This window comes from Alteromonas sp. ABV2_168 (assembly GCF_056161165.1).
In genome coordinates, this window is the sequence record NZ_JBSWYQ010000005.1 from 173015 (window position 1) to 230685 (window position 57671).

Sequence of the window (57671 nt, forward strand, 5' to 3'; positions counted from 1 at the left end):
ATAAATAAGGTACTGAATTTTGTTCGTAGATTCCCATTGCCATCTGGACCGGTTAAAAATGGACAAGGCCGGACTGGAAGAAACCCTGAAGTTTGCCCGTCAGCGGGGAGTTGAGCATTTCCTGTGCGTCTCTGTTTCTGTTAAAGACTACGATGACATGTATGAAGCGGTAAAAGACTTTCCTGATGTGTCTGTTTCATGCGGGGTTCATCCCTTACATCAGGAAGATGCCTGTGATTACGACACATTACTGGCGAAAGCGTCTAATCCTGAAGTTGTTGCAATTGGTGAAACGGGTCTGGATTATTTTTACAGTGCTGACACGAAAGAAGTGCAGCTCGCTTCATTTGTGGATCATATCAAGGTTGCGAATGTCCTAAAAAAACCGCTGATCATTCATACCAGAGATGCCCGCGAAGACACGCTGTCTTTGCTTAAGGAACATAAAAATCCTGAAACAAAAGGGGTATTACATTGTTTTACCGAAAGTCTTGATATGGCCCTGGCTGCTATCGATATGGGTTTTTATGTTTCCATTTCTGGCATTGTGACGTTTAACTCAGCGGATGAACTCCGTGAAGTGGTAAAAGCGTTACCCATTGAGCGCTTGTTGATAGAAACGGATTCTCCATGGCTGGCACCGGTTCCTCACAGGGGAAAACAAAATCAGCCTGGCTTTGTGGTCGAAGTGGCTGAATTTATTGCATCAGTAAAAGGGGTAACCGTGGAAGAACTGGCAAGACAGACCACTGAAAACTTTTACACCTTATTCAGTCATGTCAGACAATAAACCCCTTATCTGGACTGAGCGGCTTTTGAAAAGCTTACAGGCCGGTAAAGATTCACCTGAAAGCCGCTTCATGCAGGTTGCCACCTGCAATAAGGACGGCTTGCCGGAAAACCGCACGCTGGTTTTCCGGCAGCTCGATAGTGATGAAGGGATTATTTACGCGGTGTCTGATCTGAGAACTGCAAAAGCTGACGCGCTTAAAGCGAATGCCAATGCTGCTATTTGCTGGTACTTTACCGGCAGCAGAGAGCAATACCGTTTAAATTGCACTACTACAATTATCACTACGGATAACGCACCGGAAGATATTCACCGCGCATGGTGTGAAATGTCGGTACAGGGCAAAAAGCAATTTCTGTGGGGTGTACCGGGTTCTGTCAGACAACCGGCAAAGCCTCTCAAGGCGGAAGGTGATATGAATATAGCCCCGCCTCATTTCTGCAAGCTGGCTTTCAGGGCAGACTCAGTTGATTACCTGAACCTGAAAGGTAACCCTCAATATCGGGAATTCCAGACACGATGTGATAACGACTGGCAAATCCGGGCTGTTATTCCCTGAAAACCGGTAATCACCATTTCATTAAATCGTCTTCACCGTTTCATTTAAGCATACAGACAGTACGCGGGATCAGTAGGAAAATAAGCGTCAACACGATAGTAGTTTCTGTTTCCCGGAGTCTTTATGCAAAATCTTGCTCAGAATATTATTTATCTTTCTCACGGTGGCGGACCATTTCCGCTTCTTGGTGAGCCTTCTCACCAGGGCATGGTAGATCAACTAAGCGGGATCGCTGCCTCTCTGCCGGTACCGGAGCGCATTCTCCTGATCAGTGCGCACTGGGAGGAAAGTAACTTTAGCGTAACAGGGCATCCGTCACCCGGTTTAATTTATGATTATTATGGCTTTCCGGAAGAAGCTTACAGTATTACCTATCCGGCCCCCGGGGATCCCCAATTTGCCGGAGCATTACAAGAGTCTGTCAGAGCGGCCGGCATAAAATTATCAGTGTCACCGGAAAGAGGGTTTGATCACGGTATGTTCGTGCCGCTGAAAATCATGTTTCCTCAGGCTGATATTCCTGTCGTACAGTTATCGTTAAGCAAGTATCTCGATGCTGCTATGCATGTACGCATGGGTGAGGCACTGGCAAAATGTGATTTATCAAAAACGCTGGTGATAGGCTCAGGATTTTCCTTCCACAATATGAAAGCGTTCTTCAAACCGGTTGCCGGTGCAGATGAAATGAATGATGCTTTTCAGCTCTGGCTGAAAACACTGATGACTGATGTCGGTATCAGGGAAGGAGAGCGCTCACATCAACTCATCAATTGGGAAACAACGGCGCCGAATGCCAGATTTTGCCATCCCCGTGAAGAACATTTATTGCCCCTACACGTATGTTACGGACTTGCAGGGAAACCGGCAAAGCACGCCTTTCAAACGCACATTGCAGGAAAACTGGCGACAACATTTTTATGGTGACAACTGTGGGGTCGTTCAGGATGGTTTGATAATTGTCCTGAGCTGCACTTCCGTCAGGAACCTGTCTTTCGCTGGCAGCAAAGTTTGAATTTTTTACCGCTCTGACAGAAACAGGGATCGTTTCTGCTAATTTTTACGGTGCCGGTATCATCATGCAATTTTCCGCTGTCATAGCGCCAGCAATTGTTTTCTTTCAGGAACAGTGATGTTTCATGGAGAACACCGGTTTTCCGCCTCTCAGCATACCACGCTCTGAATTCCACATGGTTTGTATTTGTTTGCAATACATCAAGATGGAGCCAGGTCGTGCCGGATGCACTTTCTTCAAGAGCACTGACTGTCAAATCTGCCCGCTTTGATGCTGTATAGGTTTTGAGTACGTATTCATAATTTTTGCTGACATACGCGGAGTATCTCGAACGCATCAGTTGTTCCGGTGAAGTCGCCTCTTGCTGGCCAGCCAGCAATGGCACGCAACACTGATTTCTGTCTTTACCGCTATTGCAATAACACTGCATTATTATGCCCGTTTAACTTTTTCGGGGCAGTGTACCTTTGTACAGGGCTATCACCAAGGCCCGGTAACCACATTCTTCATTTCTCTGTTTTGTTCATCGTTGGTAACCCGCAGATTCACAACTGAAACGGCATAACGGCGACATAATTGTTGAATTACCACCCGTTGCTGATCGTCCAGAGCCAGATTCTCTACATATATCGTTTTGCACTGACCAGACATGATGAGCCTTGAAATCCATCCTGGTACATCTTCTTCCGAAGGTTTCTGCATACGGATACTGTGTGGCACATCCTTTTTAAAGGCTACCGATTCTGCAATTAAGTACGACCAGCCACGGGGACGTGAAACTTCACGGGGCGCGCCATCAAAGGCAAAGCTGAGTTGAACGACGTTGTTTGAATGAGTCATGGTAATCCCTGTTCGTTTATACAGTGTATAGGTATACAGTATTTCAGGATGAAGACTTGTGCAAGTATTTTTTTGCATAAAAAAGCAGCGCAACACAACAGATTTGGACAGCAAGCCAGCAGTAGCGTGGGCTGAAGTCGTTAACACTTTTAACATTGGTGCATCGAATGCATCTTAATAGGGCAACAGGCGTCCTGAGTTTGAGCAATAAACGAACTAAGATTCACATATAAATAACATATTGTGGCCGGTTCAGCGGATTATCGTATTTTTTGACTGTTTAACCCTGCTCAGCTCAATGTGGTACTTACAGTGCAATATATGCGTATCTGTCGATATTTCATTAAGTACAAGGAGGGCAGTCGTTGAGCAGTCATAGTATGAGCCGCCGTGCATTATTAGGGTGGATTGGTAAAACAGCGGGCGCCGGCGCGATGTATCAGGCCATGAGCTCACTGGGTTTTGCGGCCGAATCTACAAAGCCCGGTACATTGAAATTAAGCGGTACGAAGAAAGGGGCATCTGTACTGGTGTTGGGTGCCGGTGTTGCGGGTATGACAGCGGCTTATGAGCTACGCAAAGCCGGCTACAAGGTGAAAATCCTTGAGTTTAATGGCAGAGCCGGTGGTCGTTGCTGGACGCTCCGTGGTGGCGATACTTATACAGAACTGGGTGGTGCGACCCAGCAATGTCAGTTCGCTGAGGGGAATTACATCAATCCGGGTCCCTGGCGTGTGCCCTACCATCACCATCATGTGATGTCTTACATCAATGAGTTTAACGTAGCTATTGAGCCTTTTATTCAGGTTAACTACAACGCTTACGTGCATTCAACTAAAGCGTTTAACGGTAAACCCCAGCGTTACCGCGAAGTGCAGGCTGATTACCAGGGATATGCTGCTGAGTTATTGAGTAAAGTCATTAACCAGAATGCACTTGATGCTGAATTGAGCGGTGAAGACAGAGAGAAGCTTTTTGAGTCTCTTCGTCACTGGGGAGCACTTGATAAATCTTCTGCCTATAAAAAGTCCTATGAGACAAGTTTACGCCGTGGCTTTAAAGTACCACCGGGCGGCGGACTGTCACCCAAACCTGAACCCTCCGAATTGTTTGACCAAAGTGCTTTACTGCAGTCTGAACTGTGGAAATACATAGTGAATGGCCAGGACATCGAATTCCAGAGCAGTATTTTTCAGCCTGTTGGTGGTATGGACAGTATTGCGAAAGCCTTTGAGAAACGGGTTGGTGATCTTATCGAATACAACGCCAGAGTCACATCTGTTGATCAGAGCGACTCCGTTGTAACAGTGAAATACGACCAGCAGGGCACTGCCAAAGAGGCACAGGCTGACTGGTGTGTGTGCACAATTCCTCTCTCGATTCTTTCTCAGATCCCTGTCACAGCAAGCAATGCAATGAAAACCGCTATCCGCTCGGTGCCTTACGCAGCGTCAGTGAAAGTGGGCCTGGAATTTAAGCGCCGCTTCTGGGAGCAGGACGATGCAATTTATGGCGGTGTTTCATACACCAATCTGCCCATTACTAATATCAGTTATCCCAGTACAAAGTTTTGTGACAAAGGCAAAGGGGTGTTGCTGGGCGGCTATGTATGGGGGCCGAACGCTTTCGAATTTACCTCGTTGCCACCGGAGGAGAGAGTCAAAAAAGCCGTTCAATACGGCAAACAGATCCATCCGCAATACGAACAGGAGTTCGACAACGGCATTGCCGTTGGCTGGCACAGAGTGCCCTGGACACAAGGATGCTATGGCGTGTGGACTGAAGAAAAGCGGGAAGAACACTATGAAAACCTGTGTCAGGTAGATGGTCGTCTGGTACTGGCCGGTGAGCATGCTTCAAATCTGCCTGCATGGCAGGAAGGGGCTATAGCTTCGGCGCGGGACGCTATCGAACGGTTACATGCCAAAGCACTGACAACGGCTGCATGAAAGAGAGGACAGAACAATGAAATCATTAATTAACGTTGCCGGTACCGGTTTACTGCTTCTGAGCAGCTGTGCACTTGCTACTGATGATGCCGGTTTTTCTCAGGGTAAGAATTTTGAAGAAGTGTCCGGAGATGAGCTTTATCACGCTATTTGTCAGGGATGTCATATGCCTGATGCACAGGGCGCCAAAGGTGCAGGCGCATATCCTGCACTGGCAAACAATCCCAAACTGAGTGCTGCTCCCTATGTCACATTTATGGTCAGCAACGGTATGGGTGGTATGCCCGCATTAAAACAATATTTATCCGATGAACAAATCGCCGAAGTGGTGAATTATACACGTACCCACTTTGGTAACCATTTTACTGACACCGTGAGTGCAGAAGACGTTAAAACCATTGCCCGAAGATAAAAAGGAAAAACGTAAATGAAAAAGATATTAATTGCCCCGTTACTACTGAGTGCTGTACTTGCAAATACAGGTTGCAGTGAAGCAGAAGCAACCTCCACCCCGAAAGAAACTGTTATACGTCATGGTTTAATTGGTTCAGATTTCCCCATACTGCGCGCCTCTGAAGTGCCGGCAACCAGTACCATTGTATTTTTAAGCGGGTCTGTACCCGGCGTAAGCAACCCTGACGCACCGGAAGGCAGCAGGGAGGCCTACGGTGATACAGAAATGCAAACCGTGAGCGTCATGAAACGTATCGACGAAAACTTGAAAAGTCTGGGGCTCACTATGGGCGATGTCATCAAAATGCAGGCATTTCTGGTCGGGGATCCTGAAATGGACGGGAAAATGGATTTTGCCGGCTTTATGCGAGGCTATACTCAGTTTTTCGGAACAGATGAACAGCCTAACTTGCCTTCACGGTCAGCTTTACAGGTTGCCGGTCTGGCGAACCCTAACTATCTGGTAGAGATTGAAGTGACTGCGGTTCGTCCTGAGTAATTCTCAAAGAACCTTGTGCCGGTGATACTATGCATTCACCGGCATCCACCGGCATTCAATAAAACACAGGGTATGTTGTTCTGAGCCTTTCTGTTATCCCGCCAGCATCTGTCTACCTGACGTAGCGCAAACTAAACAATATACCGGCAACCAGCCAGTAGAATACTGGTTCCTGCCAGCCTGTTTTGAGTGACCAGGTGTAATGCAAAATGGCCAGAAACAATGCCACCCATACGGTGTTGTGAAGGGGTTGCCAGCGCTGTCTCATTTTTTTCCTGATGAACAACGGAGACGTGACCGTCAGTGCAAGCAGGACCAATAAGGCGGCGAAACCCACCAGTATATATGGCCTTTCGACGATCTCTGCGCCGGCCATCTGCCAGGCAAACTGCAGTTCAAACGCCAGCCAGGTAAGAAAATGCGCCAGTGCGTATACAAACACATAAACCCCTGCCATTCTTCTGAGTTTAATGATATCAGCGCAGGGCAGACGCCTTGCAATCTGTGACAACGCGAGGGTAAAAAGTAACAGGTTCACCGCCATAATCCCGCTGGAATGGAGTAGCGCTTTTACCGGATCGGCACCCAGCTGATCATTGATGCCGGCATAAAATAACAACGCCAGGTAACCCGATGCCAGGCCATGGATCACAAACTTAATACTGTTGACCTGAAATGATGTCAGCCTGACAGGGCGTGAAAACAACGTTTTCTTCATTGAAACCTAATAAAACTTAGATAAATCCATACCTGCATACAGTGATGCAACTTCTTCGTATCCGTTAAACGGGCGGGTAGGGATGCGGTTCTGATTAAACAAACCACCACTGGTGATCCGTCTTTCAGAAGCCTGACTCCACCTGGGATGATCAACCGCCGGGTTTACATTCGCATAGAAGCCGTATTCCCGGTGGGCCAGACGTTTCCAGGTTGTTGGCGGCTCTTTGTCTGTTAACGTGATACTGACGATGGATTTGATACTTTTGAAGCCGTACTTCCAGGGCACGACCAGTCTGACCGGCGCGCCGTTTTGTGGAGGCAGGCTTTTACCATAGACACCGGTTGCCAGCATAGTTAGCGGGTGCGTCGCCTCGTCAATACGCAAGCCTTCTACATACGGGTAGTCAATGCCGCCTCCGGTGAAGCGGCTTCGCTGGCCGGGCATCTGCTCAGGATCATAAAGTGTTTTGAACGCCACATATTTAGCCGACGATAATGGTTTCGCCTCTGCAAGCAAGTGACTTAGCTGAAATCCCATCCAGGGAATTACCATCGACCAGGCTTCGACACAGCGTAAACGGTAAATTCTCTCTTCAAGCGCAAGCCGGGTAAATAAATCATCGTAATTGAGAGTAAGAGGCTTTTCGACCAGACCGTCTACTTTCAACGTCCAGGGTTCGGTGATGAACTGCTGCGCGTTATTTACAGGATCGCTTTTGTCTGTGCCGAATTCGTAAAAATTATTGTAGGACGTTACTTTTGCTTCCGGTGTGAGCGCCTCATCCGGTTTAAAGTTATCGTTCACGGAAAAATCGAGAGGCCGTGTCCGGAAGGTGTCATTTTTCTCTTCATCATCGGTGAACCAGCCAAAAGCTGATGCAGGTTGCGACATGAGCGCACCCAGCCCGGCAAAGCCTAGTGATTTGATCACATTGCGGCGGTCGCGGTAAACAGATTCATCAGTAACGTCACAATCTTTGAATGTCTGAGATGGTTTGAAGCGGTGAGCCATAACTACCCTTTTTATAAAAACACATCTGTAAGACCGGTATCACAGTGATTTTATTTCAATTAAATATTGTTCATTTACAGGTTATACGCTGCTGCAATTACGGGATTTCAACTGAAACCGTCGAATTGTGCAGTTTGTTTGGGTAAAAACAAACTGGCATACAGCCTTGCGGCAAATTCATCTGTCATGCCTGATATGTAATCAGAAATGACTCTGTGACCGTTATCCTGTTCCTGCGCTTTCAGCCAGCGGCTGCGTGTATTATCCGGTAACAGCCGTTCCGGTTCTGAACTGAATGCTTCAAACAGTTCCATCACTGTTTGCTGACCTTTGTACTCCAGTAACTGAACTTCGGTTTTCCTGATGACCTTCTGAAATACAAAATCCTTAAATAAAGCCAGGGCGTTGAAATGCCGCTCAGGCATAACGGCCTGGTAACGGAGCAGGGGATGGCTGAATACAGGATTTTCTTCAATGACAATCGCGGTAATAAAGCTATTTACCAGTGCTCCGATGGCATTTTTCCGTTCGTGATGGCGCTCACTGAACAGGCGTTTTGTGAGAGATGTGATCTCTGCTGACAGCCACGGGACATCCATTTCTGCAAGAGGTTTGGTTACGGCTTCAGTAAAGGCGCTGACCGAGACCATTTTCATCACGATGGCATCTTCAAGATCATGGATCCCGTATGCGATATCATCCGCCAGTTCCATAATGGAACAATCAAAAGATTTGTAACGGGTTTTCCCGTGTCTGTCTTCATTGTGCTCATACGCCATGAACCGGTCTTTTTCGTCATCGCCCAGAGGGTCGAGCAGCCAGTCAAACAATGCTTCATCACAACGGTAAAGCCCTTTGGGAGGGTGCCAGTGCGAGGCCTGAAGCTGCCTCAATGAACCCGGCCGGGTACCGAGACAGGCAGGGTTTGTAAGGGTGTCGATAAAATTGGGGTATTTTACCAGTCCCAGAATACTGCGGCGGCAAAGGTTCATGCCGTGCTCTTCAGTATAGGGTTCCAGCTGGCATATAATGCGGAAGGTCTGTCCGTTTCCTTCAAAGCCGCCGTGATCATGCATCATATAATTCAGTGCAATTTCACCACCATGCCCGAAGGGAGGGTGACCGATGTCATGAGCCAGACAGAGGGTTTCAATCAGGCTGCTGTCGAGATGCAACTCGCGGGTTTCGCCGGGAAACTTGCCCTGTAACTGAGCGGTAATGCCGGTGCCGATTTGAGCTGCTTCCAGTGAGTGCGTAAGACGGGTGCGGTAAAAGTCGCTGAGTCCGGCCCCCAGCACCTGTGTTTTCGACTGCAACCGCCTGAAAGCGGCGGAATGCAGCACTCTGGCTTTGTCCCGTTGCCACGGGTTTCTGTGATCACCGTCCCGGGATTGACTGCGTGGCAAACGTCTCTCACACCACTTTGACGAAAAATCCGGCATACTGCAGTTACTCTCTCACATTTATGCGTGTTGATTCAGTGTTCAACATAGCATCAAACCCTTGAATTACAAAGGGCTGAGGGAGTCAGATATCCTGTTGTGACAGTTCATCAACGCTTACCAGACAATTGTCTGTGAAGGTGTCGAACAGATAACGGACTTCCGGCAGCTTTTCTTTAAAATGGGCAAGCATGCCGTCGAGGCGGTCACGGACGGGAATAAACTCGCGGTTACCGAAAGCAATTTCATCACAGGCTTTTAACCAGGCGGAGATAAGATCGGCGGCTTTCACCAGCGTTTTATATTCAGGATCCACACTGGCCTGTACCACCAAATCTGAGAAATGCTTTTGTAATGCCAGAGGCAAAGAAGCGACACATTCTTTTTCAGAAGCATCTTCCAGCTTTTTGAATTCCCGCGTGATGCGGGGATTATGATATTTGGTGACATGATTAATATCTGATAGTTTCGTTTCAGATACCTCATGGTAGAGCGCAATAGTCGCGGCACGTTCAGGGCTTAGCGTACCGCCAAAATGTTCTTTACGGATGACTGCAAGCAGGTGAGCAATGACCGCAACCTGATGGGAATGCTCAGCAATATTTTCCCTTTTGACGGTATGCATCAGAGACCAGCGTTTGATCAGGGGCATACGCAGGATCCAGGCTAAAAACGTGCTTTGCTTTGACATTAGATTACTTCCGGTCCGTGCTGACGGTAATGTTTGAAGAACGAACCGATGCGGGTAAGTGCAGGTTTAAGGATGTCAGCATGGGGTAAAAATACCAGTCTGAAATAACAGCCTTCCTGAAGGTTAAATGCCCGGCCGTGGACAAGAAGAATTTTCTCTTCATTCAGCAAATCAAAAATCATCTGCTCGTCATTGGTGATATTGAATTTTTTCGCGTCGACCCGGGCGAAGCAATACATTGCGCCTTTAGGTTTTACACAGTGGATGCCGGGAATACTGTTCAGCATATCTGCAGCCACATCCCGCTGGATTTTGAGGCGACCACCATCGTGGACCAGATCGTTAATGCTCTGATATCCACCCAGCGCTGTCTGAATCGCGCTCTGGCAAGGCACATTGGCACACATCCGCATGGATGCAAGCATGTTGATCCCTTCTATATAGTCTTTAGCAATACGCTTGTTACCGCTGACTACCAGCCAGCCGGCACGGAAACCTGCCACACGGTAATTTTTAGACAAACCGCCCAGCGTCACACAGAACACTTCATCAGTCAGGGAAGCAATGCAGGTATGCTTGTGACCGTCGTAGAGAATTTTGTCATAGATCTCATCAGAGAAAATAACGAGGCCGTGTTCTTTGGCTACATCAACCACCTGTTGCAATAAGGTTTTGTCGTAAACCGCACCGGTAGGATTGTTCGGATTAATTAAGACGATTGCCCGTGTTCGGCTGGTGATTTTACTTTTAATATCGTCAATATCCGGAAACCAGTCTGCCTCTTCGTCACAACGATAATGCACAGGTGTTCCTGAAGACAGGCTTACTGCGGCTGTCCACAATGGATAATCAGGACTTGGAATCAACACTTCGTCGCCGGTATTCAGTAATGCCTGCATTGCCATCATGATCATTTCACTGACGCCATTGCCAATAAAGATGTCATTAATGCGGATGTCCGGAATGTTCATTTGCTGGTAGTACTGCATCACGGCAACACGGGCCGCATAGATACCTGCAGATTCTGAATACCCCTGGGAAGTGGGCAGATTATAAATAACATCTTTCAGAATATCGTCAGGCGCTTCAAAGCCGAAAGGCGCCGGATTCCCGATATTCAGTTTCAGAATTCGATGTCCCTCATCTTCCATCTTGCGTGCTTGCGCCGCAATAGGACCCCGGATGTCGTAACATACATTATCCAGTTTGTGAGAGCGTTCTACAGGTTTCATCAGGTCTTCTAATCTATCAGCGTAAAAGGGCTGACAGAGTATCGCATCGGCTGGGTGTCTGTTAAGAGGATTTTGTTATCTTTATCATCATTTTATGGTGATAAGGGAAGAAGTTATTCCGGTATTCACTATTAAATGAATGGTTTCTTCGTGATCCGTTGCATTCTTTTGGCTCATCTTATGATGAGTATTTTTTAAAAGCACATGTTGCTACTGTATTTTTAGTGCCGGCTTTATACATTTTTATGCGCAAATAATGAGCACTTCTCCTGCCGTATGTAGTCAAAAGTAGGGGTTGAAATGTAATTTAATTACAGAATTTAGGCTTTTTTGGTCCGGCAAATCGTCTTTTACATGTGAAATTTTGTTAAACTTTCAGAAAAAGTGCTTTAAATCTCGCTGTTTCAAGCTCAATTTTTAGATTTATATCTCATTATATTGTTATTTGTTATTCTATTTCGAAATATGCTTTCAGGAATAATCAAATAAATACAATGATTTGCAAATGTAACAAAGCTGATTCATTGCCTTTTACCAAACTGTTACCCACCTGAAACAATAATACAACAGCATTTACGCGGATTTTGTAGGATAAATATATACGTCGACAGGGCACAGGGTCCTGAAGACAAAATAATAAGTTCGCCAAACTTTGAGGAAATGAATTATGAAAGCTATCACTAAAACTCTTGCTGCTGTACTGAGCGTTGCTGCTGTTTCTGCACCTGCTTTTGCTGCTGATAAAGAATACCGTTTTATCGGTGACACTCAATTCGCCGGTTTCTGTAAAGCTGTTGCTACTGACGATGTACGTGCACTGCGTGTTAACCTGAGCCGTAACGTTGGTCGTATCGCTGCTACTGAGCGTGAAGTTCTGCGTATGCTGACTGCTGAAGACGGTTTGACTTGCAACGGTTCTACTCTGGTTGACTTCTCTGTACAACGTGAAGCATCAGACGTACATGAATTCCTGACTTCACGCAGCTAAGCGTGGGTTGGCTAAAGAGCAGGGTGGACGCCATAGCAATTATGGATGCTCCCACCCTGATCAATGGCTACCGTTATTCTCTTCCCGCCTGAAAACGACGATTCACTGATTCCCTGCTTTTCGTCATCATTTTTACCACGTTAAACCGCAATCTCAGTAAAGCCACGTAAGCCATAGGTACCAGTACCAGGCTGGTTAGTGTTGAGAATAGCAGTCCTCCGATTATCGCAATGGCCATAGGTGAATATGCCGGCCCGTCTCCGCCTATTTTTGTGCTGCCTGCAGCCAGAGGCACCAATCCCAGTACGGTTGTTGCCACGGTCATAAGCACCGGCCTGATGCGTGACATACACCCTTCTGTTACTGCACGGTACAAAGGGACATTTTCATTTACCAGCTGATTGATCCTGTCGACCAGTACAATGCCATTGTTGACCACTATACCCATCAGGATCAGCATGCCTATCATCCCCATTACCGACATCGACGTACCGGTCACAAAAAACGCCCAGAATACGCCGGTGAACGAGAATAAGAGTGATGTGATCACTGCGGCAGGTAACAACAGTGATTCAAACAGGGCAGCCATGACGATATAAATCATGCAGACAGCCAGCAACATATTCATCTGCATGACCGCGAAAGCCTCATCCTGCCGGCGGAAACTGCCATCCAGAGTCCACTGGTAGCCTTCTGGTAAAGCAACATACGCCATGGCATGTTCTATCCGTTCTCTTGCCTGCTCCACGGTCACATCTTCAGCAAGGTTAGCTCCCACAGACAGTGCGGTCTGGCGGTAGAACCGGCGAATTTCGGACAGCTGAGGTTTTACCGTAATACCGGCAATCATATCTAAGGTAACAGGGCGGTTATCAACATGACTCACAACCAGACTTTTGAGGGTTTGCAGTGATGCCTGTTCCGTTTCGCCATACAGCAGTCTCACACCGGTTTCGCCGGAATCACCGTAGCGGAACGTGCGCAGATTTATGCCCCGCAGCGCAGTGCCTACCAGGCCGGCAATGTCGTCAGGCTTGACTCCGGCCCGCCAGGCCTTTTCACGATCAATAGTGATCTGAAATTCCTGTTTTTCACTGCCCACATCGGCTTTTACGTCCTCCAGTCCGTCGATGCTGGCCAGAACCGGCACCAGTGCATCAGCGAGTTCCCGAAGGCGGGTAGACGACTCTCCCAGTAATGTCAGACGGACACCGCCACCGTTGCCGCTGTCCCACTGGAACGACGGACGGGCTCTGGCAAATTGTGGCATTTTTTCGCGGATAGCCTCTTTAATGTCTGACACCGGAACAGGTAGTTCATCATTCAATGTGATCCCTGATACCGCATGACCGGCTTCGAAATAGGTATAAACCTGTTTAATATGAAAAGCCTGCTGATTTTCATACAGAAATGCTTCCATTTTATTAACGGTAGATTCCACCTCTTCAAGGCTGTAATTTTGCGTGATGTGGTATTCAAGCCAGATACGCTCATTATCATTATTCCCTTCATCATCTCCGCTGATCTGACTCAGTGGTATGGCTGCGCTAAGTAATATCAGTAACGCCAGAAAACCGGTTGTTTTCTGATGTGCCAGTGACCAGTTAAGTAATCGTCCATAGCGGGTAATATAGCCGGGTTGGATTAACTTCTTTTCCACCGGTACTTTCACTTTTGAGACCAGCAAAGGGATCAACGTCTGCGACAGCAACAAAGAGGCAAACAGTGAAATACAGATGGCAATGGCCACGTGCTCCAGAAATACCGTGATATCAATTTTGACGCCCACAATGTTAGGCAGAAACACGATAGCTGTCGTGGCCGTGCCGGCAATAACCGCAAGGCTTACTTTATTGATGCCAGTCTGTGTGGCACGCACCGCATTACTGTCACTCTGACGGGCCTGAAAAATACTTTCTGTGACAACCACCGCGTTATCCACCAGCATGCCTACCGCCAGCATCAGGCCCATCAGGGACAGGATATTCAGGGAATAGCCCATCAGGTACATGACGCCAAGGGTAATACAGATAGAGAAGGGCACCGAGAGGACAACAATGAAAGTGGTGGATAATTGTCGTAAAAATACATAAAGCACAGCCACAGACAACAGCGCCCCCAGTAAACCTGCCATGATCAGATCGCCCAGCGACGAACTGACACTTTTCGCGGTGTCATCCATCACAAACAGGTTGATTCCGTTAAATTCAGGGTCTGACTCTGCTTTTTTAATTACCGCCATGACTTTGTCTGCTACTTCAACCAGATTACTGCCTGATTCACGAAATACATTGAAGCCAACCGCGTAAGTACGGTCCAGATGACGGCCTTCATTGCGTTCCGGACTTTCCCAACTCACGGTAGAAATGTCTTTCAGCCGGATCCCGGGTCTTACAATCAGATTTTCAAAGTCGGTAATATCAGTGAATTCTCCTGCCGGATTGATGATTATTTTATTTTCAGTACCAAGTGCTCCCGCCGACGCTGAAAAATTAGCTTGTCTCAGTCGCTGACTCAGTTTGGCTGTATCGATTTTAAGTGCACTGAGTTGTTGCGGATCTAAGCGGATGACAATCTGCTTTTTCAACACGCCGTAAAGTTCCACTTTCGAGACGCCCGGTACCCGTTCCAGCGGGCGCTTAAGGTTTCTTTCCAGTAAGTCATAAGCGTTACTTAAATCCCGTGCACTGGATACCCTTAACTGAAATACTGGCATGTCGTTGGTATTGAATTTGTAAACCAGTACCCGTTCAACATCATCCGGTAATTCGTGGCGGATAGCGTCGATTTTCTCTCTGGCTTCAATGCTCTTGGCTTTGATATTTTCATCCCAGTCAAACTCGATGAAAATTTGCGCCCGGTCTTCCATGGATGTGGCCTGCAGGCGTTTGATTCCTGACATGGTAGCGAGTACTTCTTCTACCGGACGGGTTATCATGCGCTCAACTTCAGATGGCGTGGCGTCACGGTATGGCACTTCAACCACTATCTCAGGAATATCGATTCCGGGAAATTTCTCCAGGGGTAATAACCGGGATGCCATAACGCCGAACAGCAACATGGACAAAAAGCACATGCAAACGGTAACCGGGTGGGTCAAAGCAAACCGTGCCAGACGGGCAGCACCGGCAGAAGCGTGATTATCCATAAGTGCGTTCTCCGTTTTCTTCCTCTGAAAGTGCCGGACGGGCCGCAAATTCTTTCGTATCAAATAAGCTGTACAGTACCGGGATAAGTACCAGTGTCAGCAGAGTGGCAAAGGTTAATCCTGATATCACAGTGACCGCCATGGGCGTACGCACTTCTGCACCATCGCCGAAACCAATTGCCATGGGTAACAGGCCGAGAATAGTGGTAAGGGTTGTCATCACAATCGGGCGTAGACGGCTTTTCCCTGCATCGATAATCGCTGCATTTTTTTCCATGCCGGCAGCCCTGAGCTGATTAATGCGGTCGATAAGCACAATGGCATTATTCACAACAATCCCGCACAACATGATAAGACCGATAAATACCACTACAGAGATATGTGTGTCAGTGAGCCAGAGCCCGAACACAGAGCCTGCACCGGCAAGTGGCACGGCAAACAAAATAAGCAGGGGATGTAACAGTGATTCAAACTGAGACGCCATCACCAGATAGACCATAAAAACAGCAAGGGCTAAAGCAAACTGCAATGACGCAAAGCTTTCCTGCATATCCTCGCTCTGCCCGGCCACTACCGCTTTTAATGACAGGGGGAAACGGATTGATGCCAGTGCTGCCTGCGCTTCTTCCACGGCTTCAGCCAGATCGCCGTAAGCAAGGTTAGCGTTAATAAGCACCACACGTTGCTGGTCTTCGCGGGTAATCTCAGACGGTCCCGTACTCATAAACACATCAGCAACAGCGGATAGTGGTACAGGGAAATCACTGTCCGGATTGACGATAATTTGTTTGACGTCGTTAACATTATCCCGTTGTTGCAACTGATTACGTACCAGAATGTCGACCTTTCTGTCATCCATAGAGTATTGAGTTGCCACCTTACCGCCAACTTGTGCTGCAACAACATCCGAAACCTGCTTTGCGTCAAGGTCCAGTCTGGCAAGTGCGGCATTATTAAAGGCTATTTTAAGCTCGGGATTACCGGCCTGCAGTGTTGTGGTGATGTCAGTAAAGCGCCGGTTTTGCTCAAGCTTTAACATAATCGAACGGCTGTATTGTTGTAACTGGTTTAAATCGTAGCCCTGCAACTGGACCTGCAACGGGGCTGCAAAACTGAATAACTCAGGTTCGCCAAACTGACTTTGTACGCCGGCCTGCGATGACAGAAATTGCCGCATGGCTGTTTTTACTTCTTCCATGTCATCAGTGCCTGCACCGGGCTTCATAACAACATTTAACTGACCCCAGTGATCACCACCCTGTCCCGGGGCTGCGCTGAGTAAACTGCCGGTTCCGGCCAGTGAATAGCTTCGTTCCACGCCGGCCCGGGCATTGGTGACCTCAGCCAGCCTGGCCAGTAAGGCGTCGGTATGCTGAACCCGGGTACCCGCCGGCAGGGTGACTTCGACGTAAAACTCTCCCTGAGTGAGTTTCGGAATAAGTTCCATTCCTAGGCGTGGCAATAACAGTACAGAACTGGCAGTAATGGTAAGGGCAATAACAAGGACCATGGCCCGTTGTGAGAGGGCACCGCGTATTGCTTTATCATAGCCTTTTTCCAGCAAACTGAAGCCTGCTGCTACCAGTGCGGTGAGCGGACGGAACAGCACGCCAAAGCATACTGATAAAGCCTTCCACAGAGCAAAAATAACAGTGAATAATGCCTGAGGTAAGTAAATAAACAGCAACCGGAACGGAAATGTGAGAATTGCTTTAAGGCCGCGCAGGGCAGGATGTGCAGATGAGGGCACGACGGGCTGGCTGAAAGTCTTCGTGTGAGCAGGTTCTGTGCGGCGGCTGCGTGCTGCAAGAGCAGGGATCAGTGTCAGAGCCACGACCAGAGAAGCCGCGAGGGCAAATGACACGGTCATCGCCTGATCACGGAACAACTGCCCGGCGATACCTTCAACAAATATCAGAGGCACAAACACCGCCATCGTGGTGAGTGTGGAGGCAATAATCGCACCGGTCACTTCTTCTGTACCGCGCTCTGCCGCCAGGGCTTTGTTACCGTTCGTGAGTTTGCGGTGTCTGTCGATATTCTCCAGCACCACAATGCTGTTATCCACAAGCAGACCTACTGCCAGCGCAATACCACCTAAACTCATGATATTCAGGCTGATGTCATTACCATACATCAGATTAAAGGTGGCTATGACGGAAACTGGAATGGAAACCGAGATGATTAGCGTAGTGCTGAAATCCCGCAGAAACAGGTAAATCACCAGCATTGCCAGCAAGCCGCCGATCATCGCTGACGTTTTAACATCGTCGATGGCCTGCTTAATAAAGGTGCTCTGGTTGTAAATGGTTTCAAGATGATATTGTGCGGGCAGCGCTCCGGACAACGCATCAATTTCGGTCAGAACCCGTGTAGCCACATCCACAGAGTTCGCATCGCCTTCTTTATAGATGGCTATCTCTGTGCCTTCCGTGCCGTTAAAACGGGTGACAGCATCTCTTTCTTTGTACAGATTACTGACGCTGGCCACGTCTTTTAACTGAACATTTTTGCCTTCAAACCGGCTGATATACACATTTTCGATATCTTTCAGGGATTCAAATTCGTTGAGTGTGCGCACCAGAAATGCCTGCGTGCCGTCATCCAGCCGGCCTCCTGCGGCATTGACATTCTCTTCCTGTAAGCGGGTGATAATGGTGCTCATACTGACACCCAGCTGACTGGCTTTCCGGGGATCAACCAGTACCTGAATTTCGTTTTCAAGTCCGCCGCCCAGCCGCACAGAGGCAACACCTTCAACAGACTCCAGTTTGCGCTTTATCTGCTCTTCTGCAAATAAGCGCAGTGTCTTCATTTGTTCCGCTGCCAGGCGGGGATCACTTGAAAGGGCATCCGGTGTCAGCGACAGGCCCAGTTTCATCACCGGATCCATAGAGGGGTTAAACTTTAAAAGCCGGGGTTTGTCCACATCCAGTGGCAGTTGCAGAATATCCAGCTTTTCCCGTACTTCCAGGCTGGCAAAGTCCATGTCAGTACCCCAGGAAAACTGCAGTACCACATCAGACTGACCAGCTCTGGAAATTGATTTAACGCTTTTGACGCCTTTTACAACACCTACCGCTTCCTCTACCGGCTTACTCACCAGTTGTTCGAGTTCCGCAGGCGCAGCACCTTCGTAGTCAGTGCGGATTGTAAGTGTCGGGTAGGACAGTTCAGGTAACAGATTCACCGACAGTCTGCTCAGTGACACCATACCAAAAAGCAGAATGGCAGCAGTAAACATGGCGATGGCGACCGGACGTTTAACCGCTAATTTTACAATACTCATTGTCAGTTCCTTTGCGCGTAAAATCAGCTGTTAACAACGTCTACAGGGGTTTGATCTTTAAGATTCTGGTGGCCAACGGTGACAACGGTTTCGTTGCCGGTGAGGCCGCTGATAATTTCCACCATGCCGGCATCTTCAAAGCCCAGCGTCACAGGCACTTTTAATGCTTTTCCGTCACGGACAACAAATACATTGCTCTCGTTATCAATACTCACCAGTGCAGAGCGAGGCAAAAGCGGCGTATCACTGTGAGTGTCATAATTCAGGGCAACTTCACTGAACATACCGGCTTTCAGTCTTTCTTCGTCATTGGGTACGTTCAGAGTCACTTTAAATGTGCCGGTTGTGGCATCAATGACAGGGCTTATACGTGCTACGCGGGCAGTAACTTTGCGGTGGTTCAGTGCGGGGATAGTCAGTGTAGCCTGCTGATTATTGCGGATTTGAGAAAGTTCACTCTCGGGCAGATAGACAATACCTTGCAGGGATTTCTGCTGGACAATATGAAACATACGTTCGCGCTGGAAGGATTCAGTCAGGTTACCAACTTTGGCATTACGCTCTGCAATATAGCCACTGATAGGGGCGGTGATGGTCGTTTCTTTCAGATCCAGTTCGGCCAGTTCAACATTCGCCTGTACAGACTCAAACTGAGCGGTCAGCTTCTCAAACGCATCGTCACTGATCAGTTTGCGGGAATATACCTTATTCATTTTCGCCAGTTCCTGCTCAATACCGGCTAAGTCAGCTCTTGCTTTTTGCAGGTTCAGTTCATAACGTCGTTTATCAAGTTGCGCCAGGATCTGACCTTTTTCAACATAGTCACCTTCTTCAACCAGGATATGTTCGATGATGCCGGATGCTCTGGCGACAACGAACGCTTCTTCCTGCGCTTCTAAAATAGCGGTGGTTGCATAATTTGACGAAATTTCACCCCGCTGAATGGTTATCGCCTCAACAGGAATAGTAATGATAACGGCCTCTTCCTTTTCTTCATCCGTGGCGCCGGCATTGCCGCAACCGGCAAGGGTCGTGCTGAGTAAGCCAAGTGAAAAGGTTGCTGCGAGTAATAAAGGTGTTCTGGTTTCCATGGTCAAAGCCCGTAGTGAGTACTGTTATAAGTTATACCCCGTAACAGCATTGACCATGCCACTCTACAACTTTCGTGTAATTGTTATTATATTCAACAGGTTAGTGGTTTTGGTGAGAGGAGGGGAGTTGGCGAGATACACAAGTATTAGTCAAAACCACTAATTACTGGTGTTAAAATCAGTGTTAAGCAAAATAATTGAGAGGCTTCTGAGCGGACTGACATCAGGGCTTCAAAAAGGGAAGAATGAAGCCGGTCGTCAGCTCCACATCACACATATTGCAGCTATAGCAATAAGCACCAGGCCAGTCACTTCGTGACCTTTGACCGGTGTTTTCAGCATCACCGCCGAAATGACCATGGTGGTCAGCACTTCTATCTGTCCCAGTGTTTTTACATAGGCCACATACTGTATAGTCATAGCACTGAACCAGCAAACTGAACCAAAACAGCTGGTGGTACTGGCAGCCAGCGTCAGTCCCGGCTGACGGCGAAGTTGCCGGAATACGTAGGGCTCTTTTATAGAAATATAAACACAGAGGATCAGTGTCTGAATGCACAGAACCCACAGCAGTCCCCAGGCAGTATTCACCGGGAAGGGAACAGAAAGCTGATTGGCCGCCTCGCGGATAAACAGCGAGGTCAGTGCAAAACTGCCTCCGCAGGCGAGTCCGGTCAGTATGGTTTTCAGGCTGAGTTCGCCTTTGCGCGTTGCACCACTCAGTACAAATACCGCAACCGCCCCGATAATGATCCCCAGCCAGCCAAAAGAGGTAAGCTGACTACCGAAGAAAAGCGTGCCTAAAACCGCGGCAACCAGCGCCTCGCTTTTTGCCAGTCCTGCACCCACAGCGAAATTTTTTTGCTTAAACAACACCACCATAAGGGATGTGGCCACAATTTGCATGACTGCGGACACCAGAATATAGGCGATAAAAGTGCTGTCAAATGCCGGTATGCCCACAGGATAAAACTGATAAAGCGTAATCAGATAGGCGAGGGCGATTGGCGGAGCAAAAAGAAAACGGGCCAGCGTCACACCTGAGGTGTTGACGTGCTGGCTGAGTTTACTTTGAAAGGCGTTTCTGAATGTTTGCAGGATTACCGCGCCAACGGTAAAGAATATCCAGGTCACAGAATTTCGAAGCGGGTTTCGATCTCTACATTACCTGCCAGCATTAACATCACTGAACAGTATTTTTCTGCTGACAGTTGTACGGCTCTGGCAACGGCTTTTTCAGATAAACCTTCGCCTTTTACTTTATAACAGGCAACAATTTTAGTGAAAACTCTGGGCGGGTTTTCTGCGCGCTCTGCTACCAGTTCACATTCACAATGGGAAATGTCGAACCGGCCTTTTTTCAAAATATCCACCACATCGATACTGGAGCAACTCCCGGCTGCAATCAGCACGGATTCCATGGGAGAGATGGCCTGTCCGTTGCCGTCCATCACGGTTTTGTAGCCGGAATCTGTGGTACCGGTAAAAGTGAGATCGTTATCCCATACAACTTTTGCTTTCATGTTATTCCTGTTAATTCAGTTTTACTGCATCTTTCGTGATGGTAATTTTGCGTTGTTTATATAACGCACCCAATGCTTTTTTATATGCCGCTTTACTGACATTAAAGTGGGCGTAAATATCTTCCGGTTTGCTTTTATCGGTTAAGATAGAAACACCGCCATGCGCTTCCAGATCTTCCAGAATAGCTTCTTCCAGTGTTTTCCGGCCGGTTTTGTCGGTACGTTGAAGGGCTACATCAATTTTGCCGTCCTCGCGGATGGTCTTAATGACAGCATCCAGTCGCTGACCGGTTTTTAATGGCTTAAATGCATCACTGTGAAAAATCAGTCCCAGTGCCTCACCATTTATGACGACTTTAAAACCCAGTTCCGTTTTTGAATACACCAGGCATTCAACCCCGTCGCCGGCTTTCAATGAATCTGACGACTCCTTAATGAAACGGTGAAGCCGGGTGGCACCCAGGACGCGGCCGGTACTTTCATCGTGATAAATATGGACAACATAGCGCATGCCTTCATTGACCGGTCCGTCCTGCATGCCCGCAGGGACAAGCAGATCCCGTTGACCGCCCCAGTCAAAAAATGCACCGAAATTTGTTGCGCCGGTTGCTTTAAGCACCACGGTATCACCAGCCTGCGCTACCGGAGTTTGCGGCCAGGCTTCAAGATTTCCGGTTTCATCGATGCCGACAAAAATATCCAGCGTATCACCGGTTTTCACTTTTTCCGGCAGCGCGGCCATGTTTTCATGGGTTAGCAGTACCAGCGGATCGTTATCATCGCCACTGGAGAGGTGAAAGCCAAAAGGCAGTGATTCACCGACTTGAAGGGTATTGATTTTGCCAATGTGTATCATCAGGACTGACTGTGAAAGTAAATACAGGTAACATGATAACCAATTGTGAGAATGAGCTAAACCATTATGAAGTTGAATTGCGATCTTGGTGAAAGTTTCGGTGCCTGGCATATGCCTGTCGACGGCGACATTATGGAGTATATCGATCAGGCGAACATTGCCTGTGGCTTTCACGCCGGTGATCCGCTGGTAATGCGTAAAGCTGTCGCACTGGCTAAAGCAGCGGGTGTGGCCACGGGGGCTCATCCGTCTTATCCGGATCTGCAGGGCTTCGGCCGGCGTTCAATGAAAATGGCGGATGATGAGCTGACAGCCTGCCTGCAATACCAGATTGCAGCATTGACCGGCATTGCCCGAATTCAGCAGGTAGAGGTGTCCTACGTTAAACCTCACGGAGCGCTGTATAACGATTTAATGCAGGACAGGGCGCTGCGCCAGACCGTCATGAAAGCCGTGGCAGAAGCGGGGCAGGGAGCGCTCAGTCTGATGATTCAGGCTCATCCTGACAGCGACAAACTTATTGCAGAAGCTGAGGTTTACGGGCTCCGGCTTCAATTTGAAGCCTTTGCTGATCGCCGGTACACCGATGACGGCTATTTAATGTCGAGGCAACACGCCGGTGCGGTGCTGAATCATGATCAGGCCACCGCGCAGGTACAGGGATTACTGGAACACGGTACGATTATAACCAGTGGCGGTAAAACGCTGTCGTTGCAGGTAGACACCCTTTGTGTGCACGGCGATTCACCCGGCGCAGTGGCGATGGCAAAATCATTCAGAGAAATGCTGAATCATGCAACCCTTTGACAATGTCCGTCACATTGCCTTTGCCGGCATGGACGGTCTCATATTGTACTTCGGTGGTAAAGATGTCACGCAAATGAACGCTGCGGTTTCCGCTTATCATCTTGCGTTGAAGGCGAATCCGCCAATCTGGTTAAAAGAAGCCATCCCGTCCTATGACTCCCTGCTAATTTTGTTCGATGCAAAGATAACTGACAGCCATGGTGTATATCGTTTATTGCGTCAACTGCAACCGCAGATGTCAGCCGGAAAAAGCCTTCGACGACACCGGATCCCTGTCTGGTATGGTGCCCCGGAAGCGAACGATCTCGATGAAGTCGCTTCTCACACCGGCCTGGCGGTCAGTGAGATAATTGCATTGCATACAGCAACCGTGTACCGCGTGTTTGCAGTGGGGTTTGCGCCCGGTTTCGCTTATCTGGGGGAAAGTCCGGAACGTCTGTCGGTACCGCGCCGCAAAACACCGAGGACAAAAGTGCCCGCCGGTGCGGTTGCACTGGCCGACCGTCAGGCTGCAGTGTATCCGCAAGTATCGCCCGGCGGCTGGCAGTTACTGGGACTCAGTCCGTTAACTTTATTTGATCCTGCCAGTGCGCAGCCGGCCCTGTTGCAGGCCGGCGACGAAGTAGAGTTCTATGAAATTGATGAGCGGGAATACCTGGAGCAGGTGAAGGCATGACAATATCCTTTACTATTATCAATCCGGGATTCATCAGTTTAATCGTTGATGCCGGCAGAACAGGGATGCAGGAGCAGGGTTTTAGCGGCTCAGGTCCTTTAGACGTCGAAGCTTTTAACTTTGCAAACTGGCTTTCTGGCAACCCTGAAGGCAATCCTTGCATTGAAATTGCCGGTGATGTACACATCAGATTTGAGCATTCAGCCACTATGGCTGTTTGCGGCCCTGCTGTTTCACTTGCCGTGAACGGTGAACCTGCTTCTGAACTGGCCACAGTTAACCTCAGCGCCGGAGATGAGCTTCAGGTTTCGCAGCAGCTTGCAGGTCAACGTTGCTATTTAGCTGTTCAGGGCGCCTGGCAGATACCTGAAATAGCCGGTTCTGTGTGCACCGTGATGCGGGAAAAGCTGGGCGGACTTGCCGGTGACGGAAGGCCTCTTCATGCCGGTGACACAATTCATGTTGTCCCTGCAGCACAGGAAAACATAAGCCGCAAATTGCCTGCTTCCATGCTTGCTCCCTATGCCAGTGATGCACCGGTTGATATTATTCCGGCTTATCAGCATGACATGTTCAGCAGCAGAGTCCGGGCAACTTTTTATTCCTCAGCCTACAGTGTGACACCGCAAAGTGACCGCATGGGTTATCGCCTGAGTGGTCCTGCCATATCGTCGGGGTTTGAAGCTATGCGCTCAGAAGGAATTAATTGCGGTTCTGTGCAGGTGCCTGCAGACGGTCAGCCGATTATAATGCTGGCTGACAGACAAACTCTGGGCGGCTATCCCAAAATCGGCGTAATAGCGCCATATGATCTTCCGAGGGTAGCGCAGTCTGTTCCCGGCACAACGTTAACGTTTAATCCGGTGGATCCGGAAAATGCCCGCGGAACATGGCTGTTAAGGCAAGCCCGTATTGACAATTTTTTCAGGAACAATTGATATCTGATGACAATCGCGTTTTTAAATGACCAGTTTTTACCCCTTGAAGAGGCACGTATTTCTCCGATGGACAGAGGTTTTCTGTTCGGCGACGGTATTTACGAGGTGATCCCTACCTTGCACGGTAAAGCTGTTGGTATGAACGCCCACCTCGACCGGTTACAAAACGGGCTCGATGAGCTGGCAATTACAAATCCGAAAACAAAGGCACAATGGACAGAGCTTGTAAGTGAACTGGTGACGAAAAATACACAAGCTCTGAATTCTGCGTCAGTGGGTGTGTATATTCAGGTATCACGGGGTACTGAGATGAAACGTGCCCATGGTTATCCTGACAATATTCCTCCCACTGTGTTCGCTTTTGCGTTTGCTACCGCCGCGCCGCCGGTGCCGGATAAAGCCGCAGTGGTAACCTTTGATGTCTCCAGTGGTGAAGATAAGCGCTGGCAGCGTTGTAACATCAAATCTACATCGCTGCTCGGCAATGTGATGCATTATCAGCAAGGCCGGCAGGCCGGTAAACAGGAAATCATTTTGTTGAACAGCCACGGGGAAGTGACTGAGGCCAGTTCATGCAACGTATTCGTTGTGAAAGAGGGTGTTATCATGACACCACCGCTGGATCATCAAATTTTGCCGGGAATTACCCGGAAGCTGGTCATTGAAAGTCTTGCAGCAGAAGGCGTTGAGGTGCAGGAAGTACCGGTTACAGCAGAAGTATTGTTCAGTGCTGATGAAGTGTGGCTAACCAGCTCCAGTAAGGAAATCAGCCCTGTTATCTCGGTGGATGATAAACCCGTGGGGAACGGGCAGGCCGGTGAGGTATGGCTTAAAGCCATCACAGCTTTCAACAAACACAAGTTTACGTTATAAAAAAACCTGCACGCTGTGCAGGTTTATTTAATCTTAACGACCGGCGACTCAGTCGTCGGTTTTATCACAGGTACCGTCTTTACATTCACCGTAAAGATACAGGCTGTGATGTGTCAGTTTGATGTTATTGCGTTCGGCAATTTCAATTTGACGTTGTTCAATCACGTCATCTTCAAACTCGATGACTTTGCCACATTTCAGACACACCAGATGGTCGTGGTGCTCTTTATGACTGATTTCAAATACTGACTTGCCACCTTCAAAATGGTGTCGGTTCAAAATACCAGCGTCATCGAACTGGTTAAGCACACGGTATACCGTCGCAAGACCAATTTCCTCACCCTGATCGATCAGAATTTTATACACATCTTCAGCACTGATATGCTGGTTGGCAGGTTCCTGCAGGATCTGCAGAATTTTTAAACGGGGAAGTGTAACTTTTAAACCCGCTTTTTTTAGTTCTTTATTTTGATCCATAAATAATCACTTCTGGAAGCTCTTCTGATTTAACGCTCATTATAGGTACTTTGCCAGGTTTTAAAAGTAAAAGCGCGGATATCTTCAACATTAATCTGCAGAGTAAATCATTGATCCCTGTCATTTATCCATACGTTTTTTAAGGACTTTGTGCAGCTAACCGGACCCTGCAGGCGGTATGCAGAGAGTTATTCAGGATTTACCCTCTCAACGAACTAAAGCATTGTTAAGTTTCTACCGATAAGTTCAATGAAAGCTATGCCTTTTTCGCTGCAAAATAGCGACTTTTCCGGGATGTTTTCAACATTATTTATCTTGCCGGCAATTACGGAACACTGTGCGCAGACATATTTCCTGGCCAAAAAACGGCAAGGCCGGAAAACTTATATTAAAATCAATGATAACCATGTTACGGAAATAAAACCGAAGATTGGGATAAGAAGATGCGCCTGACTGTTGTACAAAAAATAACCCTTGGTTTTGCCCTGTTCGGCTGTTTATTACTGATCACCAGTTTACTTGCTTATCTGGGACTCAGCGACATCCGCCGTTCTGCTGAAACGGTGGCCACCGAGAAAATGCCGGTTCAGACAAAAATGATGTCCCTGAAGTCAGATGCATTGTCTCTGGCGACCGTAACGGCAAACGGTTACTACATGGATGAGCTTTCAGCACTGAATAAAAACAAAGCTGAGTTTGAGGCACTGAGTGAAGTCTTTTCTGAAGATCTCGCTATTTTCGATACCACCTTTGGTAATCACACAGAATCAAAACAGGCCGTAGAGGCGGGTAATACATTTATTCGTGAGAGCGCGACGGTGTACGAAGCGCTTATCAGCAGCAAACAAATACAATTGTCTCTGGCAAAGCAGCGGGAAGAAGCTATCTCTCATATTGATGAAGCCGGAGCGCTGATGATGGATTTAAGCTTTCTGGATAACGGACAGCCCGGTATCGATGCGCTGGCCGGCCTCGGTGCGAATATTGACAATAAATTGCTCACTTTGAGTTCGGTCATCACCGAACTGGTTAAGTCTGAAGATCCTGAAGATTCACTGGTGATTCTGGATGACCTGGACTATCAGTTGAGCAATCTGGCGGTAGACACCGAATATCTGTTCCGGTCTGCCAGTGGCCTGAATACCGACGGTATCATCAGCAATTTTCAGCAGCAGTATGATGCCATGCTGGCTATTCTCACCGGTGAATCCGGTCTGATGGCCGGCCAGAAACAGAAGTTATCTCACATCGCCCATGCCACAGAAAGCCGTCAGCGTGCCAACACATCGCTGGCGCAGGCTACCTCGACAATCAATAACCTTTACGAAGAAGTCACTGAAGAAACCTTGAAAGGGCAAAACCTGATCCTGGACACTGTCCAGGACAGCCTTGTTGATACGCTGGTGGTGTCGTTTATTGGTCTGGTGGCTGCAGTTGCACTCACTCTCACTGTGCGTAAAAGCATTGCCGGGCCGCTGCAAAATATTACCCGTGGTCTCGGCCGGATCAGTGAAGGGGATTTATCGTATCGTCTGAAGACACAGGGCAATGATGAATTTGCCGATTTGTCGGTAAAGGTAAACAGTTTAACTGAAGCTCTCAGAGATCTTATCGGTAACATTCAGCAACAGGAACGAACGCTGCTGGATGTGGCCAGAGAAAGTGTGGAAATGGGTGAACGCAGTCTGGAGCAGGTGGCCCAACAACGTGACCGGGTCCGTAAAACCTCCTCAGATACTGCCAGTGTAAGAAGCACCAGTGAAAAAAACCTCGCGATGATTCAGCAATCGGTGGATGAACTTAACCGGGTCGCCAGTCAGACGCAGCAAACATCCGAACTGGTTGCACAAAACCGGCAACAGGTTGCAGAACAATCTGGCCAGGCATCGGCATCCGCCAGCATCATAAACCGGCTGGATGAGAACAGCCGCAGCATCGGCAGTATCCTTGACGTCATTAAAACCATCGCGGAACAAACAAACTTGCTGGCGCTCAATGCTGCAATAGAAGCTGCCCGTGCCGGTGATCAGGGCCGCGGATTTGCCGTTGTCGCCGACGAGGTCAGAACGCTGGCTAACCGCACGCATAACTCCACTGAAGAAATTGAATCGATGATTGGCAGTTTGCAACGAGATGCACAGCAAGCTGTGGAAGCCATCAACCTGAGTATGGAAAAGGCGGAGCAGGGCGTTGCTATCAGTGAAAAAGTCTATGAGCAGGTTAATGGGATCAGTGAGGTCATTGTGAAGCTGCAGGCGTTTAATGCCGGCTTTGTGAAAGACACTAAAGCTCAGGATAAAGTACTTGCGGGTATTGATGATAATCTTAACGCAATCGTGACGCTGGCTGATGCAAGTGCAGAGAGTACCCGTCTGGCAAATGAATCCAGTGCCAGGGTGGATGAGCAAATGGAAGGATTGCGGAAAGTGGTTGAGCGCTTCAGATTATAAAAAAAACGGGCTGAGCGCCCGTTTTCTTTAATTCTATATCAGGCAAGTTCTGCCAGACATAATTCTTCGTGTAACTGCTTACACCAGGCACGTACACGCTCTTCGGTTAATTCCGGCTGGCGGTCTTCGTCAATGCCCAGACCAACGAAGTGGTTATCATCAGCCATGCCTTTAGAGGCTTCAAAGTCGTAGCCGTCTGTAGACCATTGACCGACAAGAATTGCACCGCGGGGTTCTACGATATCGCGAACCATGCCCATGGCATCCAGGAAATATTCAGCGTAATCTTCCTGATCGCCGCAACCGAAAATTGCAACCAGCTTGTCATTGAAATCAATTTCTTCCAGTTCAGGGAAGAAGTCATCCCAGTCACATTGTGCTTCACCGTAGTACCAGGTAGGGATCCCGAATATCAGAAGATCAAATTCAGCGATCTGTTCTTTGGTACTCTTGGCAATGTCCTGTACATCAATCAGGTTTTTGCCTAATTCCTTTTGAATCATCTTTGCAACATGTTCGGTATTTCCTGTGTCACTACCGAAAAACAAGCCAACACTTGCCATAATAACCCTCTGTTCGATACATCTTCTGAAATTACACGCCGGTACTTAACCAAATAAGTTCTATCAATCCTTTGGCAATAAAACCCAGCGCTCCCATTCCGAGTACGCCATAGGCAACTACCCGTCCGATAAGCGGTACATCGTTACTTTTGAGAACATCATGTACGGCATAGCCCATCAGGACAAACAGGCCGGTAAGCCCAAGATAAAACATGATGGATTCAATGGTTTCGTAATTTTCAGCAAGCATAGTTTTACTTAGTCCAAAATCGGCGCAAACTATAGCACAGAAATCAGCTGCCTCGCAGTGAAAACCACGTAATTTTTTGCGCTATATCATGCCTGATGCGGGCGAAATATGTGTTTTTCAACCACACGGTTGAAGGCGCCCGGCTTTTCTGCATGTAACCAGTGACCGGCTCCTTCAATAACATGGGCGCGGGCAGCAGGAAAATACTGCAATATTTCGCTCTGCATGGACGCCGTGATGTAATCGGAATTACCACCCTTGATGAAAAGTACAGGCTCAGAGAATTGAGCATCGCTGCTTTGCCATCCTTTAATCGCTTCGTAACTGTTTGCCAGACCATCCAGATTAAAGCGCCAGTGCCATTGTTTACCGGTATCCTGATATAAACTTTTTAACAGAAACTGGCGTACTCCGGCTTCCGGAATGCCACTTTGTAAACTTTTGTCCGCATCAGAACGGCTGTTGACAGAATTAAGGTCTAGCGACTTTAATGCACTGATTATCGCATCATGACGGGACGGATAACTTACCGGAGCAATATCCGCAACGATGAGATCATCAAGAAACTGCGGATGGGTGAGTGCGAGGCGCATTGCTACCTTTCCACCCAGCGAATGTCCAAGTATGCCTGTGCGGGCTTTCTTAAACTGTTTGACTAATGCGTATAACTGTTCTGCTGCTGCCTCTATGGAAAAATGCTCCAGATGGGGTGATTGACCGTGGTCCGGTAAATCTACACTGAGCACATTCACTTTGGGCGCGAAATGCCGCTTTACGACAGATAAATTGTCAGCTGTTCCGAATAAACCGTGAATAATAACAAGTAAATAATCAGAATCAGTATTTTCTGAAAAAGAATAATGTAACGTGGATTGCATGATTGACCTGAAAAAAAGGCGACTGATGTCGCCTTTGAATGGAATTTTTTAAATTGCGAAATCTTCCAGCGATTTGCCGCTGTCTAACGCATCTTTGTAGACCCGTGGCATTCTTCCGATACCTGTCCACTGGTGTACTTTACCTTCACCATCTTTCAATTCGTATTTTACCGGACGTTTTTTACCGGTAGATTTCTTTTCAACAGTCGTCGACTCCAGATCACTGACATCAAGACCGGCTTCTTCAAGTTGCTTTTGGATATCAGCAATTTTCTGCAGCTTTTCCTGTTTAGCTTTTTCTTCTTCGAGATCTTTTTCTTTTCTTTTCTCGATGATGTTGGCTAACTTTTCTTGTACAGATTCTAATTCAGCTGTGCTTAAATCCTTTACGGCACCTTGCAAACGTCTTCCATGCGTCAGTATTTCTAAAAAGTCGTTCATTCATCAACCTTGTGTTAGTTAAAAAACTGTGTATTTAAAAAGGATAGTCAAATTTTAATCTAAAAAAAAGCAGCTTAACACTGCTTTTTCTTAAAATTGTAATAAATAGCTAATTTACAGGATTTGGATCACATATTCGGATAATTCGGCCCGCCTGCACCTTCAGGGACAACCCATTGAATATTCTGTGACGGATCTTTAATGTCGCAGGTTTTACAGTGAATACAATTTTGCGCATTGATTTGAAATCGTAACGTGTTGTGTTCTTCTATAATTTCGTATACACCGGCCGGACAGTAACGCTGTGCGGGCTCATCGTACTTCGACAGATTAACCTTCAGTGGTATCTCAGGGTCTTTTAACTTCAGGTGGCAAGGTTGATTTTCTTCATGATTGGTGTTCGACAAAAAGACAGAAGAGAGTTTGTCGAAACTCAAAATACCATCGGGTTTTGGATACACCTTTTTAGTAGCATCTTTCTTATCTTTTAATTGTAAATAATCTTTACGATCGTCTTTAATGGAGAAGGGTAATTTACCTTTGAATATTTTTTGGTCAACAGTATTGTAAACGCCGCCCCAAAACGTGCCGAACTGGTGAATAGCTGCGCCAAAATTTTTACTGCTGTTCAGTTCAGAATATAACCAGGATGTTTTAAAAGCCTGATTAAAATTCGTTAATGCAGGATCAGGTGTTGCTGATTTTAATTCATTAATAATGCTGTCTGCCGCTAAAATGCCAGACTTCATCGCTGTGTGATTACCTTTGATTTTAGCGAAATTCAGTGTACCCGCATTACATCCTATGAGAATGCCTCCGGGAAAAGTCATGTCAGGTAATGAATTCAGTCCGCCTTTTGCTATTGCTCTGGCACCGTAGGAGACTCTTTTTCCATTTTCCAGGTATTGCCTGAAAACCGGATGATGTTTCATTTGCTGAAATTCATCAAATGGACTTAAGTACGGGTTGTCGTAATTTAAATCGACAATAAGACCGGCAAACACCTGGTTGTTTTCTGCATGGTAAAGAAAACCACCGCCCGTTGAATCTGTCAGCGGCCAGCCTGCTGTGTGAACCACCAGACCGGGTTCATGCAGGGCAGGGTCAATATCCCAGATTTCTTTAAATCCGATGGCATAGTGTTGAGGAGCGCTATTTTCATCCAGATTAAATTTGGAAATTAATTGTTTACCCAGATGTCCGCGACAACCTTCGGCGAATATTGTGTAACGGGCTTTTAAAATCATGCCCGGCATGTAGCCGTCTTTCTGGCTGCCGTCTTCTGCTACGCCCATGTCGCCGGTAATGACACCACCGGCTGAGCCGTCTTCGTTATAATAAACTTCAGAGGCTGCAAATCCGGGAAAAATCTCAACACCAAGGCTCTCTGCTTTTTCAGCCAGCCAGCGGCAAACATTGCCCATACTGACAATATAATTGCCATCGTTGTGCATGGTATCGGGAACCAGAGCCTGAGGAAGTTTACGGGCATGCTGACCGTCAGTCAGGTAATAAATGTCGTCTCTCAGCACAGGGGTATTCAGCGGTGCGCCTTCATTTTTCCAGTCCGGAAACAACTCATCCAGCGCAGTGGTTTCGAATACTGCGCCGGATAAAATATGTGCACCTACTTCAGAACCTTTTTCAACAACACAGACCATCAACTCGAGGGAAGCGGCCTGAGCCTGTTGCATTAGCCTGCATGCCGCTGACAGCCCGGCAGGGCCTGCACCGACAATCACTACATCAAATTCCATCGATTCACGTTCCATGAATGCCTCCGGTAAGTTTTGTCAATCAGGTTGACGTTTACGTCAACAGTAAGTAAATTGCATGGTAAGTTTACGTTAACGTAAAGATAAAGTCAGGTGTTAATTGTAACATCTTTGTAAACTGAGAAGTCTGGTGCTTTATTTAACAGGAGCATCGTCTCCGGTTTTTTGTTTTTAACACCGGCAATGAATGTTTAGACGTTATCTGTAATTAATCAAACTCTTATTCCCGGCTAACTGAGGTAAAGAATGAAAGTACTTGTCCCGGTAAAACGCGTTATCGATTACAACGTAAAGGTACGCGTGAAAGCTGATGAGTCAGGTGTGGATCTGACTAATGCAAAAATGGCGTTAAATCCTTTTTGTGAAATTGCAGTAGAAGAGGCGATCCGCCTGAAAGAAAAAGGTGTCGCGACAGAAGTTGTCGTTGTGTCTGTCGGCGATAAAGCCTGTCAGGAACAAATCCGTACGGCACTGGCACTGGGGGCTGACCGCGGTTTGCACATTGAAGCGGATAGTTCGCCGGACTCTTTGCAGGTAGCGAAGCTGTTGAGTAAAGTCGTTGAGCAGGAGCAACCCGGGCTTGTGATTCTGGGTAAACAGAGTATCGACTCCGACAATAATCAAACCGGACAAATGTTGTCAGCATTGACCGGCATGCCACAGGGTACCTTTGCTTCAGCCGTTGATGTGAAAGACGGCACGGTGGAGGTCACCAGAGAGGTAGACGGCGGTCTGCAAACTGTGTCACTAAGCTTACCTGCTGTGGTAACGACAGACTTACGACTGAACGAGCCCCGCTATGCGTCGTTGCCAAATATTATGAAAGCAAAACGTAAGCCTCTTGATGTAAAGACAGCTGCGGATTTCGGCGTAGATATGACCTCAAAAGTGAAGGTGATCAAAGTCACTGCACCGGCTCAGCGAAGCGGAGGCGTGAAGGTGGCAGATGTGGCTGAACTTGTCGAAAAACTTAAAAGCGAGGCGAAAGTAATATCATGAGTATTCTTGTAATCGCAGAACATGACAATAACCATTTGAAACCGGAGACGGCGAAAGTGGTACAGGCGGCGTCACAACTGAGTGGAGACATTCACGTACTGGTTGCCGGGGAAGGTTGCAAAGCCGCAGCAGAGCAGGCCGCAGCGTTAAGCGGTGTGTCGCTGGTCAAATGTGCTGACAGTACCCACTATGCACATCAGATGGCAGAAAGTGTGTCAGCCCTGGTGGTCTCTCTGGCCACGGACTATTCTCATATTCTTACCGCTGCCACAACCACAGGTAAAAATTTTATGCCTCGTGTAGCGGCCTTACTGGATGTCGCGCAAATCTCTGACATAACCGGCATTGAGGCTGATAACCGTTTTATCAGACCGGTCTATGCGGGTAATGCTATTGCCACTGTAGAATCTGAAGAGACAGTACACGTTATTACTGTACGAACGTCCGCCTTTGACAGTGTCTCTGATGGTAATAACGCGACGGTTGAATACATCGATGCAGAATTTCCGTCGGAAAAATCATCCTTTACCCGTGCACAACTCACAGAGTCCGAACGCCCTGAGCTGACTGCGGCAAACGTGGTGATCTCCGGTGGACGTGGCATGCAAAACGGTGAAAACTTCAGTTTGCTTGAGGGCATAGCCGATAAACTGGGGGCCGCAATTGGTGCCTCCAGGGCGGCAGTGGATGCCGGATTTGTACCCAATGATATGCAGGTAGGTCAGACAGGTAAAATTGTTGCCCCTGATTTGTATATAGCAGTAGGGATTTCCGGTGCAATTCAGCATCTTGCCGGCATGAAAGATTCAAAAGTGATTGTCGCGATTAATAAAGACGAAGAAGCCCCGATTTTTCAGGTGGCGGATTATGGTCTGGTGGGTGACTTATTTGATATCCTGCCGGAACTTGAAAAGGCCCTGTAGCTATAAAGCAAAGAAGGCGCTGTACCAGCGCCTTCTATCAATTTCTATACCCTTACAACCGAGTTATCTTCCAGACTCACCGGCGAAGGCATATAACCGTCAGCTTCCCAGTCATTCTCCCACACATCGTCATTCAATAAATAACGGAACTGGTATTCGGCATCAGCATCCAGCGTTACAGTTTGTGTGAAATCACCATTCTTAAGCTTTTTCATTGGTGTGACATCCGTATCCCAGGCATTAAAGTCGCCCACCAGTTTTGCTGTGGCAGCTTCACCAGCCTCGTTGGCATTTAAACGGAATGTGACCTTACAGGCAGGTTTAGTTTTTAAATACTGTTTTTTAAGACTCATGAGATCCCTCGTGCAAAATGCGTATGATTCATCACCAAGTTAAGACTAATTTTCAATCAGTTCAAGGGATTTCGTGTTAAAAATCAGCCAGTGAGCTGTTGCTGCTTTAGTAAAAATATAAACAAACAGAAATAAAATTTAACAATCTAAAAGCAGCCAGCATCAGGCAACAGGTTTACACTAAAGATGTAAAAATAATAATACCGTTAAAACGGCGCCCGGAATGCCTGTACCCATTAATCTATCAGGGGCAGTTTTCCCCGGCAGCTGTTATTACATTGCGCCTTAAAGGAATATTCATGTCTAAAAGTGGTTGGGTCAAAACACTCGGTCCTGTCATCGTCATTGTCATTGCGCTTGTGCTGGCAATCATTCTCATTTCATCAAAAACACCGCCTGAACAAAAAGTACCTGAATCTAAAGATTTTCTGGTTGAAGCAAGGCTTGCTGAGAGACAACAAACCGCTTTTGTGGTGCATTCTCAGGGTAATGTGGTGCCTAAAAATCAAACCCGTATTAGTGTCCAGGTTAATGGTCAGGTGATGGCTATATCGGAACAGTTTGAAGTAGGGGGCACATTCAGAAAAGGTGATGTACTTGCTGTGCTGGAGCAGCAGGACTATCAGACTGAAGTGAAACTGGCAGAGGCTGAACTGGCGCAGGCACAGGCAACATTACAGGAAGAAATTGCCAGAGGAAAAGTGGCAGAAAAGGAATGGCGTTCCGTGAACTCAGTCGTGCCACCTGAACTGGGATTACGAAAACCACAGCTTGCCCGTGAGCAGGCCAATGTGAAAGCGGCAGAAGCGAAACTGGAAAGAGCTAAGCGCAACCTCGCCAGAACTGAGATCAAAGCCCCTTATAATGGCATTGTGATAAACCGGAATATTGATCTCGGGCAGTACGTTTCAGCGGGCAGTGAAACAGGCACGATCTATTCTACTGATACAGCAGAAATCCGCTTGCCCGTAACTGAATCTGAACTGGCTTATATTGACCTGAAGGGTGATCTGAAAAGTAAAACGTCGGTACGGCTGAAAGCTAAAGTCGCCGGAACACTTCAATACTGGGATGCTGAGCTGGTCAGAACCGAAGGGGTAATGGATGCCGGTAGCCGCGTATTATATGCCGTAGCCAGAGTGGAAGACCCTTACAACCTGAATGGTAAAAGGGACGGAGCCGTTTTACGGTTTGGTCAGTTTGCAGAAGCTGATATCACCGGCTCGGATCTCGAAGAACTGTATGTGTTACCACGCAGTGTATTACGGCTGGATAACACCATTCTTACTGTATCAAAAGACAATACATTGCAAATTAACCCGGTTGATGTGGCGCGGGCTACCGCAAAGCAGGTGTATGTGCGCTCAGGCTTACCGGAAAATCCTAAGGTAGTCTTCAGTGTCGTGCCCAATCCCTATGAAGGAATGAAGGTACGGATTTCCGGTGAAGAGTTAATAACGGAAGATGCTACTGAAAGTGACAGCGACGAGCTGAAAATCCCGGGAGCAGACAATGAGTAAAATCGATACTCATAAGGGCATTATTGCCTGGTTTGCCCGTAACAGTGTGGCTGCCAACTTGCTGATGATAATCTTACTTGCTGGCGGTCTGTTCTCTGCATTCTCGATTCAGAAACAGGTATTTCCTGCTTTTGAAATTGACGTTATTAACGTGAGGGTGCCTTATCTGGGTGCTGCACCTCAGGAGGTGGAAGAGGGCGTTATACTGAAAATTGAAGAGGCGGTAAAAGATCTCGACGGTATTAAACAAATAACCTCAACCGCTGTAGAAGGCATGGGCACCGTCAGCATTGAAGTCGATGAAGACTACGATGTGCAGGAAGTACTTGATGAAGTAAAAGTGCAGGTTGATGCCATTCCGACATTTCCCGGTAACACCGAGAAGCCGGTGGTTTACCGCCAGAAAATTCAGCAGGATGTTATCTGGATCTCTGTCTATGGCGAGGCCACCGAACGGGAACTGAAAGAATTCGCCAAAAACATGCGCGATGAGATTGCCAATCTGCCCGGTATTTCCAGTGTTTCCGTTGTGGGTGCAAGAGACTATGAAGTCGCCATAGAACTGTCTGAAATGGCGCTGCAGAAATACAACCTGACTTTTTCAGAAGTGGTGAATGTTGTCCGCCAGTCCAGTGTGGATTTGCCTGGCGGTGCGATAAAAACGGAAAACGGCGATATTCTTTTACGTACCAAAGGTCAGGCATACCGGGGAGATGATTTTGCCCGCATTGTACTGCTGACAGACAGCAACGGCACCCGTGTTACGCTGGGTGATGTGGCGGCCATTAAAGACGGTTTCGTTGAAGATAATCAGTTTTCAGAGTTTGACGGTAAACCTGCTGTAAACTTGCGGGTCCGGGCTGTGGGTGATCAGAATGCACTGGATATTTCTGATCAGGTTAATCAGTACATTGAGAAAAACAAAGAAGACTTCCCGGGTAATATTACTGCCGATACCTGGGGAGACAGCTCATTTTACCTGGCCGATCGCCTGAACATGATGCTTTCAAACATGTTTTTCGGTGCACTACTGGTATTTATTGTTCTGTCTCTGTTCCTGAAAATTAAACTCGCTTTCTGGGTTATCTGGGGGTTACCGGTGTGTTTTCTGGGCACGTTACTGGTAATGCCCATGGAAGCGGTTGATGTGTCTATCAACATGCTAAGCCTGTTTGCCTTTATTCTGGTGCTGGGCATCGTGGTGGATGACGCCATCATTATGGGCGAGTCGGCATACTCTGAAATCGATAAAAAAGGGCACAGTACAGAAAATGTCATTACTGGTGTTAAGAAAGTGGCAATGCCGGCTACCTTTGGTGTGCTGACTACCGTTGCTGCCTTTACACCTATGCTAATGGTTTCCGGGCCCTTCGGTGTGATCTGGAAGACAATCGGCTGGGTTGTAATCATCTGTCTGCTTTTCTCCCTGCTGGAGTCAAAGCTCATTCTGCCTGCCCACCTGGCTCATATGAAATTAAAGCCCTATGACCCGGCAAAAGCCAATCGCTTCCAGCGCTTCCGGGATTTTTTCAGTGAAGGTATCAAAACCTTTATCGATAAGGTGTACGCCCCATTTTTACGTAAAGCCATTCACATGCGTTATCTGACTTTGTCGATATTTCTGGCCATGATGATACTGACTATCGGACTGTTTATGGGCGGTATAGTACGCTTCGTGTTCTTTCCGAATATTCCCAGTGACTTCATGATGGCATCTTTCGAACTTGAGCCGGGTTCTTCGCTGCAACAGCGGGATCAGACCCTGGCGACCATGCTGGATGCCATGTACCGCATGGATAAAAATGTCACAGATGAAACCGGTGCCGGCATCATTAAACACGCCATTGCTTTTGACAGCGGTACTACGGGCGGTGAAGTCTTCGTGGAAATGACCAAAGGCGAAAGCCGTGAAATGAAAGACTTTGAGATCCACCAGCGCTGGCGGGATGAAATGCCTGAAATTCCCGGCGTAAAATCCTTCAATATCGGCGCGCCGGGGGGAATGGGGAGCGGGGCTGATCTCAGTTTTGAATTCAGTTCATCAGATATTGCCGCTCTGCAATCTGTCAGTGAAGCATTAAAGACCAGATTATCGTCTTTTGACGGGGTGACAGATATCAATGATACGTTTGCCGGTGGCAGCGATGAAATTCAGCTTTCTCTGACCACGCAGGCAGAGGCGCTGGGGATCTCACTTCAGCAGCTCGGTCAACAGGTACGGTATGGCTTCTATGGTGCTGAAGTACAGCGGGTGCAGCGTGACGATGAAGAAGTCAAAGTCATGGTGCGATATCCCAAAGAGGAACGCTCATCGGTTTCTCATTTGCAGGAAATGCGGGTACGGGCGCCTAATGGCGATGATATTCCGTTTGAAGAAGTGGGTGAAATCACATTAGGCAAAGGCTATGACTCTATTATCCGTGTAGACGGCAGCCGTTCGGTGACGGTAACCGCTAAAGTCGACAAGGATATGTTGGATCCCGGTGAAATTACCAAAGAAGTGGTCATGAAAATCGTGCCTGAATTACTCAAACAGTATCCGGAGGTGCACTTTAAACTGCAGGGCAACTCTAAAGAAGAAGCCGATGCAATGATGGGACTGGTTAAAGGGCTGCTCTTTGCTTTATTTGCCATCTATGCACTACTGGCCATTCCGCTTCGCTCATACAGTCAACCGCTGATCATTATGTCTGTGATCCCGTTTGGTGTAGTCGGGGCAATATTTGGCCATCTTGTGCTGGGACTTGCTGTGAGCGTGCTGTCAATTTGCGGCATCATTGCGTTATCCGGGGTGGTGGTAAATGACAGCTTAATCATGGTGGACTTCGTTAACCGTGCCAGACAGGAAGGACACAAGTTAATTGATGCCGCTATTCTCGCCGGTACCCAACGCTTCAGAGCCATCATTCTGACCTCACTGACAACCTTTATGGGGCTGATGCCCATCGTAGCAGAAAAGAGTTTGCAAGCTCAGATTGTGATACCCATGGCTGTATCACTGGCTTTCGGTATTCTTTTCGCCACGGTGATCACCCTTCTGCTGGTGCCTTGTCTGTACCTGATGATGCACGATGTACGCAAACTGTTCAGAAGCCGGCGTGATGAGAAAGTCCGGATTTACGGAGAAGCAGAATCTACCACTGATTAATTCAGCAGCCCCGCTTGCGGGGCTTTTTTGACCAATATGCTTGATAAGTGTCCAAATATACAGTACTGTTTGTATGTACAGTATATGGGGGACTTATGAATACAGGTCTGAAAACAGTTGATAATTTAATCCGCACGTTTGGTATACGCACCAGAAATGGCGCTGATAAATCACAATCGCTGGTCACTCTGTCATCTGCTGATGAACGTCTGGCCTCTATGCGCATTCCTTTTTGTATGATGCAGAAAATACTGTCATTACCGCAAAACCGTTCACTGCGTTTTCACCAGTGGTATTTACCCCATAAAGGGGCAAAGCTTGCCTGTTTTCTCATAGACGAAGAAGGTCGTATTGTGGAGCAGGTCTATTTTCAGCGCGATACAAAACACGTGAATGCAGCAAGAAAGCTTCAACAAATGGTGGAGCAGGCACACCGCAGTCAATATGAAATGACGGTGAAAATGGCCGCTTAGTGTAAGAACAGACTGTTTTAATTATAAATTCAGGTGGAATCCGTGCAAGATGTACTGACAGTGTCTATAACTTAGTAATTGTGAACCTGCTCGGTCATGTGCTGTCCGTCGTGTATTTCTGCGCCGGATAATGCGAAATGGTCAGACAGTCACTGCTAAGATTCTTACACTGGAGGTAATTTTGAATTTACTGGTCGTCGAGCCGGATGATATTCAGGCTGAAATTTATCAGTTGTCTCTTGCTGAAGCTTTTTTTGTCGATGTAGCTGACTCTTTTGAGAATGCCCGCATCATGATGAGAGACAAATATTATCAGCTGGTAGTGTGTGAATGGGAAATTGAGGGAGAGAAGGGATCCTGCCTTACCCACGCCAGTTATAAGCCGGATTATGCGGCGTCACCGGTTATCGTTGTTGTCAGTCATCATGATGAAGAAGAAACCATGGTTGAGGCATACAATGGCGGGATTTCTTATTATTTCACCAAGCCTTATACCATCGTACCGTTCTATGAAACTTTACTGGCCATTCAGGATCAGATTGAAGCGCTGCAGCAACTCGAACACGATAAAAAGCAATCCGTGATTGTATCTGAACAGGCAGTAAACAGAGCAGCTATATACCGTTTAGGGTTGGAAACCCTGGGCAAACTGAATGATGCCAAAAGTGTTGCCGATATCGCCCGTATTACTCTCACGGCATTAAGAGAGCAGGGGATCCATGCTGTTCTGGAATTCCGGCACAGTAACAGGCCTCTTTATTTTGACGGTAAAACAGACTCCTGTGATGAAACTACGGTTAAAGTGTTTACAACCCTTCGCAAACAGGGAGAGTATTTTTTCTTCGGACATCGGCTAATGTTAAATGCTGAGCACGTCTCTATGCTGGTGAAACAAACTGATAATCTCACCATTCCCTTGCAATCAGTTCTCACAGATTTAGGCACGAAATTTATGCCTCTGCTAAATATGCGTTACGTCGCATTATTGCAGGAGCAGGCCTTGTATGATGCCGGTAACGATGTCAACAAGTTGGTGAACAAGCTTCACGATGTGCTTATTGACCGCCGGGATCAAAAACATAAATTCTCATCCAGGGTGCGTAATGTGGTCATGGAGGACAAAAGCACAGGATCTCTGAAAGACACTGACAAAGAAGCTCTGGTCCGGCTGTTACAACAGGCGACAGACAGCACGTTAAATGACGAGGAACTGATTAATGCAGATGCGTTACTTGCAGGCATTGCCGCCAGGATGCATAGCCGGCTGGTGGATTTATCTGTCAGGGAAATCTCCGGAGAGGATGACGAGCTGGATGACGAATTGAGAGGGCTGGAATATTTCTGAAACAAAAAAGGTGGCAATCAGCCACCTTTTATCGTTTGTCTTACAAAGGTTAAAGCACTGAAACCAGGGCCTTAGCCAGCGCATCAACGTTTTGCTGGTTAATACCGGCAACGTTAACGCGGCTTGAATCCACGAAGTAAACGCTGTGTTTTGCACGTACTTCACGAACCTGCTCCGGTGTAATACACAGGAACGAAAACATCCCTTTTTGAGTATTCAGGAAGCTGAAATCTTTCTGAGCGCCATTCTCTGCCAGTTTGTTAACTAACATTGTACGCAAATCAGACATGCGGTTACGCATTTCATTCACTTCAGTTGTCCATTCGTCCTTCAGCGCTGTGTCAGACAAAATGATATCAACTAATGCGCCGCCCCAGCTTGGTGGCATAGAGTAAATACCACGGGCAACAGACTGAATCTGCCCCTGGGCAATTTTACGGGTAGCACTGTCATTCGTGACAATTGCAGCCAGACCGGTGCGCTCACGGTACAGACCAAAGTTCTTTGAACAGGAAGCCGCAATAATCACTTCAGGCAGGTTTTCAGCCAGTAAACGGATGCCGTAAGCATCTTCTTCCAGACCGTCACCGAAACCCAGATAAGCCACATCGATAAATGGCAGGAAACCTTTTTCCTGAGCCAATTTAAGTACTTCATCCCACTGTGCGTTGGTTAAATCTGCACCGGTAGGGTTGTGACAACAACCGTGCAGCAACACGATGTCGCCTTTACCGGTTTGCTTAAGCGTTTCCATCATCGCATCGAAATTAATGCCCGCAGCAGCTTTATCGAAGTACGGATACGTTTCGATTTGCAGACCGGCAGAACCGATTAACGGAATGTGGTTCGCCCACGTAGGGTCGCTTACCCACACTTTCAGGTTGTCGCCGCAACGTGCAAGTAATTCAGATAAAATACGCAGCGCACCGCAGCCACCCGGCGCCTGAACCGCAGCGACGCGATCAGCCAGCATGACTTTGCTGTTTTCACCCAGCAATAATTTCAGCATGCCATCAATATAACCCTGATGACCCTGCGGGGTGATGTAAGTTTTTGAGGTTTCTCTTTCCAGCAAAATTTGCTGAGCTTTAGCCACCGACGTCATGATCGGCGTATTACCCTGCTCATCTTTATAAACACCAACACCTAAATCAATTTTAGCCGGATTGGTATCTTCCCGAAATGATGCAGACAATCCCAGAATTGGATCAGGAGCTAGTTGTGGTAATACTTCAAACACGATTTTTCCTCACGTTGCGTGATAATTAAGCGAGGTCGGCATTATGCCACTGCTCACGCAAATTACGAGACTTAAAATGCAATTTTCTTCAGGTTAAATTGGAATAAATCATTGCCGGATGCTGCGGGTTGTAAAATACATAGTTCATCATGGGGTTTTAAAGCGGATCCGAACGAATGATTTGTCACCTCACCGGCAATTGGGACTGGGCGTAAACGCTGGTTTGCGGTAATATCCGCTTCCACAGGCAAACTCAAATCCGCTTTATTTTAGCGTTACAGACAGCCGGCACTCTCTGTGCGGCCTGATTTTGCTTCCTACATTTTTTATCAAACGTGGAGTTTCAGCGTGAATAACAAGGGATTCACTACCCGTCAGGTACATGCAGACCGCCTTTTGAATCAACCTGAGCACGGCGCTGTGCATACAGGGACGACCAATTCTGTGCTTTATGCCTTTGAGGATGCACAAGGTATTATCGATGTCTTCCAGGGTAAGAAAGCCGGTCATGTGTATTCACGCTCTTCGTCAGGCTCGATTGCCGCGTTGCAGAATATCCTTAACGAACTTGAAGGTGGCGCAGGGGCTTTGTGCTTTGCCACAGGTATGGCTGCAATCAGCAGCACGCTGTTATCACTGTTAAAGGCGGGCGACCATATTATTGTCAGTCAGTATTTATTCGGTAATACCCGTTGCTTCGTGGATACGCTGGCGGATCTGGGTATTCAGGTCAGTTTCGCCGATGTGACATCAATAGAGGATGTACAGGCACTTTATCAGCCGAATACCCGCATTGTGTTTTCTGAAACCGTGGCGAATCCGGCTACTCAAGTCGCAGATGTTCAGGCTATCAGCCAGTTCTGCCGTGAAAAATCATTATTATTTATCATCGACAACACAATGACACCGCCGCCGCTTTTCGATGCTAAAGCTGCCGGTGCTTCGATTGTTATTTCCTCGCTGACCAAATACGTGTCCGGTCACGGCAATGTGCTGGGTGGTGTGATGGTAGATCTTGGTACGTTCGACTGGTCAACTTACCCGAATATCAAACCCGGCTACCAGGTCGCTGACAAGGGGCAGTGGGGAATTACTCAGGTCAAGAAGAAGGGGCTACGTGACATGGGGGCAACATTAGCCCCGGGTTCTGCCCATGCAATTGCTACCGGTCTTGAAACCCTTTCCCTTCGTATGCAGCGTAATTGTGAGAATGCGATGAAACTGGCTACCTGGCTGGACAGTCATCCGCTGGTAGAAAAGGTGTATTATCCGGGTCTTGCTGAGCACCCTCAGCATTATACTGCCAGAGAAATGCTGTCAGGTGGCTATGGTGCCATTTTGAGTCTTGACCTGGTAGACCGCATTAGTCCGCGGGACTTTTTAAATGCCCTGGAGCTGGTGATTTGTGCAACTCATCTTGGTGACAACCGCACCCTGGCGCTTCCTGTTGCCTCAACCATTTTCTTTGAAAACGGACTGGAAGAAAGACAGAAAATGGGAATTTCTGAAGGTATGATCAGATTATCAGTAGGTATTGAAGATACTGACGACCTGGTAGCTGATTTTACCCAGGCTTTCGGACAGTTTAACTGACACCGTTTAGAATTTTTGTAAAGACAGGGTTATTTTAGAAGCAATTCTGCAACAACCCTGTTATGATAATTTTCAGCAAGTAAGCGGGCTTTCTTTTCTCGTAGGGTGTTTTGGCGAACTTCGAACCGGGTGATGCTTGAATTTCCGCTACTTGCTCCATTTTCCTCACCTTTAACTCAAATTTTTCCCACTATTTTTCTATCTGAAGTTACAGATTTTTCTCACTTTTTTAACATTCAGATAATTTATCAAAAATAATTTGAACTAAAGACTGTTAGTAATGACTAAATCTATGCAGTTAGCAATTAACGGTTTAAGCCAGGACTTGTGCTTAATCGTTACCGCTAAAGTGTGTTCCAAGTTGAGTGTGCTTGATTGCCCCGCCATGTGCGGGGCTTTTTTATGTCTGTTTATAACTGAGAGTGTGGCAGAAAAGCCAGTTACATGGCTGCTTTAATATCTGCGCGCAGATCTTCATCTGAGGGCTTAACGCGGCTTCCGTAGTGCTTGACGATGTTACCGTCTTTATCTACCAGGTATTTATTGAAGTTCCATGAAGGCTCTTCGCCGGTGGCGCGGGTGAGCATGCGGTACAGAGGGTCCTGATCATCACCGGTAACCACAGTAGGTTCAAACATCGGGAATTTTACGCCGTAGGTCAGCTCACATAATTCCGCCGTTTTACCTTCATCTTTTGCTTCCTGATTAAAGTCGTGGGCAGGAAAACCAAGAATGGTGAAGTTTTGACCTTTGTATTCTTCATACATGGCTTCCAGTCCTTCAAATTGCGGCGTGAATCCACAATAGCTTGCTGTATTCACGATCAGCAGAGCCTTTCCCTGGTATGCTTCGCACAGGTTCACTGTTTCCTGGGAATTCAGTTTACGTTTAACAAATTTCAGGACAGAAGGGCAGTTTTCAGCAGCGAAAGTAGCACTGCTGAACAGAGTAAGTGTCGCAAGCAAAAGCGTTTTTTTCATAATGGCCTCAAGATGTGGAAGAGTTTGTCTCAACCTTAACAGTAATCTGCGCAGAGAAACAGTTGCGCGGTTGACGACACCGGTCAGTCACCGTTAGGCTGGGATAATCCGACAAGTTAACCCGATGAAAACGGCTGTCGGAATTACCTTGTTGCGTATAATTAACATGCTTATAAATAACACACTTAAGACAGAACCATAATGAAAAAAATGTTAAGCCTCGTTATTGCTGCTGCGTTAGGCACGTCACTTTCCGCTTGTGTCTCTACAGCTGCTGATCCCGCTACTTCCTCAACGCCGGTACCGGTCAATGCACCACCTGCAGTGGTAACACCGGAAACAGTCACTCAACCGGTGTCATCAGAAACGATTACACTGAAACAAATTATGGCCGATCCACAGTGGATGGGTCGTTCTCCGGTACGCCCCGGCTGGAGCCTTGACGGCAGCATGCTGGTGTATGAGCAGGAACGGGAGAACAGTCATCTCCGGGATGTATTTGCCGCTCCGGTCAACATGCCTGCCAATGCAGAGCGTATCCCGCTATCCGAACAGTACCTGTACCGCTACAGCGAAAAAGCACAAAGTGTTGATGGCCAGACAATGGCATTTCTCGCCGGAGAGAGTGTTTTTATAAAACACAAAGGTCAGCCGGCTGAACAACTCATCCGTGGCGGAGCACCGGTACACGGATTGTCTTTTATGACCGACGGCAGGCTGATGGTGACCACAGGTAACCGTATCGTTGCTATCGACGTGAATAATGGCAGACGTGAGCAACTGTTCAGTTGGGCATTCGGGGACAAACCTGAAGCAGTAAGCGAACCGGAAGACTATATTGCCGGTGAACAGATAAAATTAATCAAATATATCGACAAAAAACGCAGACAGAGCGAGCAAAGTGCTGACCGTAATGAAAAACTGAAAACGGTAAGTCCGGCCTACGTTCAGGATAAGGTCTGGTTCGATAAGGGTGACAGACTGGTCACCGCTTCGGTATCTCCGAATGGTAAATTTGCACTTGTCGTGACTACCGCTGATGTGAAGTCCAGAGACGACTCTGACATCATGCCGCATTTCATTCAGGAAGATGCGCGGATCTTGCCAATGCGGGTGAGAAGCCGTGTTGCTGATGCAGAGCCGGTGAATCACGATGCCTGGCTGGTTAATCTGCAAACCGGTGAGAAATCAAAATTATCCTACATGAGCTTGCCCGGCTACAACGACGATGTACTTGCAGACGTGAAATCTGAAAATGCTGCTGCCCGCGGCGACAAGTATGTGGTTAACCGCCTGCCCAGAGACATTACCCTGTTCAGCAGCTGGGACCGGAACAATCCGTCTGTTCGCTGGCACAAAAATGGCGGGGCTCTTGCCCTGATGCTGGAAGCGTGGGACAACAAAGATCGCTGGATTGTAACTGTTGACTTTGAAAAAGGCCGGTTTGAAACTCAGGAGCGATTACACGATGATGCATGGGTGAATTACAGCCACAACCAATTTGGCTGGCTGAATAACAGTGAAACACTTTTCTATCAGTCAGAAAAAGACGGTTACTCCCATCTTTATCTGCAGGTACCCGGTGAGAGTCCTCAACAACTTACACGTGGTCAGTTTGTCACGGAAGAGCCGGCACTCACCAGCGATGATAAGTTCATTTACTATCAGGCCAATAAAAAGCACCCCGGCATTTATGAAGTTTACCGGGTGAATACCGCTACCGGTGCCAGTGAAGCCATGACCGATTTGAACGGCATAACGGACTTTGTACTCAGTCCTGACAACAACACACTGCTGTTGACTCACAGCAAAGTAAACCGTCCGCCTGAGCTTTACATTAAGAAAGCCGGTGACAGTGGCGCAGCACAGAAGATCACAGATACTGTCAGCGATGCATTCCTGTCAATGCCCTGGGCCGTACCTCAGGTGGTAGCGATGCCATCATCTCATACCAGTCAGCCTGTTTATGCCCGTGTGTATTTACCTGAAGGCTACAACGAGGGTGAAAAGCGTAAAGCGGTGGTCTTTAACCACGGCGCCGGATATTTGCAGAATGCGCACCTTGGCTGGTCAGGGTATTTCCGTGAATACATGTTCAACAGTATGCTGGTGCAGCAGGGTTATGTGGTGATGGACATGGATTACCGCGCATCAAAAGGCTACGGCCGCGACTGGCGTACTGCCATTTACCGTCAGATGGGCACACCTGAAGTTGAAGATTTACGGGACGGAGTGAACTGGCTGACAGAAAATGCGAATATTGATCCGGCGCGAATCGGCACCTACGGTGGCTCATACGGTGGTTTCCTGACTTTTATGTCTATGTTTACCGCACCGGATCTGTTCGCAGCCGGCGCAGCATTACGTCCGGTAACTGACTGGGCGCATTACAATGCACCTTACACATCTAATATTCTGAATACGCCGGATGTGGATCCCATCGCATTTGAGCGCAGTTCTCCTATTTACTTCGCAGAAGGGCTGGAAAAACCACTACTTATCATTGCTCCTATGGTCGACGATAACGTGTTCTTCCAGGACTCAGTGAGACTGGTTCAGCGCCTCATCGAACTTGAGAAAACTGATTTCGAAACGGCGATATATCCGGTTGAACCTCACGGATTTGTTCAGCCCAGTTCCTGGCTGGATGAGTACCGCAGGATCTACAAATTGTTTGATACAAACCTTTAATAAAGCAGGCAGTGACTGACCATCACTGCCTTTTTTTATCCGCCGGAGACGGCATACAACAAGAACGAAAACACCAACAACAGGCAGGAAATATGATGAAAGCGCTTACGGCAATCGCCGCAACGATCTATCTGGCCGGTACCGCCACAGTGCAGGCTGCACAGGACAATACACTTACTGCAGAGGAGTCTGCCGCCGGATGGCAGTTACTCTTTGACGGGCAATCTTTTACAGGCTGGCGTAACTATCGTGAAAAACAGGTAGGTGACGGCTGGACTATCGAAGAGGGGGCCATGAAGCTGGCTGAAGCTGGTGGTGGCGATCTGATCTCTGACAAGACTTGGGAGAACTTTGATTTTCTCATTGACTGGAAGATCTCAGAAGCAGGAAACAGCGGTATTTTTATTCTCGCCGATGAGACCGGAAAATATATTTATTCCCATGCACCTGAGATTCAGATCCTCGATAACGAAAAAGCGCACGACAACAAAACAGATACTCACCTTGCCGGTTCACTATATGACATGGTGGCCGTGCATTCCTCTGCTTCAAAACCCGCCGGAGAGTGGAATACAACCCGCATAAAACTGAACGATAATTTGTTACAGGTGTGGCAGAACGGTGTGATGACGACCAACGTGGTTATCGGTACATCAACCTGGAAGAATCTGGTGGCGGCGAGCAAATTTGCTGACTGGGAAGGCTTTGCGGCTAACTCTTCCGGTCATCTTGGATTGCAGGATCACGGCAACACGGTCTGGTTCAAAAATATAAAAATAAAGGAACTGTGAAATGGATAACACTGATTTTCAGGTACTGGTAGTTGGCTCCGGTGCCGGCGGTGCCATGGCTGCTTACGAGTTAACCCGGCAGGGCATCAAAGTGTTGCTGCTTGAAGCTGGCCGTGATTATGACCCCCGTACAGAAACCCCCATGTTTAAAAGACCCGGTGATGCGCCTTTGATGGGCTCGGGGAATGTGGATAAAGATTTTGGCTACTACGACGCTACCGTAGACGGTGGCTGGACCGTACCTGACGAGCCTTACACGACTGCGGATGATACCGAGTTTCTCTGGTGGCGGGCGCGGATGCTGGGTGGCCGGACTAATCACTGGGGCCGTTATTCCCTGCGTTTTTCTCATCATGATTTTAAAGGTAAGACCCGTGACGGTCATGGCGCTGACTGGCCATTTGAATATGATGACATTGCGCCCTGGTATGATAAAACAGAAACCCTTGTCGGCGTGTGCGGGGAGAATACCGGTCATGAAGATATGCCTGACTCTTCTGAAGGTGTATTACAGCCACCTCCGGCCCCCAGAGTCACTGAATTACTGGTGGCTGCTGCCGCCGGTAAAGAAGGCATACGAACCGCGCCTATGCACCGTGCAGTGCTGACACGCTCACAGGATATCCGCCAGAAGTGTTTTTATGCCACGCCCTGTGGTCATGGCTGCTCTATCGGTGCGGCTTTTCAGACCACCACATCATTGATCCCTATGGCCAGAGCTACCGGAAACCTGACTGTGATTACGAATGCAATGGTTAAAGCTGTCCGTACAGATGTGAACGGTAAAGCCACGGGGGTGACCTACGTGGATAAGAAAACAGGTAAGGATACCGACCTTGATGCTCCCGTGGTTATTCTGGCCGCCAGTGCCTGTGAGTCGGCGCGGATCCTGCTGAATTCAGCATCAGAACAACATCCTGCCGGACTGGCTAATTCCAGCGGACAGGTAGGTCGCAATCTGATGGATTCCACCGGGGCGAACATCGGTGCCTACGTGCCGGCACTGCGGGACCGGCCACGGTATAACGAAGATGGCCATACATCGAACCATTTGTTCATTCCCTGGTGGGGCCACGAAGCGCAGGAAAAAGGGGAGCTGGACTTTCCGAGAGGTTATCACTTTGAAATCGGCAGTGGTTTCCGTGAGCCCGGCAGTTGGGTAGCCGGTGATTTTCAGGGATACGGTGAAGCTGTAAAAGCTGAGGCCCGTTCTGCCTATGGCAGTTACATTGGCTTCGCGCTGCGTGGGGAAATGGTGCCGAATGAACATTGTTATATGGAAATTGATAAAGACGTGAAAGACAAATGGGGTATACCTGTTGCGAAGTTTCACTGGAAGTGGTCGGAAAATGAACTCAATCAGGTCAGGCACGGCCTTGAAACCGCGAAGAAAATTTTTGCCAATATGGGCGCTGACCCGGGGGAATTACCTTCTCCTGAAGAGGCTATCCTCAAAGGCGGCGAAATTATTCATGAGGTGGGCACAACCAGGATGGGAGACGATCCCGGCACCTCTGTGACCAATGAATGGGGACAAACCTGGGACTGTAAAAATCTGTTTATCATGGATGGCGGCGTGTTCGCCTCTAATCCTCATAAAAACTGTACTCTGACTATACTGACCCTTGCCATGCGTAATTCAAGCTGGCTGGCAGGACAAATTCAACAAGGGAGCCTGTAGCCATGAGAGATGTAAAATCTTCCGTTTATGTGCCACGGTTAACACGCCGCGAATCGTTAAAATGGCTGAGTGCTCTGGCAGCCACTGCGGCATTTCCTGCATTAACAGCGTGTTCAGGCGAGCCGGATAAAAGCGCAAAGGCCACAGCAGGAGCGGGTGAGGGGCACTGGCCTGAACTCACACTGAAGCCGGTGAATGCCGCCGGTTACGGGAAAGATCCTGATCTTATCATGCCGCCTGAATCACCCTGGCCGCGGCTCCTGTCACAAAAAGAGCTGCAACTGGTTGCTGACATCAGCGATCTTATTGTTCCTCAGGAAGGGGAATACCCTTCTGCGACCGGGGTTAATGTACCGGATGTCATTGACGAGTGGATAAGTGCACCCTATGAGCGGCAGCAAAACGACCGCAAATTCATCATGCCACTTCTGGTATGGCTGGATGACGAAGCTGCATTGCGTCATGACATGACGTTCACGGACCTGACAGAAGCCCGGCAGAAAGCCATCCTGGATGATATAGCGACGGTGGACGACAATACTGGTGATGCATATCTGCGTCCGGCTGACGCTTTTTCCCGTCTTCGTGGTTTGGTTCTGGCTGCCTATTTCAGTTCGCCGGAAGGCACCAGAGATATTGGCTATCAGGGGAACGTTGCCATTGCCGGAGACTATCCCGGGCCCACGGATGAGGCTATGACGCACATTAACCGTGTTATCAGTGAGTTAGGTTTGTCGGAGTACGCGCTTAAAGGCTGATAATTGAATAAAGCCGTCTGTCAGTGCTGCACTGCCGGTCGGCGTTTGTTCACCGGAATAATCATCAGCAGAAACATTAAAAGACCCGCTACCGCGCCGTAAAGGTGGGCATCTGTTGCAACCGCAGCGCCAATCAGTGCCTCCACATCAGCAGAACCGCCATTGATTTGTTCATAAACAATTTTAGCGACAACACCGCAGGCCAGTAACCAGCCCGAATTTAAACCTGCACGGATATCCATGCAGGCGCCCCACAAAAACACGCCATGTAATGCGCCGGACAAACCTGCATACCATATGAGTTGCGGTGAAAAGTAATAAATACCTGCACTGGTCAATAAACTGCACCAGAGAAATAATTTAATAAACCGCATGAAACGATAATGGTCGCTATGCAGAAAGGTGAGCAAAGTCAGCCCGGCCAGATTCAGTAAAGCGTGCCAGCCGTTGGTGTGGACAATATTGGCTGTAAGTAAACGCCAGGTTTCAAAGCCCTCTATGGCGTAACGGTCATATGCCAGCCATTCCCCTGAAACGGGTTCGAAGACGCAGGCCAGTAACACACAGAGTGTCAGTAGCATGGGCCCGCCATAAGGTCCGGCAAATTTGGTGAAATCAGAAGACATGAAATTTTGTAGTTTTTGCTGTTAAATCGCTATGATACAGAAAACTGATAAGAATTTGCCTGTAATTTTGTGAGGATTTTGTCATGAGCACTGTGACTACACAGATAGAAAACCACGTTCTGACCATCAGCCTGAACCGCGCGGATAAGAAAAATGCGTTAACCCGTGAAATGTATCAGTTAATGGCGGATGCAATTAATACCGCGAGCCTTGATCCGGAAGTGAAGGTTATTCTGCTCAGGGGGGAAGGCAGTGCGTTTACGGCCGGAAATGATATTGCAGACTTTGCACACAGGGAGGAGGGCGACAACGTTGCTGAGATTGTTGCCTTCATGAATGCTCTGACTCAGTGTACTAGTCCTGTTGTAGCGCAGGTTCATGGCGTTGCCGTTGGCATCGGGACGACCTTATTGTTACATTGTGATCTGGTGTACTGTGCACCGGACAGCGTTTTTTGTATGCCTTTTATTAACCTGGGCCTGGTGCCCGAATATGCGTCAAGCTATCTGTTACCCAGACTGGCCGGCCGCAGAAAGGCCAGCGAATGGCTGATGTTGGGCGAAACCTTTGGCGCAGAGGAAGCACAGCAGTTTGGTGTCGTTACCGCTATCATTCCGGCAGAAAATCTAAGCGAACATGTTGAGGCTGTGTGCCGTAAACTGGCACAGAAGCCTGCATTCGCGCTGAACCAGACAAAAGCATTGATGAATAATGAGCAGGATGCCATACAACAACAAATCAGTGCTGAACTGGATATCTTTCTTGAAGCGCTGTCTACGCCGGCAGCTAGAGAAGCATTCGATGCATTCATTAACAAGCGCCCGTTAAACCGGGATAAATTTAAGTAATTCAGAGGAAGCGATACATTGAAGTTCAGTCAGGGAATTCTGGCAACGGCTGTTAAAGTCGTTTGTTTATCGGTCACACTGGTGTCCGCCACTCAAGCTGTTGAACGTTTTGAGCCTGAAGCGGCTACCGGATTTGAAAATAAAAAAGCCCGTATAGCCAATGATTATATGGTTGTGGCTGCAAACCCCTACGCCTCATGGGCGGGTAAAAACATTATCGAAAAAGGTGGTTCTGCCATTGATGCTGCTGTGGCTGTGCAGGCAATGCTGACACTGGTTGAGCCCCAGTCATCGGGGATCGGTGGCGGTGCCTTTATTCTTTACTGGGATAATAAAACTAAGACGCTGCATACATTTGACGGACGGGAAACCGCACCGGCTGCCGTAACACCTTACTGGTTCTTCAAAGGTAAAAACCAGATGAACTGGCTTGAAGCTGTGGTTGGTGGTAAATCTGTGGGTGTTCCCGGCGCGTTAAAAGCACTGGAAACTGCACAGCAGGAATTCGGCAAGCTGAAATGGGAAGACCTGTTTGACGATGCTATTAACACCAGCGCTGAAGGGTTCCGGGTATCAGCCCGTCTGGCGCACCTGGTCTCGCTGAATAAACACCCGGGTCTGAAAGAGTTTCCATCCAGCGCTACCTATTTTTATCCTGCCGGTGCACCGCTGAAGGAAGGAACGGTTAAAAAGAATAAAGCACTTGCAGATACCCTGCGCCATATTGCCAGTGACGGTACAGACTATTTCTACAAAGGCCCTGTGGCTGAGAAAATTGTTAAGGCAGTGAACGGGGCATCCATCAACCCGGGACAAATTACCACGGCTGATATTGCCGGATACGAAGCATTAAAGAAAAAACCTGTGTGCGGAGATTACCGCGAACATAAAATTTGTGGCATGGCACCGCCCAGTTCCGGGGGGATCAATGTATTCCAGATCATGAAACTGCTGGAAGGTCAGGACATTGCTTCATTGCAGCCTGACAGTGCTGAATTTGCCCATTTATTTGCACAGGCCAGTGCCCTCAGTTTTGCTGACCGGGAAATGTATATTGCCGACAGCGACTTTACCGATTTACCCTTTGCGGCATTGATAAACGCGCCTTACCTGAAACGCCGTGCAGAGACGATTGGCATCAATGAAAAATGGCATAAAGCAAAGGCCGGCAAGCCTTACACCGATGCTAAAGTTCACCTTGGGATGAATCTGGAGCAGCCTAACACCAGCCACTTCTCAATTGTGGATAAAGAAGGGAACGCGGTGTCTATCACGACCAGCATTGAGTTTATGTTCGGTTCCGGCTTAATGGTCGACGGTTTCCTGCTGAATAACCAGCTTACGGACTTCTCATTTAATCCGGATATTAACGGCTGGCCTGTGGTTAACCGTGTGGAGGCGGGTAAGCGCCCGCGCAGTGCTATGAGCCCGACCATGGTGTTTGATGATAAAGGTGATCTTGAACTGGTCATCGGCTCACCGGGTGGCAGTCGTATTATCGATTATGTCGCGCAGACCCTGTTTGGTGTTCTCGACTTTAACCTTGATGTGCAGCAGGCCATTAATCTGCCCAGAATGACCAACAGAAATGATTATACTGCGCTGGAGTCCGGTACGTCCGCTGAGGCGCTGAAACCTGCACTTGAAGCACTGGGTCATGATGTCAAAGTGATGGATCTGAACTCAGGTTTACATGGCGTACAAGTGAAAAACGGTAAGTTGATTGGCGGCGCCGATCCCCGCCGTGAAGGGGTAGCAGTGGGGCAGTAAAAGCCCCGCTTACCGGTTTACATAAAATGGTCCGGGTCGATGCGGTCAACTTTCCATAGCCCGTCGTCGCGGATCATTTGTACCGTTCTTAAATCTTCCACTTTGTCATCATTATACTGGCCGCTGAAAAATAAAGTGACGGTGGCATTTTCCGCAAACTCATTACGTCCCACACGGTTAGATCCCTGAGGTGTAATGGTTACTGTATCGTAACGCAAATTAACAATGTGTCTCTGAACGTTGCGGTTTGTATGGTAGCGCTTAAGCATTCTTGCCATGCTGTCAGAACTCAGTTCTACTGCACGGTTTATATTCTTGTCTTCATAAATACTTTTCATAAATGCCACAGCAGCGTAGTCCGGCGTATTTTCATCCATCATCCCGTAGCGCCCGAGCCCTTCTTCCTTTTCTTTACAACCGGATATCAAAATCAGACATAAAGCGATGAACAGGGAACTGAGGTGGCGGGAAGGGTAATTCATAATATTTATTCCGGACGGCTAAACTATTATAAAAATAGCAGATTTTACAGGCGAAAAAAAAGCGGAGTAATCATACCCCGCTTTCTGATTTTATATCTTTAACGCTTACTGAACTTCTTCCTGTTCACCAAATTCACCGGCAAACAGCGGACTGCTCAGGTAACGCTCTGTGCCACTGGCAAGCAGAACAACAACGATTTTGTCTTTATTTTCCGGACGCTCGGCAAAACGCTTGGCTGCGACAACCGCCGCACCGGAAGAAATACCGGCAAGGATACCTTCTTCCTTCATCAGACGGTGAGTCATTTCCATACTCTCGTCGTTAGTTACCTGTTCTACTTCATCTACCAGGTCGAGATCCAGGTTACCCGGAATGAAACCGGCACCAATCCCCTGAATTTTGTGAGGACCCGGTGTCAGTTCTTCACCGTTCTTGGCCTGAGTGATAACTGGTGAGTCTGTCGGTTCAACGGCGACAGAAGTAATTGCTTTACCTTTGGTATTCTTAAGGTAACGGCTAACACCGGTAATCGTACCGCCGGTACCGACACCGGCAACAAAGGCATCAACCTTGCCGTCAGTGGCTTCCCAGATTTCAGGGCCGGTTGTTTTTTCGTGGATTGCCGGGTTAGCAGGATTATCAAACTGCTGCAGCAGAACAAATTTCTCAGGATCTGAAGCAACGATTTCCTGTGCGGCTGCAACGGCACCTTTCATGCCTTTAGGGGCTTCAGTCAGTACCAGGTTTGCGCCCAGCGCCTTGAGTAATTTTCTGCGCTCAAGACTCATGCTGCTTGGCATGGTCAGTGTCAGCTTGTAACCACGGGAAGCTGCAACGAATGCCAGTGCAATACCTGTATTACCACTGGTCGGTTCAACAATCTCTTTACCCGGGCCCAGAACACCACGCTTTTCTGCATCCCAGATCATGTTTGCGCCGATACGGCATTTGACACTGAAGCTCGGGTTGCGTGATTCAATTTTTGCATACACATTGCCACCGGTAACGCGGTTGAGTTTTACCAGCGGTGTGCGGCCAATAGATAATGAGTTGTCGTCAAATACTTGCATTATTATTCCTTACCTGGTTAAAAATACCTGCAGACAATGATGTAGTCTGTCAAATGAACAGAACCACACAGGTATTTGTGTACGGTTATATAATTGGTGTCATTTTGTAAAATGAAAAGTGCTTTTTCGATATAACTTATTTTGATTTGCGATGAGGGTTAAAAAGCAGGCAAACGGGTGGTCGTTACAGTCAAAGTCACCGTAATTACAAACAGCGTTCAGCCGGGATGACAGGTGCAGTGGTACAGGATTTACGACAGACGTCACGGATGCGGTGATACTTTGTTATATATTAGCGGTAAATTTGCCGGTGATACCGGCTTAAGAAATATAAAACCGTGAACGGGTAACTGCGTTTAGCGTACAGGCTGTTCATGGTCGTTCAGGCGGGGAAAAATGAATCATCATATTTACCATGTGTTGTCGGACTGGTTCCCTCAGCGCGATGCAGGTAACTGGTTGCTGGCAACCATCATCAATACCGAAGGCTCTTCTTACCGAAAAGCCGGTGCAATGATGCTGTTCAGTAAATTTGGCAGTCAGCTGGGTGTTGTTTCCGGCGGATGTCTGGAAAGTGATTTATTGCATCAGTCACGACGGTGCTGGGAAACAGGTAAAAGTCGTATTGTGACTTATGATATGCAGGAAGAAGGTGATGTTGCGTGGCGGCTGGGTATAGGTTGCGGCGGTGAAGTGACGCTTCTTTTACAACCTGTGAGTGCACAAAATAACTGGCTGGGGCTGACAGATGTGCTGGATGCGCTCAGCCGGCAGCAATCCGTTTATTTTTCACAGCCGGTCACACCGGGTATTCCGTCAGGGTCTGCGGCGGCATCTGATCCCGGCGACAAAGCTCTGTTTACAGCCACACTCACACCACCTCCCACGCTGGGCATTTTAGGTGGCGGGGTTGATGCACTGCCGTTATGCGATATGGCTTCAAGGCTCGGCTGGCGGGTTATTGTTAATGACAGCAGAGCGCGATATGCGCGGCCTGCAGACTTTACCACAGCTACTGTGACAGACGAACAGGCAGCGGGTGAGATTAGCGGCACAGACTGGTATCACCAGATGAACGCAGTCATTGTTATGCATCATCAGGTGCGTATGGACGGTGAGGCGCTCGCAGCAATGGTCTCTGTACCGCCGCATTCTTTACAGTATATTGCCTTGCTGGGTCCCTCTCATCGGGCTGAGCGGGTGCTGGAAGAAGCCGGCATTGAAGAATCTCTGTTACCGCTGCCACTTCATGCACCTGCCGGTATCGCAATCGGAGGTGAACTACCTGAGTCAATTGCATTATCCATGCTTGCGCAGGCACACGCTGTGGTAAATGGCAAGTCTGCCCGTTCACTGAAAGGGAAGCCATGTCAGGCAGAATAGCGGTTATTATACTGGCTGCCGGTGAGGCCAGCCGGTATGGCGACAACAAATTACTTACTGCCCATCCGCAAGGTGACACATTGCTGGAGTATGTTGTACAGCAATATGCGCCGTTTACGGATTTGCCCGTATTTGTGGTGACCGGTTGTTACCGTGAGGCGGTTGCCGAATGTCTGGTTAATAGTCCGGTATTGCCAGAGGTATCTCTCGCCCACAATGACGCCTGGCAGCAGGGAATGGGCGGCAGTATTTCTACCGGAGTTAAAGCCGTGCTGCATTATTGTGAGGAAACCGGCACATTGTCGCCGGATCATTTTTTTATCGGATTAGGTGACACGCCGGCCGTCACTGCAGATTCCCTTCGCGCACTCGCGGAAAAAGCAGGGATTTTTCCTGCCAGCCGGATTGCCAGCCTGGCTGAAGGAAAACGCATGTCACCGGCTATCTTTCCTCACCTTGATGAAGCATTGCTTTTGTCTCTGAGTGGGCAGAAGGGGGCGGCAAAACTGCTCAACGCTGCTGCCCCTGAGTGTTTTGCCGTACCTCACCCGCAAGCTGCGCTGGATATTGATACACCGGATGACTGGGATAAATTAAACCGTAATTAAGCCGCTGTCTGGTAATTCCCGGTATTGTCCCAATATCGGGATTATGAAGCATTCAAATAAACGCGATATCCTGCTGCGATCGGTATGGCTCAGTGTCCTGTGTGTCACAGTGCTCTGGGTCATCCAGTCCGCCGGTGTGTTGTTCCATTTACCCTTAAATACACTG

General features: G+C 48.0%; 54 protein-coding genes (2 of these 54 running past the window's edge). 29 read left to right on the forward strand and 25 right to left on the reverse strand.

Annotated features, from left to right (window positions below; genetic code table 11):
• The 4 genes from holB to ACXAH4_RS09860 form a co-directional block, all read left to right on the forward strand.
• On the forward strand, nucleotides 1-4 hold the 3' portion of the coding sequence (holB, locus tag ACXAH4_RS09845) for a DNA polymerase III subunit delta' (RefSeq protein WP_474881781.1). Its footprint begins 884 nt before the window's first position; only the last 4 of its 888 coding nucleotides appear in the window; the start codon falls outside the window, past its left edge; the stop codon is at nucleotides 2-4.
• A 15-nt stretch (nucleotides 5-19) separates the two neighbouring features.
• On the forward strand, nucleotides 20-790 hold the full coding sequence (locus tag ACXAH4_RS09850) for a TatD family hydrolase (protein ID WP_474844313.1): 771 nt from the start codon (nucleotides 20-22) through the stop codon (nucleotides 788-790).
• Entirely contained in the window at nucleotides 777-1349 is a 573-nt protein-coding gene (locus tag ACXAH4_RS09855; protein ID WP_474844312.1) for a pyridoxamine 5'-phosphate oxidase family protein, read from the forward strand. Before ACXAH4_RS09850 ends, ACXAH4_RS09855 begins: the two co-directional genes overlap by 14 nt.
• Nucleotides 1350-1472: 123 nt before the next feature.
• Nucleotides 1473-2273 (forward strand): DODA-type extradiol aromatic ring-opening family dioxygenase, encoded by an 801-nt coding sequence (locus ACXAH4_RS09860; protein WP_474844311.1) that lies wholly within the window; start codon nucleotides 1473-1475, stop codon nucleotides 2271-2273.
• Nucleotides 2274-2326: 53 nt separating this feature from the next.
• Here the strand turns inward: ACXAH4_RS09860 and ACXAH4_RS09865 are convergent, their stop codons facing one another.
• Nucleotides 2327-2791, reverse strand: coding sequence for a YchJ family protein (locus tag ACXAH4_RS09865; RefSeq protein ID WP_474881704.1), 465 nt, complete (start codon nucleotides 2789-2791; stop codon nucleotides 2327-2329).
• 50 nt (nucleotides 2792-2841) lie between these two features.
• The gene (locus ACXAH4_RS09870; protein ID WP_474881706.1) at nucleotides 2842-3201 is read right to left on the reverse strand and encodes a deoxyguanosinetriphosphate triphosphohydrolase; all 360 of its coding nucleotides are present in this window, start codon (nucleotides 3199-3201) and stop codon (nucleotides 2842-2844) included.
• Nucleotides 3202-3566: 365 nt separating this feature from the next.
• Here ACXAH4_RS09870 and ACXAH4_RS09875 point away from each other — a divergent pair, with 365 nt between their 5' ends.
• The 3 genes from ACXAH4_RS09875 to ACXAH4_RS09885 are packed head-to-tail and all read left to right on the forward strand — an operon-like array spanning nucleotide 3567 to nucleotide 6102.
• Entirely contained in the window at nucleotides 3567-5150 is a 1584-nt protein-coding gene (locus ACXAH4_RS09875; protein WP_474881707.1) for a flavin monoamine oxidase family protein, read from the forward strand.
• A 16-nt stretch (nucleotides 5151-5166) separates the two neighbouring features.
• Nucleotides 5167-5562, forward strand: a complete 396-nt coding sequence (locus ACXAH4_RS09880) for a c-type cytochrome (RefSeq protein ID WP_474844307.1) — start codon at nucleotides 5167-5169, stop codon at nucleotides 5560-5562.
• 15 nt (nucleotides 5563-5577) lie between these two features.
• A complete protein-coding gene (locus ACXAH4_RS09885; RefSeq protein ID WP_474881709.1) occupies nucleotides 5578-6102 on the forward strand; it encodes a RidA family protein in 525 nt (174 codons plus the stop codon).
• 112 nt (nucleotides 6103-6214) lie between these two features.
• On the opposite strand, the gene ACXAH4_RS09890 is transcribed toward ACXAH4_RS09885, so the two are convergent.
• From ACXAH4_RS09890 to ACXAH4_RS09910, 5 genes are all read right to left on the reverse strand, one after another.
• Nucleotides 6215-6820, reverse strand: a complete 606-nt coding sequence (locus tag ACXAH4_RS09890; RefSeq protein ID WP_474881711.1) for a protein-methionine-sulfoxide reductase heme-binding subunit MsrQ — start codon at nucleotides 6818-6820, stop codon at nucleotides 6215-6217.
• Nucleotides 6821-6826: 6 nt separating this feature from the next.
• Nucleotides 6827-7834 (reverse strand): protein-methionine-sulfoxide reductase catalytic subunit MsrP, encoded by a 1008-nt coding sequence (gene msrP / locus ACXAH4_RS09895; RefSeq protein ID WP_474881713.1) that lies wholly within the window; start codon nucleotides 7832-7834, stop codon nucleotides 6827-6829.
• A 107-nt stretch (nucleotides 7835-7941) separates the two neighbouring features.
• Nucleotides 7942-9276: an anti-phage deoxyguanosine triphosphatase gene (locus tag ACXAH4_RS09900; RefSeq protein ID WP_474844302.1), complete on the reverse strand. Its 1335-nt coding sequence runs from the start codon at nucleotides 9274-9276 to the stop codon at nucleotides 7942-7944.
• A gap of 85 nt (nucleotides 9277-9361) precedes the next feature.
• Nucleotides 9362-9967 (reverse strand): 5'-deoxynucleotidase, encoded by a 606-nt coding sequence (yfbR, locus tag ACXAH4_RS09905; protein WP_474863894.1) that lies wholly within the window; start codon nucleotides 9965-9967, stop codon nucleotides 9362-9364.
• On the reverse strand, nucleotides 9967-11199 hold the full coding sequence (locus ACXAH4_RS09910) for a pyridoxal phosphate-dependent aminotransferase (RefSeq protein ID WP_474881715.1): 1233 nt from the start codon (nucleotides 11197-11199) through the stop codon (nucleotides 9967-9969). Before ACXAH4_RS09910 ends, yfbR begins: the two co-directional genes overlap by 1 nt.
• Nucleotides 11200-11866: 667 nt before the next feature.
• Between ACXAH4_RS09910 and ACXAH4_RS09915 the strand changes: the two genes are divergently transcribed.
• The gene (locus ACXAH4_RS09915; protein ID WP_349586916.1) at nucleotides 11867-12187 is read left to right on the forward strand and encodes a hypothetical protein; all 321 of its coding nucleotides are present in this window, start codon (nucleotides 11867-11869) and stop codon (nucleotides 12185-12187) included.
• A gap of 73 nt (nucleotides 12188-12260) precedes the next feature.
• Here the strand turns inward: ACXAH4_RS09915 and ACXAH4_RS09920 are convergent, their stop codons facing one another.
• From ACXAH4_RS09920 to ACXAH4_RS09945, 6 genes are all read right to left on the reverse strand, one after another.
• The gene (locus tag ACXAH4_RS09920) at nucleotides 12261-15335 is read right to left on the reverse strand and encodes an efflux RND transporter permease subunit (RefSeq protein ID WP_474881716.1); all 3075 of its coding nucleotides are present in this window, start codon (nucleotides 15333-15335) and stop codon (nucleotides 12261-12263) included.
• Complete coding sequence (locus ACXAH4_RS09925) at nucleotides 15328-18624, reverse strand: efflux RND transporter permease subunit (protein ID WP_474881718.1); 3297 nt, start codon at nucleotides 18622-18624, stop codon at nucleotides 15328-15330. Before ACXAH4_RS09925 ends, ACXAH4_RS09920 begins: the two co-directional genes overlap by 8 nt.
• A gap of 23 nt (nucleotides 18625-18647) precedes the next feature.
• Entirely contained in the window at nucleotides 18648-19715 is a 1068-nt protein-coding gene (locus tag ACXAH4_RS09930) for an efflux RND transporter periplasmic adaptor subunit (protein ID WP_474844298.1), read from the reverse strand.
• A gap of 258 nt (nucleotides 19716-19973) precedes the next feature.
• Nucleotides 19974-20849 carry an EamA family transporter gene (locus ACXAH4_RS09935; RefSeq protein ID WP_474881720.1) on the reverse strand — a complete coding sequence of 292 codons (876 nt, stop codon included), beginning with the start codon at nucleotides 20847-20849 and terminating at the stop codon, nucleotides 19974-19976.
• Nucleotides 20846-21238: an OsmC family protein gene (locus tag ACXAH4_RS09940; protein ID WP_474844296.1), complete on the reverse strand. Its 393-nt coding sequence runs from the start codon at nucleotides 21236-21238 to the stop codon at nucleotides 20846-20848. The genes ACXAH4_RS09935 and ACXAH4_RS09940 overlap by 4 nt, the downstream gene beginning before the upstream one ends.
• Before the next feature lie 10 nt (nucleotides 21239-21248).
• Nucleotides 21249-22094 (reverse strand): CvfB family protein, encoded by an 846-nt coding sequence (locus ACXAH4_RS09945; protein WP_474881722.1) that lies wholly within the window; start codon nucleotides 22092-22094, stop codon nucleotides 21249-21251.
• A 66-nt stretch (nucleotides 22095-22160) separates the two neighbouring features.
• On the opposite strand from ACXAH4_RS09945, the gene ACXAH4_RS09950 reads away from it, so the two are divergent.
• From ACXAH4_RS09950 to ACXAH4_RS09965, 4 genes are read left to right on the forward strand one after another with little or no spacing between them, the layout of a single operon-like run.
• Nucleotides 22161-22901 carry a 5-oxoprolinase subunit PxpA gene (locus ACXAH4_RS09950; protein WP_474881723.1) on the forward strand — a complete coding sequence of 247 codons (741 nt, stop codon included), beginning with the start codon at nucleotides 22161-22163 and terminating at the stop codon, nucleotides 22899-22901.
• Nucleotides 22888-23577 carry a 5-oxoprolinase subunit PxpB gene (gene pxpB / locus ACXAH4_RS09955; protein ID WP_474851431.1) on the forward strand — a complete coding sequence of 230 codons (690 nt, stop codon included), beginning with the start codon at nucleotides 22888-22890 and terminating at the stop codon, nucleotides 23575-23577. Before ACXAH4_RS09950 ends, pxpB begins: the two co-directional genes overlap by 14 nt.
• Entirely contained in the window at nucleotides 23574-24515 is a 942-nt protein-coding gene (locus tag ACXAH4_RS09960; protein WP_474851433.1) for a 5-oxoprolinase subunit C family protein, read from the forward strand. Before pxpB ends, ACXAH4_RS09960 begins: the two co-directional genes overlap by 4 nt.
• 6 nt (nucleotides 24516-24521) lie before the next feature.
• A complete protein-coding gene (locus ACXAH4_RS09965) occupies nucleotides 24522-25388 on the forward strand; it encodes a D-amino acid aminotransferase (protein WP_474881724.1) in 867 nt (288 codons plus the stop codon).
• 48 nt (nucleotides 25389-25436) lie between these two features.
• Here ACXAH4_RS09965 and fur read toward each other — a convergent pair whose 3' ends face one another.
• Complete coding sequence (gene fur, locus ACXAH4_RS09970; RefSeq protein ID WP_119501490.1) at nucleotides 25437-25865, reverse strand: ferric iron uptake transcriptional regulator; 429 nt, start codon at nucleotides 25863-25865, stop codon at nucleotides 25437-25439.
• A 443-nt stretch (nucleotides 25866-26308) separates the two neighbouring features.
• Between fur and ACXAH4_RS09975 the strand changes: the two genes are divergently transcribed.
• Nucleotides 26309-28315, forward strand: a complete 2007-nt coding sequence (locus ACXAH4_RS09975) for a HAMP domain-containing methyl-accepting chemotaxis protein (protein ID WP_474844290.1) — start codon at nucleotides 26309-26311, stop codon at nucleotides 28313-28315.
• Nucleotides 28316-28353: 38 nt separating this feature from the next.
• Here the strand turns inward: ACXAH4_RS09975 and fldA are convergent, their stop codons facing one another.
• The 5 genes from fldA to ACXAH4_RS10000 form a co-directional block, all read right to left on the reverse strand.
• Complete coding sequence (gene fldA, locus ACXAH4_RS09980) at nucleotides 28354-28878, reverse strand: flavodoxin FldA (protein WP_119501488.1); 525 nt, start codon at nucleotides 28876-28878, stop codon at nucleotides 28354-28356.
• A 31-nt stretch (nucleotides 28879-28909) separates the two neighbouring features.
• Entirely contained in the window at nucleotides 28910-29128 is a 219-nt protein-coding gene (locus ACXAH4_RS09985) for a DUF2788 domain-containing protein (protein ID WP_119501487.1), read from the reverse strand.
• An 86-nt stretch (nucleotides 29129-29214) separates the two neighbouring features.
• The gene (locus ACXAH4_RS09990; RefSeq protein WP_474844289.1) at nucleotides 29215-30006 is read right to left on the reverse strand and encodes an alpha/beta fold hydrolase; all 792 of its coding nucleotides are present in this window, start codon (nucleotides 30004-30006) and stop codon (nucleotides 29215-29217) included.
• Between the two features lie 48 nt (nucleotides 30007-30054).
• Nucleotides 30055-30447 (reverse strand): H-NS histone family protein, encoded by a 393-nt coding sequence (locus ACXAH4_RS09995; RefSeq protein ID WP_303574763.1) that lies wholly within the window; start codon nucleotides 30445-30447, stop codon nucleotides 30055-30057.
• 128 nt (nucleotides 30448-30575) lie between these two features.
• Nucleotides 30576-32219 (reverse strand): electron transfer flavoprotein-ubiquinone oxidoreductase, encoded by a 1644-nt coding sequence (locus tag ACXAH4_RS10000; protein WP_474844288.1) that lies wholly within the window; start codon nucleotides 32217-32219, stop codon nucleotides 30576-30578.
• Between the two features lie 249 nt (nucleotides 32220-32468).
• Between ACXAH4_RS10000 and ACXAH4_RS10005 the strand changes: the two genes are divergently transcribed.
• Nucleotides 32469-33221, forward strand: a complete 753-nt coding sequence (locus ACXAH4_RS10005) for an electron transfer flavoprotein subunit beta/FixA family protein (RefSeq protein ID WP_474844287.1) — start codon at nucleotides 32469-32471, stop codon at nucleotides 33219-33221.
• On the forward strand, nucleotides 33218-34144 hold the full coding sequence (locus ACXAH4_RS10010; protein ID WP_474881726.1) for an electron transfer flavoprotein subunit alpha/FixB family protein: 927 nt from the start codon (nucleotides 33218-33220) through the stop codon (nucleotides 34142-34144). The genes ACXAH4_RS10005 and ACXAH4_RS10010 overlap by 4 nt, the downstream gene beginning before the upstream one ends.
• A gap of 44 nt (nucleotides 34145-34188) precedes the next feature.
• On the opposite strand, the gene ACXAH4_RS10015 is transcribed toward ACXAH4_RS10010, so the two are convergent.
• Nucleotides 34189-34497 carry an isoamylase early set domain-containing protein gene (locus tag ACXAH4_RS10015; protein WP_119501481.1) on the reverse strand — a complete coding sequence of 103 codons (309 nt, stop codon included), beginning with the start codon at nucleotides 34495-34497 and terminating at the stop codon, nucleotides 34189-34191.
• Between the two features lie 299 nt (nucleotides 34498-34796).
• On the opposite strand from ACXAH4_RS10015, the gene ACXAH4_RS10020 reads away from it, so the two are divergent.
• The 4 genes from ACXAH4_RS10020 to ACXAH4_RS10035 all read left to right on the forward strand — a co-directional run bounded on the left by ACXAH4_RS10020 (nucleotide 34797) and on the right by ACXAH4_RS10035 (nucleotide 40983).
• Entirely contained in the window at nucleotides 34797-36017 is a 1221-nt protein-coding gene (locus ACXAH4_RS10020; RefSeq protein ID WP_474881728.1) for an efflux RND transporter periplasmic adaptor subunit, read from the forward strand.
• Nucleotides 36010-39165, forward strand: coding sequence for an efflux RND transporter permease subunit (locus ACXAH4_RS10025; protein WP_474881729.1), 3156 nt, complete (start codon nucleotides 36010-36012; stop codon nucleotides 39163-39165). Before ACXAH4_RS10020 ends, ACXAH4_RS10025 begins: the two co-directional genes overlap by 8 nt.
• A gap of 95 nt (nucleotides 39166-39260) precedes the next feature.
• A complete protein-coding gene (locus ACXAH4_RS10030; RefSeq protein ID WP_474844283.1) occupies nucleotides 39261-39638 on the forward strand; it encodes a hypothetical protein in 378 nt (125 codons plus the stop codon).
• 181 nt (nucleotides 39639-39819) lie between these two features.
• On the forward strand, nucleotides 39820-40983 hold the full coding sequence (locus ACXAH4_RS10035; protein ID WP_474844282.1) for a response regulator: 1164 nt from the start codon (nucleotides 39820-39822) through the stop codon (nucleotides 40981-40983).
• 49 nt (nucleotides 40984-41032) lie between these two features.
• Here ACXAH4_RS10035 and ACXAH4_RS10040 read toward each other — a convergent pair whose 3' ends face one another.
• Nucleotides 41033-42223 (reverse strand): amino acid aminotransferase, encoded by a 1191-nt coding sequence (locus tag ACXAH4_RS10040; RefSeq protein ID WP_119501476.1) that lies wholly within the window; start codon nucleotides 42221-42223, stop codon nucleotides 41033-41035.
• Nucleotides 42224-42571: 348 nt separating this feature from the next.
• On the opposite strand from ACXAH4_RS10040, the gene ACXAH4_RS10045 reads away from it, so the two are divergent.
• A complete protein-coding gene (locus tag ACXAH4_RS10045; protein ID WP_474851453.1) occupies nucleotides 42572-43816 on the forward strand; it encodes a cystathionine gamma-synthase family protein in 1245 nt (414 codons plus the stop codon).
• Nucleotides 43817-44256: 440 nt separating this feature from the next.
• On the opposite strand, the gene ACXAH4_RS10050 is transcribed toward ACXAH4_RS10045, so the two are convergent.
• Entirely contained in the window at nucleotides 44257-44796 is a 540-nt protein-coding gene (locus ACXAH4_RS10050; protein WP_474881731.1) for a glutathione peroxidase, read from the reverse strand.
• 201 nt (nucleotides 44797-44997) lie between these two features.
• Between ACXAH4_RS10050 and ACXAH4_RS10055 the strand changes: the two genes are divergently transcribed.
• The 4 genes from ACXAH4_RS10055 (at nucleotide 44998) to ACXAH4_RS10070 (ending at nucleotide 50717) form a co-directional block, all read left to right on the forward strand.
• Nucleotides 44998-47487 (forward strand): prolyl oligopeptidase family serine peptidase, encoded by a 2490-nt coding sequence (locus ACXAH4_RS10055; protein ID WP_474881732.1) that lies wholly within the window; start codon nucleotides 44998-45000, stop codon nucleotides 47485-47487.
• Between the two features lie 92 nt (nucleotides 47488-47579).
• Nucleotides 47580-48278, forward strand: a complete 699-nt coding sequence (locus tag ACXAH4_RS10060; protein ID WP_474881733.1) for a 3-keto-disaccharide hydrolase — start codon at nucleotides 47580-47582, stop codon at nucleotides 48276-48278.
• 1 nt (nucleotide 48279) lies between these two features.
• On the forward strand, nucleotides 48280-49959 hold the full coding sequence (locus tag ACXAH4_RS10065; protein WP_474844278.1) for a GMC family oxidoreductase: 1680 nt from the start codon (nucleotides 48280-48282) through the stop codon (nucleotides 49957-49959).
• A 2-nt stretch (nucleotides 49960-49961) separates the two neighbouring features.
• Nucleotides 49962-50717, forward strand: a complete 756-nt coding sequence (locus tag ACXAH4_RS10070; protein ID WP_474844277.1) for a gluconate 2-dehydrogenase subunit 3 family protein — start codon at nucleotides 49962-49964, stop codon at nucleotides 50715-50717.
• 20 nt (nucleotides 50718-50737) lie between these two features.
• On the opposite strand, the gene rrtA is transcribed toward ACXAH4_RS10070, so the two are convergent.
• Entirely contained in the window at nucleotides 50738-51298 is a 561-nt protein-coding gene (gene rrtA / locus ACXAH4_RS10075) for a rhombosortase (RefSeq protein ID WP_474881735.1), read from the reverse strand.
• Between the two features lie 128 nt (nucleotides 51299-51426).
• On the opposite strand from rrtA, the gene ACXAH4_RS10080 reads away from it, so the two are divergent.
• Nucleotides 51427-52191: an enoyl-CoA hydratase gene (locus ACXAH4_RS10080; RefSeq protein ID WP_474881737.1), complete on the forward strand. Its 765-nt coding sequence runs from the start codon at nucleotides 51427-51429 to the stop codon at nucleotides 52189-52191.
• A 39-nt stretch (nucleotides 52192-52230) separates the two neighbouring features.
• Nucleotides 52231-53961, forward strand: coding sequence for a gamma-glutamyltransferase (gene ggt / locus ACXAH4_RS10085; protein ID WP_474851653.1), 1731 nt, complete (start codon nucleotides 52231-52233; stop codon nucleotides 53959-53961).
• Between the two features lie 17 nt (nucleotides 53962-53978).
• On the opposite strand, the gene ACXAH4_RS10090 is transcribed toward ggt, so the two are convergent.
• Both ACXAH4_RS10090 and cysK read right to left on the reverse strand, forming a co-directional pair.
• Nucleotides 53979-54443 (reverse strand): hypothetical protein, encoded by a 465-nt coding sequence (locus tag ACXAH4_RS10090; protein WP_303574747.1) that lies wholly within the window; start codon nucleotides 54441-54443, stop codon nucleotides 53979-53981.
• Between the two features lie 105 nt (nucleotides 54444-54548).
• Nucleotides 54549-55514 (reverse strand): cysteine synthase A, encoded by a 966-nt coding sequence (gene cysK / locus ACXAH4_RS10095; protein WP_119501466.1) that lies wholly within the window; start codon nucleotides 55512-55514, stop codon nucleotides 54549-54551.
• A gap of 396 nt (nucleotides 55515-55910) precedes the next feature.
• Here cysK and ACXAH4_RS10100 point away from each other — a divergent pair, with 396 nt between their 5' ends.
• The 3 genes in view from ACXAH4_RS10100 to ACXAH4_RS10110 are tightly spaced (at most 43 nt apart) and all read left to right on the forward strand, a layout consistent with a single transcriptional unit that may run on beyond the window.
• Nucleotides 55911-56897, forward strand: coding sequence for an XdhC family protein (locus tag ACXAH4_RS10100; protein WP_474881738.1), 987 nt, complete (start codon nucleotides 55911-55913; stop codon nucleotides 56895-56897).
• Nucleotides 56882-57505 carry a nucleotidyltransferase family protein gene (locus ACXAH4_RS10105; protein WP_474881740.1) on the forward strand — a complete coding sequence of 208 codons (624 nt, stop codon included), beginning with the start codon at nucleotides 56882-56884 and terminating at the stop codon, nucleotides 57503-57505. The genes ACXAH4_RS10100 and ACXAH4_RS10105 overlap by 16 nt, the downstream gene beginning before the upstream one ends.
• A gap of 43 nt (nucleotides 57506-57548) precedes the next feature.
• Nucleotides 57549-57671, forward strand: partial view of a rhomboid family intramembrane serine protease gene (locus ACXAH4_RS10110; RefSeq protein ID WP_349586834.1) — the 5' end (the start) only. Its footprint extends 570 nt past the window's final position; 123 of the gene's 693 nt are visible here — the first part of the coding sequence; its start codon is at nucleotides 57549-57551; its stop codon lies beyond the right edge, outside the window.

What these genes read in the sequence shown, in the direction of transcription:
- ACXAH4_RS09855 (WP_474844312.1), top strand. Translation starts at nt 777, where the DNA reads ATGTCAGACAATAAACCCCTTATCTGGACTGAGCGGCTTTTGAAAAGC.
- ACXAH4_RS09860 (WP_474844311.1), top strand. Translation starts at nt 1,473, where the DNA reads ATGCAAAATCTTGCTCAGAATATTATTTATCTTTCTCACGGTGGCGGA.
- ACXAH4_RS09865 (WP_474881704.1), bottom strand. Translation starts at nt 2,791, where the DNA reads ATGCAGTGTTATTGCAATAGCGGTAAAGACAGAAATCAGTGTTGCGTG.
- ACXAH4_RS09870 (WP_474881706.1), bottom strand. Translation starts at nt 3,201, where the DNA reads ATGACTCATTCAAACAACGTCGTTCAACTCAGCTTTGCCTTTGATGGC.
- ACXAH4_RS09880 (WP_474844307.1), top strand. Translation starts at nt 5,167, where the DNA reads ATGAAATCATTAATTAACGTTGCCGGTACCGGTTTACTGCTTCTGAGC.
- ACXAH4_RS09885 (WP_474881709.1), top strand. Translation starts at nt 5,578, where the DNA reads ATGAAAAAGATATTAATTGCCCCGTTACTACTGAGTGCTGTACTTGCA.
- ACXAH4_RS09890 (WP_474881711.1), bottom strand. Translation starts at nt 6,820, where the DNA reads ATGAAGAAAACGTTGTTTTCACGCCCTGTCAGGCTGACATCATTTCAG.
- msrP (WP_474881713.1), bottom strand. Translation starts at nt 7,834, where the DNA reads ATGGCTCACCGCTTCAAACCATCTCAGACATTCAAAGATTGTGACGTT.
- ACXAH4_RS09900 (WP_474844302.1), bottom strand. Translation starts at nt 9,276, where the DNA reads ATGCCGGATTTTTCGTCAAAGTGGTGTGAGAGACGTTTGCCACGCAGT.
- yfbR (WP_474863894.1), bottom strand. Translation starts at nt 9,967, where the DNA reads ATGTCAAAGCAAAGCACGTTTTTAGCCTGGATCCTGCGTATGCCCCTG.
- ACXAH4_RS09910 (WP_474881715.1), bottom strand. Translation starts at nt 11,199, where the DNA reads ATGAAACCTGTAGAACGCTCTCACAAACTGGATAATGTATGTTACGAC.
- ACXAH4_RS09915 (WP_349586916.1), top strand. Translation starts at nt 11,867, where the DNA reads ATGAAAGCTATCACTAAAACTCTTGCTGCTGTACTGAGCGTTGCTGCT.
- ACXAH4_RS09920 (WP_474881716.1), bottom strand. Translation starts at nt 15,335, where the DNA reads ATGGATAATCACGCTTCTGCCGGTGCTGCCCGTCTGGCACGGTTTGCT.
- ACXAH4_RS09925 (WP_474881718.1), bottom strand. Translation starts at nt 18,624, where the DNA reads ATGAGTATTGTAAAATTAGCGGTTAAACGTCCGGTCGCCATCGCCATG.
- ACXAH4_RS09930 (WP_474844298.1), bottom strand. Translation starts at nt 19,715, where the DNA reads ATGGAAACCAGAACACCTTTATTACTCGCAGCAACCTTTTCACTTGGC.
- ACXAH4_RS09940 (WP_474844296.1), bottom strand. Translation starts at nt 21,238, where the DNA reads ATGAAAGCAAAAGTTGTATGGGATAACGATCTCACTTTTACCGGTACC.
- ACXAH4_RS09945 (WP_474881722.1), bottom strand. Translation starts at nt 22,094, where the DNA reads ATGATACACATTGGCAAAATCAATACCCTTCAAGTCGGTGAATCACTG.
- ACXAH4_RS09950 (WP_474881723.1), top strand. Translation starts at nt 22,161, where the DNA reads ATGAAGTTGAATTGCGATCTTGGTGAAAGTTTCGGTGCCTGGCATATG.
- pxpB (WP_474851431.1), top strand. Translation starts at nt 22,888, where the DNA reads ATGCAACCCTTTGACAATGTCCGTCACATTGCCTTTGCCGGCATGGAC.
- ACXAH4_RS09960 (WP_474851433.1), top strand. Translation starts at nt 23,574, where the DNA reads ATGACAATATCCTTTACTATTATCAATCCGGGATTCATCAGTTTAATC.
- ACXAH4_RS09965 (WP_474881724.1), top strand. Translation starts at nt 24,522, where the DNA reads ATGACAATCGCGTTTTTAAATGACCAGTTTTTACCCCTTGAAGAGGCA.
- fur (WP_119501490.1), bottom strand. Translation starts at nt 25,865, where the DNA reads ATGGATCAAAATAAAGAACTAAAAAAAGCGGGTTTAAAAGTTACACTT.
- ACXAH4_RS09975 (WP_474844290.1), top strand. Translation starts at nt 26,309, where the DNA reads ATGCGCCTGACTGTTGTACAAAAAATAACCCTTGGTTTTGCCCTGTTC.
- fldA (WP_119501488.1), bottom strand. Translation starts at nt 28,878, where the DNA reads ATGGCAAGTGTTGGCTTGTTTTTCGGTAGTGACACAGGAAATACCGAA.
- ACXAH4_RS09985 (WP_119501487.1), bottom strand. Translation starts at nt 29,128, where the DNA reads ATGCTTGCTGAAAATTACGAAACCATTGAATCCATCATGTTTTATCTT.
- ACXAH4_RS09990 (WP_474844289.1), bottom strand. Translation starts at nt 30,006, where the DNA reads ATGCAATCCACGTTACATTATTCTTTTTCAGAAAATACTGATTCTGAT.
- ACXAH4_RS09995 (WP_303574763.1), bottom strand. Translation starts at nt 30,447, where the DNA reads ATGAACGACTTTTTAGAAATACTGACGCATGGAAGACGTTTGCAAGGT.
- ACXAH4_RS10000 (WP_474844288.1), bottom strand. Translation starts at nt 32,219, where the DNA reads ATGGAACGTGAATCGATGGAATTTGATGTAGTGATTGTCGGTGCAGGC.
- ACXAH4_RS10005 (WP_474844287.1), top strand. Translation starts at nt 32,469, where the DNA reads ATGAAAGTACTTGTCCCGGTAAAACGCGTTATCGATTACAACGTAAAG.
- ACXAH4_RS10010 (WP_474881726.1), top strand. Translation starts at nt 33,218, where the DNA reads ATGAGTATTCTTGTAATCGCAGAACATGACAATAACCATTTGAAACCG.
- ACXAH4_RS10015 (WP_119501481.1), bottom strand. Translation starts at nt 34,497, where the DNA reads ATGAGTCTTAAAAAACAGTATTTAAAAACTAAACCTGCCTGTAAGGTC.
- ACXAH4_RS10020 (WP_474881728.1), top strand. Translation starts at nt 34,797, where the DNA reads ATGTCTAAAAGTGGTTGGGTCAAAACACTCGGTCCTGTCATCGTCATT.
- ACXAH4_RS10025 (WP_474881729.1), top strand. Translation starts at nt 36,010, where the DNA reads ATGAGTAAAATCGATACTCATAAGGGCATTATTGCCTGGTTTGCCCGT.
- ACXAH4_RS10030 (WP_474844283.1), top strand. Translation starts at nt 39,261, where the DNA reads ATGAATACAGGTCTGAAAACAGTTGATAATTTAATCCGCACGTTTGGT.
- ACXAH4_RS10050 (WP_474881731.1), bottom strand. Translation starts at nt 44,796, where the DNA reads ATGAAAAAAACGCTTTTGCTTGCGACACTTACTCTGTTCAGCAGTGCT.
- ACXAH4_RS10055 (WP_474881732.1), top strand. Translation starts at nt 44,998, where the DNA reads ATGAAAAAAATGTTAAGCCTCGTTATTGCTGCTGCGTTAGGCACGTCA.
- ACXAH4_RS10060 (WP_474881733.1), top strand. Translation starts at nt 47,580, where the DNA reads ATGATGAAAGCGCTTACGGCAATCGCCGCAACGATCTATCTGGCCGGT.
- ACXAH4_RS10065 (WP_474844278.1), top strand. Translation starts at nt 48,280, where the DNA reads ATGGATAACACTGATTTTCAGGTACTGGTAGTTGGCTCCGGTGCCGGC.
- ACXAH4_RS10070 (WP_474844277.1), top strand. Translation starts at nt 49,962, where the DNA reads ATGAGAGATGTAAAATCTTCCGTTTATGTGCCACGGTTAACACGCCGC.
- rrtA (WP_474881735.1), bottom strand. Translation starts at nt 51,298, where the DNA reads ATGCTACTGACACTCTGTGTGTTACTGGCCTGCGTCTTCGAACCCGTT.
- ACXAH4_RS10080 (WP_474881737.1), top strand. Translation starts at nt 51,427, where the DNA reads ATGAGCACTGTGACTACACAGATAGAAAACCACGTTCTGACCATCAGC.
- ACXAH4_RS10090 (WP_303574747.1), bottom strand. Translation starts at nt 54,443, where the DNA reads ATGAATTACCCTTCCCGCCACCTCAGTTCCCTGTTCATCGCTTTATGT.
- cysK (WP_119501466.1), bottom strand. Translation starts at nt 55,514, where the DNA reads ATGCAAGTATTTGACGACAACTCATTATCTATTGGCCGCACACCGCTG.
- ACXAH4_RS10100 (WP_474881738.1), top strand. Translation starts at nt 55,911, where the DNA reads ATGAATCATCATATTTACCATGTGTTGTCGGACTGGTTCCCTCAGCGC.
- ACXAH4_RS10105 (WP_474881740.1), top strand. Translation starts at nt 56,882, where the DNA reads ATGTCAGGCAGAATAGCGGTTATTATACTGGCTGCCGGTGAGGCCAGC.